The sequence below is a fragment of the Luteimonas huabeiensis HB2 genome, from assembly GCF_000559025.1.
GTDB lineage: Bacteria > Pseudomonadota > Gammaproteobacteria > Xanthomonadales > Xanthomonadaceae > Luteimonas > Luteimonas huabeiensis.
The window spans coordinates 1-56,065 of sequence record NZ_JAAN01000012.1; the positions used below are offsets into that span (position 1 = coordinate 1).

Genomic DNA, 56,065 nt, shown 5'->3' on the forward strand with positions numbered 1-56,065 from the left:
GCTTGCGGGAGAAGGGACGAGATGCGCCCGCTTGCGGGAGAAGGGACAACATGGGCCCGCTTGCCGGAGAAGGGACAGCATGACCTACGTTGCAGGTCGAATGTCGCTTCGCCCTAGCGGGCCGCCTTGCCGAGCGAGCGCAGCGCGCTGCGTAGCCACGGCAAGGCGCCGTCGTAGCGCTGCCAGGCCGCCAGGAACGTCTCGCGGTGCCGCCAGGCGTGGTCGGCACCGCCGTACCGGATCCATCCCTCTTTCATGGCCGGTTTGCGTGGCTTGGCTGCCGCCAGCATCGGCGCGATGAGCGGCAACTGCGCATGCGCATCGGCCAGCCGGGTCAATGCGCGTCCGGACTGACCCGAGGCGTACAGCGCCAATGCTTGCGCGAACGCGAGATCCGGATCGGCCGGATAGCGCGCGCCCAGCGCGACCGCGCGCTCGACTTCTCCGCGTTCGAGCAGATCGGCCATCAGGTGCGTCCGATATCCGTGGTTGTCGGTCGGATTGAGCGCCAGCATCCATTGCATGCGTTCCACGAACGCCTCGTCCCGCCGCTCGCGCAGCACCTCGATCGTGTGGGCCAGCAGGCGCAGCGCCGGGCGGTTGTCCAGCACGGCCCAGGCCAGCTGCGCGTCGGCATGCCCCGCGAGCGTCAGCCGCAACAGGGTCTCGGCCCGCTCCAGCAGCGCGTCGCGCAGCGGCTGCATGCCCCAGTCGTAGATGGCCGTCAGCGCCAGGATCACATCGTCGAGCACCTCGAAGCTCTGCCACAGTTCGGGGCGCTGACGTAGGCACGCCAGCCACGGGCGGCTGTCCTGCCAGGCGGGATGGTCGTCCAGGTCCAGCGCGGTCAGCGGCGGGACGGCCTGCGGGAAGGCGTCGCGCCAGGCGGCGAGCGCGGCGGCCAGCGGCGGCTCGGGCCGCAGGAACGCCATCTCCGGGGCCTGCGGATTGTGTTCCAGCGCATGCTCGACCGCCGGCGCGGGCGCGGATGCCAGCAGCGCCTGCAACTCGCCGATCTCGGGGTGCCGCTGCGCGGAGAGTCCGCTCATGGCCTGGTACGCGCCATCCTCGGCCACCGTGCGCAGCAAGGCGATCAATCCGGCATGTTCCTCGGCCCCGAGCCGCTGCAGGCGCGCGATCCAGAACCGGGCGCGCTCGCGCGCCAGCTCGGTGCGGCCTTCCGTCGTCAACAGCACCACTTCCAGATGCGAGAGCGAGGGGGAGTCGGGGTGATCGCGCTGGGCCTCGTGGAAGAGCGCCCAGGCGGCGTCGAAGTCTCCATCGTCCGCGGCGATGGTCGCTAGCCGTTGCCGCATGCTCGAACGGATGACGGCATCGCCCGTCTTCAGCGCGCGGGCGATCAGCCGCTTTTTCTTGACTGGCTGGCCGAGCGCACCGTAGGCATCGATCAGGATGTCCAGCAGGTCTTCCAGTCGGCCCGCGATCGGCGCGTCCGGCGGGAACCAGGGCTCCAGCAGGGCCACGGCGTCGCGCGCATGCCCGGCTTCGATGAAGCCCGCCGCCGCGTCGGCCACCGCGCGCGGATCGATGGCGCTGCCGGCCAGCTCCTTCCAGCGCTTGCGCGGCAGCGCCCGGAGTACGTAGGGGAGCAGGTTGAAGTCGCGGAACAGGGCGGTCGCTTCCATGGGCTGGCAACAGCGCTTGTACTTCCGGCCGGAGCCGCAGTCGCAGGGATCGTTGACGCCCGGACGGGCCGCGCGCTGGATGGCGAAGCGCCGGTCCGGCCGCGGTGTGTGGTCGATCACGCCGCGGGCCAGCGACCGCGCGATGCTGCGCCGGGCTTGCGGATCGGGCGTCGCCTCCGGCAGATGGCGCTCGATGTGCTCGAACAGGTCTTCGGCCAGCGCGAGCAATTGCGTCTGTGCGGCGCCGCGGACCAGCGAGCCGACGATGACAGCGATGAAGGACTCGAGGGCCATGCCGTCCTCGTCGCCGGAGTCCGGAAGGTCGGAGTATTGGGTCATGCGTTCCTGGAGAGTTGCCGGGCAGCACGCGTCGCGCACGACGGCTGTCGACATGGAAAGTGGGAGCGGCGACACCGCCGCTGGCGGGCGGCGTTCTGGGCGACATCCTAGCCGATCGCCGTGCCAACGGCGCGGCCGCACGGAACACCAGGCCGCTTCCGCACCGGGCCATGGCGGGTCCTGATGAGCGCGAACCTTCACGGCAACTCGATTTCGCCCCTTCTCCCGCGTGCGGGAGCGGGTCGGGGTGAGGGCGAAGCAACCCTCATCCGCCCTCCGGGCACCTTCTCCCGCACGCGGGAGAAGGGAGGCTGAAAGCCGGTCCGCCCTGCAGCGCCGCGCGTCGGGTCCGTGGAAGGCGCGGCGTCAGCCCAGCCCGGCGTAGCGCATGTAGGCGCCGATCAGTTGATCGCCCCACATGAAGACGATCCAGCCGGCCACCGCCAGGTACGGGCCGAACGGGATCGGCGTGGCGCGGTCGCGGCCGCGGGCGGCCAGCCAGATCGAGCCGATGATGGCGCCGGCGACGGCCGACAGCAGGATGATCGGCAGGATGCCGGCCAGCCCGCACCACGCGCCGAGCGCGGCCAGTAGCTTGAAATCGCCGTGGCCCATGCCCTCCTTGCCGGTCACCTGCTTGAACAGCCACCAGACCGACCACAGGCTGACGTAGCCGGCGATGGCGCCCAGCAGCGCCGGTTTGGCGGGCATGTACAGGTTGTCGGCCGAGGCGATCAGCCCCAGCCACATCAGCGGCAGGGTGAGCTGGTCGGGCAGCAACTGGGTGCGCAGGTCGATGCCCGCCAGCGCGACCAGGAAGCAGGTCAGCACGATGGCGCCGAAGCCCTGCCAGCCGAAGCCGAAGTTCCACACGCAGGCCAGCACCAGCAACATGGTCAGCAGCTCGACCAGCGGGTACTGGATCGAGATCGGCGCCTTGCAGCTGCGGCAGCGGCCGCGCAGCGCCAGCCAGCTGAAGAGCGGGATGTTCTCGTACCAGGCCAGCTTGTGCCCGCAGTGCGGGCAGTGCGACGGCTCCACCACGATCCCCGGCGGCGGCGGATCGTACAGCTCCGGCTCTCCGAGCGCCTCGCGCGCGTCGCGCTTCCATTCCCACTCCAGCCGTCGCGGCAGGCGCAGGATCACCACGTTGAGAAAGCTGCCCAGCGCGAGGCCGAGCGCGGCCGCGGCGGGGTACCCGAGCGCCGGGTGCTGGTCGAGGAATGCCATGCGGCGATTCTAGCCGTTGCCGGTCACACCACCGAGGCCAGCTTGAAGATCGGCAGGTACATGCCGATGACCATGCCGCCCACGACCACGCCGATGAAGATCATGATGATCGGCTCGATCAGGCTGGAGAGCGCGTCCACGGCGTTGTTGACCTCCTCCTCGTAGAAATCGGCCACCTTGAACAGCATCGTGTCCAGGGCGCCGGCCTCCTCGCCGATCGCGGTCATCTGCACCACCATGTGCGGGAACAGGTTGACCTGCTTCATCGCCATGTTCATCTGGTAGCCGACCGAGACGTCGTCGCGGATGCGATGGGTGGCCTGTTCGTAGACGGTGTTGCCGGTGGCGCCGGCCACCGATTCCAGCGCCTCCACCAGCGGCACGCCGGCCTTGAAGGTGGTCGCCAGGGTACGGCTGAAGCGGGCGATCGAGGCGTTGTGCAGGATCTGCCCGATGATCGGAATCTTCAGCATCCAGCGGTCGAGCGCATTGCGGAAGGCCGCCGAACGCTTGTAGGCGAAGATCAGCCCGACGATGGAGATCACCGCGATGCCCAGCAGCGCCCACCAGTAGGCCACCATGAACCGGCTCGCGGCCACGATCAGCTGGGTGAAGGCGGGCAGCTCGGCGCCGAAGCCCTCGAACACCTGCTCGAACTGCGGCACCACGAAGATGAGCAAGATGGCGGTGACGATGATCGCCACCGCGATGACCGTGGCGGGATAGAACAGCGCCTTCTTGATCTTGCCCTTCAGGCTCTCGATGTTCTCCTTGTAGGTGGCGATGCTGTCGAGCACCGTCTCCAGCACGCCGGCGGATTCTCCGACCCGCACGAGGTTTCGGGTCAGTTCGTCGAACTGCACGGGGTACCGGCCCAGCGCATCCGAGAACGACGTGCCGTTCTCGATATCGACCCGGATCGCGTTGACCATCTGCGCCATCTTCGGGTTCTTGTGCCCGCTGCCGATGATCTCCAGCGCCTGCACGATCGGCACGCCCGACTTGATCATGGTCGCGATCTGGCGGCTGAAGACCGCGATCTCCTTCGGGGTGATCTTCTTGCCGGCGCCGCCGAACAGCGGCTTGGGCTTCGCCTTGACCAGGCTCGGGTTGATGCCCTGCCGCCGCAGCTCCGCGCGCAGCAGATTGGCGTTCTTGGCCGCCTGCTCGCCTTTCATCCTGGTACCGCGCTTGTCGGTGCCTTCCCAGACGAAGGTTTCCAGCTTCACGCCCTCGCGCACGGGCGTGGCGGGCTTGCGGGCCGCCTTGCGGGCGGCGGAGCGGGTCGCGGACATCGGTGAATCCCCCAGGGCCGGTCATCCCCAGCCGGCATCGGCGCTCATGGTAGCGCGTCGCCAGCGGCGGCGGGATGCCGGGGTGTGACGCCCGGCAGGCTTTGCGAGGCGGGCGGGCGCAGCGCGCATCCCTCGGGCCCGGGGAGGGGGCCTCGTCCAGTCGTTCGCTATCGAGCGCTCAGTAGTGGTATCTGCATTGCGCGATTTCCAGCGCTTGCGCGCCGCCCGAGCCGGAGACCCGGTACACCAGCCGATCCTCGAGCGTGATGCGGCGGGACCACCAGCCCTTCAGGTCGCCGCGCAAGGGTTCGGGCTTGCCCGTCCCCCTGAACGGCGTGCGCCGGCATTCCTCGATCAATCCGTTCAGTCGCTCGAGCACATTGGTGTCGTGGCCTTGCCAGTGAAGGTAGTCCTCCCAGGCCTGGTCGGAAAAGACCAGCTTCATGCGGATGCGAGATCGCGCTCCCGGCCCTTGCCGGCGTCCAGCTGGTGGATCGATGCACGCAAGCGGGCCGCGTTGCCCGGGCTCGACAGCAGATAGAGGGTTTCTTCCATGGCATGCCAGTCGCTCAGCGACACCATGACCACGGCCTCCGCCTTCTGGCGGGTGATCACGACCGGCGTGCGGTTCTCGACGACCCGATCCATGACTTCCTTGAGGTGGGCGCGGGTATCGGAGTAGGTCAGGACTTCCATAAGGGGGCTTCCGGAGCAGGAGGTCGAATTGTACATCGATTTGTACAATTCGGCATCCGCCGACCTGATGAGTACGATCGCTCAGTTTTCCTTCTCCCGCATGCGGGAGAAGGTGCGAACCCGCCTGCCGGTCGTGGACTGCACCGGCCCTTCTCCCGCATGCGGGAGAAGGTGCCCGGAGGGCGGATGAGGGCTGCTTTTTCGTTGTCGTTGCCCTCACCCCAACCCTCTCCCGCATGCGGGAGAGGGGCCGAATCGAGTCCGTCGAAGGTGAGCGTTGATCAGGCCCGCCGATGTCGCGTCAGTCTTTCGTGACCCGGTTGATCTCGGCCAGGCTGGTGACCCCCTGCTTGACCTTCAGCAGCGCCGATTGCCTGAGGTCGCGCACTCCCGCGCTGCGCGCCGCCTCCTCGATCTGCAACGCGTTGCCGCCGGCCAGCACGATCGCCTGAATCTCCTCGCTCATCGGCATCACCTGGTAGATGCCGGTACGGCCCTTGTAGCCGTTGGTGCAGTCGTCGCAGCCGACGGCCTCGAAGATCCTCAGTCCGGCGTGGATCTCGTCGGCGGTGAACCCTTCCGCCAGCAGCGCGTTCGTCGGCAGCTCCACCGGGCGCTTGCACTTCTCGCACAGCCGCCGCGCCAGGCGCTGGGCGATGACCAGGGTCACGGAACTGGTGATGTTGTAGGGCGCGATGCCCATGTTCATCAGGCGCGCGATCGTTTGCGGGGCGTCGTTGGTGTGCAGCGTCGACAGCACCATGTGGCCGGTCTGGGCGGCCTTGATCGCGATCTCGGCGGTCTCCAGGTCGCGGATCTCGCCGACCATGATGATGTCGGGGTCCTGGCGCAGGAAGCTGCGCAGCGCCGCGGCGAAGGTCATGCCGCGCTTGGTGTTCTGCTGCACCTGGTTCACGCCCGGCAGGCGGATTTCCACCGGGTCCTCGACCGTGGAGATGTTGTGCTCCTCGTCGTTCAGGATGCCCAGCGCCGTGTACAGCGAGACCGTCTTGCCCGATCCGGTCGGGCCGGTCACCAGCACCATGCCGTAGGGCTTGCGGATCGCGTCCAGGAACAGCTTCTGTTGGTCCGGCTCGTAGCCCAGCTTGTCGATGCCCAGGCGCGCGGCGCTGCCGTCGAGGATGCGCAGCACCACTTTCTCGCCGAACAGCGTGGGCAGCGTGCTGACGCGGAAGTCGATCTGGCGGGTCTTGGAGATGTTGAGCTTGATGCGCCCGTCCTGCGGCACCCGCTTCTCGGCGATGTCCAACTGCGCCATCACCTTGAGGCGCGCGGTGATCCGGCCGTTGAGCTTGACCGGCATCTTCGCGACCTGCTTCAGGATACCGTCGATGCGCAGGCGCACCCGGTAGTCGGTCTCGTAGGGCTCGAAGTGGATGTCGGAGGCGCCCTTGCGGATCGCGTCCAGCAGCACCTTGTTGACGAACTTGACGATGGGCGTGTCGTCGCCCTTGCCGTCCCCGGAGGTCTCGGTCCGGGCCTCGCCATCGTCGCCGACGTCCAGTCTTTCCAGGCCGTCCGTGTCGGCGAGCGCATCGTTGAGCGCGTCGTTGCGTTCCAGCCACAACTCCAGGGTGCGCTTGAGGACGTCCTCGTCGACCAGGATCGGCTCCACCACCAGGTTGGTGTGGAACTTCAGCTCGTCCAGCGCACGGGTCGCGGTGGGCTCGCTGGTCCCGACGAACAGCTTGCCGCCGCGCTTGAACAACGGGAGCACGCAGTGCTTGCGCAGCAGTTCCTCGCTGACCAGGGCGATGGCGTTCTGGGCGGGGTCCATTGCTGACGGATCGAACACCGGCATGCCGAATTCGATGGAGTTGGCCGCGGCCAGCTGCGCGCCGGTGACCTTGCGCTGCTCGCGCAGCCACGAGCCGACCTGCTTGCGCTCGGCCGTCGCCTTGTCCAGGGCTTCGCGGGCAGTGGCCTCGTCCAGCGCGCCGTCGAGGACGAGCCGGCGAGCGATGCCGGTGATGCCGACGAGGTTGGGGGGGGCATGCGACGGCACGCGTCGTACCTTCTAAAGAAATATGCAAAAGTATAGAAAAAGAAGGGGCGCCGAAGCGCCCCGTTCTCGTTACCAGTATTAGGTGCCTGCAGTGCAGCCAGCGGGAAGGTACTGAGGACCTGTGCCACCAGCGCCACCGGCAAGGTTGCCCGTGCCAGTGCACGTCCAGGCTCCCGTGGTCGCGTCGCGAGTTAGCTTCAACGTGCCTGCGGCTCGCGGATTGACGTTTCGCAGTTCGCAAGAAATCGTCGCTGCCCCATCCGCTTGGACGTTGACGGAGTACGTGCAACGTTCAGATCCAGTGACTGCATTTCCACCCTCGCCAGTGGTCGAGCCAACGAGGCCGATCGCGGCGGGAGTGGTAGCGGTTTGGCCCCGATTGATCAGATCTTCCGCGCCCACCTTGCCCGGGTTGATCTCGGCAAGTGCGGCGGTCACCTGCGAGCGCGCGACATAGTTCTGGTACTGCGGGATCGCGATCGCGGCCAGGATGGCGATGATCGCGACGACGATCATCAGCTCGATCAGGGTGAAGCCCTGTTGCATCTTCTTCATGGTGTATCCCCTAGGAGTGGTGGTCTCACGTGCCTGCGGTCGGCGGGGGCCGGGTCCGTGGGCAGCCGCGCGGGTCCGCACGTGCATGCCAGGGTACGCAACTCGCGTGCCAACGTGTCGGGGAATCCCCGACGGGCGGCTTCTGTCGTCCTGGGTCACAGAACTTGCTGGATATCCGTTTGCGGGGTGACGAGTCGCGTCACTTTCGGTCGCCATGGTGACAAAACTTTGCGGGCCGCCTGACAGGCCGGCTTCTCGGACCGGCATCGGATGCGGGCGCGGTCATGGCGCGACGTAGGCGGAACGCGCCGTCCGAAGCGCGCCGTCTCGCCGACGATCTCTCCACTGCGGGCTTGAAGTTGGCGCCGTATGCGCACACCATGCGCATGCCGGTTCGCGGAGTTGCTCGAATGAAAGCAATCTACGATGTGAGCGCCTCCAAGAGGCCCGTCAACCTGTCCCTGAACGAGGATCTGGTGGCGAAGGCGCGCCGTCTCACGGACAACCTGTCCGCCGAGGTGGAAACGTTGCTGGCCGAATACGTGGCCCGGCAGCAGCGCGTGCGCGACGAGCATGCTGAGGGTCTTCGCAGGACTGCCGCCGCGTGGAGCGCCTTCTCTGCGCGGCATGGCAGCTTTGCGGACGAATTCTCCGAACTCTGATGGCGCAATTCGACGTTCATCGCAATCCGGGCCGGTTGAAGATCGCGATCCCCTACGTGGTCGTCGTGCAGTCGGCGATCTTCGACGCCAGCCGCCATCGTGTGGTCGCCCCCTTGGTCTCCAGGCAAGAGGCGGTCGCGCTGAATCCCCGTTTCAACCCGGTGTTCGTCGTGGAGGGCCGGGAGGTGGTGCTGCATCCCCTGGAGATGACGGCTATACCGGCCGAGCGGCTCGGGGAACCCGTGGCATCCCTGGCGGCGCACGGAGACGACATCATTGCCGCCGTGGACGAGTTGCTGACCCCGGCTTACGGTTGAAGGCTTTCAGGCGCGGTCATTGGGGTGGGCCGACTGAGGTTGAGCACCAGGACATCCTGTAGGTCCAGGTCCGCTTCCAGGGCGGCTAAAGTCGCCGGGCGTCGGCTGGCGATACGCGCAAGACAACGGTGCAAGGCGTCGAGCTAGCGCTCGACGATCAGCCGATCCATGCCGGTCTTCTCTCGCGCAGCATGCGGTCGATGTAGGGCTGGAAGTCGGCGGAGTCGGATGTCCCCGGCCCGCAAGCGCCTGGGCATGGCGCAGGCAGCGGGACGGCGGTTCACGCCGGCGCCGCGTTGGCGATGTGAAGGCCCGATCCTCGCCGCTCACGCGGGTGGGCGCATAGTGGCCGGCGGAAAGCGGCGGTGCGCAGAGTGCGCTGCCGGCCCGCCAAACGGAGGCCCCATGCCCGAGCAATTGCCCGCCTATCCCGTGCAGCCCAACGAGGAGGCGCGGCTGAGCGCGCTGGCGGATTTCCACTTGCTGGACACGCCGCCGGAGCAGGAGTTCGACCGGCTGGCGGAGCTGGCGGCGCGCCTGTTCAAGGTGCCGATCGTGCTGATCTCGCTGCTGGACCGCGACCGCCAGTTCCTGAAGGCGCGCGTGGGGATGGACGTGTGCGAGACCAGCCGGGAGGTCTCGTTCTGCGCCCACGCGATCATGCAGGACGATGTCTTCCTGGTGCCCGATGCGATGCAGGATCCGCGCTTCGCCACCAATCCGCTGGTGCTGGGGCCGCCGTTCATCCGTTTCTATGCCGGCAAGCCGCTGGCGACGGCGAGCGGCGAAAAGCTCGGCACGGTGTGCCTGATCGACCACGAGCCGCGCGATCGCTTCGGCGAGGAGGATCGCCGCAACCTCGGCGATCTCGCGGCCCTGGTGATGGACCGGATGGAACTGCGCCGGCTGGATTACGCCACCACGATCAGCCGCAGGCGGTTCGAGAACATCGCCGCCACGTCGCCGGACGCGATCATCTGCTCCAACGCGCGCGAGCAGGTCACGTTCTGGAACCGCGCGGCGCAGCGGCTGTTCGGCTACACCGCCGAGGAAATGCTGGACCGGAGCGTTTCGGCGATCGTGCCCGACAGCTGGCGCCGCATCTACGAGGCGGAGCTGGCGCGCCTCAAGCGCGGCGAGCCCATGGAGCTGGCTGACCGCACCATCGTGCTGTCGGGCCGGCGCCGCGATGGCAGCGAGTTCCCGGCGGAGTACTCGCTTTCGACCTGGGACGAGGGCGGCACCACGAGCGTGGGCGCCATCGTGCGCGACATCACCGAGCGCCGGCGCAACGAGGAGCGGCTGTTCCGGCTGGCCTCGCTGGATCCGCTGACCGACCTGCCCAACCGCGGCGCTTGGCAGACGCAGGCGGCGGCGACCCTGGCCGCCGGCGAGCCGGCGGGCGTGCTGCTGCTGGACCTGGACGGGTTCAAGGACGTCAACGATACGCTCGGCCACTCCGCCGGGGATGCGGTGCTGCGCGAGGTAGGGGCCCGCATCCAGCGCGTGTGCGAGGGCGCGATCATGGTGGCCCGGCTGGGCGGGGACGAGTTCGTGGTCCTGCTGCGCGGCGACGGCCTGGCCGAGGCGGAGCGGGTCGCCGGTGCGCTCGTGCGGGCGATCGCGCAACCGTTCGAGTTCGCCGGCGAGCGGATCGACGTGGGCGTGAGCATCGGCATCGCGCTGGCCCCCGAGCACGGGCGGCGGGCGGAAGACCTGCTCGGCGCCGCGGACCTGGCGCTGTACAAGGCGAAGGCGGCGGGCCGGGGCCGCTACGAGCTGTTCCGCGCCTCCTTCCGCGACGTCGCCATCGCGCGGCGGGCGTTCGAGACCGAGCTGCGGCGCGCCTACGAGCGCGGCGAGTTCGTGGTCTTCTACCAGCCGCAGGTGGCCACCGAAACAGGCGCGGTGACCGGCGCCGAAGCGTTGCTGCGTTGGCGCCATCCGCAGCGCGGCCTGCTGACGCCGGCGCACTTCGTGAAGGTGCTGGGCGAGAGCGCGCTCTCCCAGCACGTCGGCGAATGGGTCCTGCGCGAGGCCTGCCGCGAGGCGGCGCGGTGGCGGCGGGCGGTGCCGGGGTTCCGGATGGGCGTCAACCTGTTCGAGACCCAGTTCCGTTCGGTCGGCCTGGTCGAGACGGTGGCCCAGGCGCTGGCGGACGCGGACCTGCCGGCCGCCGCGCTCGAGCTGGAGATCGTCGAGAACACGCTGATGCGCGACGATCAGGCCACGCTCCAGTTGCTGCAGGCGTTGCGCGCCGTCGGCGTGGGGCTGGCGTTCGACGACTACGGCACCGGCTTCGCCTCGCTGAGCCTGCTCAAGCGCTACCCGGTGACGCGGCTGAAGATCGACCGTTCCTTCATCCGCAACGTCATCGTCGACGAGGAGGACGCGGCCGTGGTGCGCGCGGTGATCTACCTGGGCCGGAGCTTCGGGCTGGAGGTCACCGCGGAAGGCGTGGAGAGCGGCTCGCAGCTGGAATTCCTGCGCGCCAACCGCTGCCCCGGCGCGCAGGGCTACCTGTTCGGCAAGCCAGTGCCGCCGGCGAAGTTCGAGCGCATGTTCCTGGACATGCCGGCGGGCGGGGCGGGCTGAGCGGACGTCGCCCGACCCGGTCGCTTTAGTCGATCCCCAGCTTCTTGAGCTTGTAGCGCAGCGCGCGGAAGGTGATGCCCAGCGCGGCGGCGGTCTTGGTCTTGTTGTAGCGGTTTTCCTGCAGCGCCTGCTGGATGGCGGCGCGTTCGATTTCCTCGATGTAGGAGGGCAGGGCGCTGGAGGCGGTGTCGTAGGGGCTGAGCGTGCGCGGATCGGGCCCCGGCGCGGCGGCGGGCGTGGCGTTCGCCGGCGCGCCGGCCGCCGCCGGCGTCCTGCGCGGGACCTGCGGCAGGTGCAGGTCGGCGGCGTGGATGACGTCGCCGTCGGCGAGCGCCAGCGCGCGCTCCAGGATGTTCTCCAGCTCGCGCACGTTGCCGGGGAAGGGGTAGTCCTCCAGGGTGGCCAGGGCGTCGTTGGCGATCACCGGGGTCGGGCGCTGCATGGCGCGGGCGAGGCGCTGCAGGATGGCGGTGGACAGCAGCTTGAGATCGCCGGTGCGCTCGCGCAGCGGCGGCACGTGCAGGCCGATGACGTTGATGCGGTAGTACAGGTCGTGGCGGAAGCTGCCGAGATCGACGAGCTGGGCGAGATCCTTGTGCGTGGCCGAGAGGATGCGCACGTCGACCGGCGTCTCGGCCGAGGCGCCCACCGGCCGCACGGTCTTCTCCTGGATCGCGCGCAGCAGCTTGACCTGCATCGCCAGCGGCAGCTCGGCGACCTCGTCGAGGAACAGCGTGCCGCCGTCGGCGCTCTGGAACAGGCCCGGCTTGTCGGCGTGGGCGCCGGTGAAGCTGCCCTTCTTGTGGCCGAAGAACTCGCTCTCCATCAGCTCGGTCGGGATCGCGCCGCAGTTGACCGGTACGAACGGGCCGGCCGCGCGCGCGCTCTGCGCGTGGATGGTGCGCGCGACCAGTTCCTTGCCGGTGCCGGATTCGCCGCTGATGTGCACCGGCGCCTGGCTGCGCGCGACCTTGGCGATGGTCTGCCGCAGCGCGACCATCGCCTCGGATTCGCCGAACAGGCGGCTGGCGGGATCGTCGTGCTGGAGTCCGGCGCGCGGGGGCAGGTCCAGCGCCTGCCGCGCCAGCCCGCGCAGCATGTGGATATCGACCGGCTTGCTGACGAAATCGAAGGCGCCGGCCTTCAGCGCTTCCACGGCCGCCTCGATGTTGCCGTAGGCGGTGATCACCGCGACCGGCGTGTTCGGGAAGCGGGCGGAAATCTCGGAGACCAGCTCCAGCCCCGAGCCGTCGGGCAGGCGCATGTCGGTCAGGCACAGGTCGTAGCGGTTGTCGGCCAGCAGCGCGCGGGCGGCGGACACGGTGGCCGCGGTGTCGGTGCGCAGGCCCATCCGGCCGAGGGTCAGCACCAGCAGCTCGCGGATGTCGTGCTCGTCGTCGACGATCAGGACGCTGCGTTGTTCGCTGGACATGGCGGGGGTTCCTTGGCGTGGGCGGCGCGACCGCGCGCGTCCGCCCCAGGCGTCCTGGCGTGGGCGGCCGCGCTGCGATGCGCGCCGGCGGACCGCGGGCAGGGCGACGGCCGGGGGCGCCGCGAGACGCCATCGTCGCCGCCCGCCTGTCGGCGATTGACCGGCGGTGTCATGAAGTGACCGATTATGCCGAAAGCAACGGGTTTCGTCCCGGCATGGCGAGCCGGAAGCAGGCGCCGCCGCCGGGCACCGGCACGTAGTCGAGATCGGCGCCGTTGGCGCGCGCCAGCTCGCGGGCGATGTAGAGCCCCAGGCCGGTGCCGTGCTCGGAGGTGGTGAAGAACGGCCGTCCCACCTGGTGGGCGACCGCGTCCGGGATGCCGGGGCCGCGATCGATCACCTCCACCGCGGGGCGGCCGTCGCGCTCGTCCGCGACCAGGGTCACCCGCGCCGGCTCGCCCGGCAGGCGCCCGTGGTGGATGGCGTTGTTGACCAGCACGGTGAGGATCTGGTGCAGGTGGCGCGGGTCGAACACCGCCTCGAGCGGGCGTTCCCGCCCGGATGCGCGCACGCTGCCGTTCTCGGGCTGCAGGGTCGCCTGGTACTCGTCCACGAAGCGGCGCACGCAGGCCACGAGGTCCACCGGCTCGCCCATCGCGCGCTCGCGCCGGGCCAGGCCGAGCACGCTCTCCACGATGCCGTTGGTGCGCAGGCACTGCTGGTGGATGATCTGCAGCAGCCGCCGGTCCGGCTCCGACAGGTCCTCGGACTCCTCCAGCAGCTGGGTCGCGTAGCTGATCGCCGCCAGCGGGTTGCGGATCTCGTGGGCGAGGCTGGCGGAAAAGCGCCCCATCGCCGAGAGCGTCAGCGATTCCGCCCGTCGCGACACCAGCGAGGCGTCGTCGAGGAACACCAGCGCCGATTCCGAACCCGGCAGCAGGCGGGCGAACCGCGGCTGCACCTCGATCCGCTCCGGGCCGCAGGCCAGGGGCGATTCGTCGTTGCGGGCATCGCGCCGCCACGCGCGCAGCCGCCGCGCCAGGCCGGGCGAGAGTTCCGTCAGGGCGCGGCCTTCCAGCGCGCCGTCGTGGTTGGCGAAGATCAGGCCCGCGGCCTCGTTGGCCAGCTGCACCGTCCCGTGGCCGTCCACGATCATCACCCCGGTGCGCATGCGGCGGATGATCAGTTCGTTGAGCCCGGCGAGGCTGGCCGCCTCCTCGCCGCGACGCTCGGCCAGGGCCTGGCTGCGCCGCATCCGCTCGCCCAGCAGGTTGGTCAGCGTGGCGACGGCGAAGAAGCTGACGCCGAACATCAGCGTCTCCGCCAGCGGCCGGGTCCGGCTGCCTTCCAGCATGCTCCACACGAACTCGGCGGCCAGCCCGAGCGCGGCGAGCGCGGCCACGACCAGCGCCACGCGCAGGCGCAGGAACAGCGCGGCGCCGCCGATGTTGGTCACCAGCAGCAGCGCCACCCCGGGTCCCGCGGCCGGCAATGCGTGGCTGATGAAGGTGGCGATCAGGATGTCGGCGACCACGCCGATCAGCGCCATCTCGCCGAGGTCGGCGCCGGGCCGGCGCGCCCACCACCACAGCGCGAGCGAGGCCGGCAGGCTGGCCAGCGCCACCGCCGCACCGAGCGCGCGGTCGTGCGGCGCGCCGATCAGCGCGCCGACCGGGCTGAACACCAGCAGGCACAGCAGGCTCGCTTCCAGGATGCGGTACAGCGCCAGCAGGTGCAGCTCGCGGCGCAGGACCGTATCGGTATAGACGACGCTGGCGGGCAGCTGGAACAGGATGCGCCCCTCCCCGGGCAGACCGGGACGAGTATAGGCGCCCGCGGCGATCGGCACGGTCCTTCGCGGCCATCGCCGGCGCCGATCGGATCGGCGCGTTTTGCCCCGGCTGGCCGCATGGGCGAGAATAGCGGTCTGCCCGCGCCCCCGCCGCCGGTCCTGGTGCCTGCGGATCCGTCGTGCGCGGTCCGTCACCCCACGCAGGATTCCACATGAATTTCCACGAATATCAGGCGAAGCAGCTGTTTGCCGACTACGGCATCGCGGTACCGGCCGGGCGCGTCGCCCAGACCGCCGACCAGGCGGTCGAGGTGGCCAAGGCCCTGGGCGGCAACTTCTGGGTGGTCAAGGCGCAGATCCACGCCGGCGGCCGCGGCAAGGCCGGCGGCGTCAAGTTGTGCAAGACCCTCGACGAGGTGCGCGCGGCCGCCGAGGCGCTGCTCGGCACGCGCATGGAGACCTACCAGTCCGCCGGCGTGGCGCTGCCGATCGACTCGGTGCTGGTGACCGAGGCGACCGACATCGCGCAGGAGCTGTACCTGTCGGTGCTGGTCGACCGCGGCACGCAGTCGATCACCTTCATCGCCTCCAGCGAGGGCGGCGTGGAGATCGAGAAGACCGCCGAGGAGAACCCGGACGCGATCCAGACCCTCCACGTCAAGTTCGTCGAGGGCCTGCAGGCCTACCAGTGCCGCCAGCTCGGCTTCGCGCTGGGGCTCAACGCCAAGCAGGTCAACCAGCTGGCGAAGATCATGCTGGGCCTGTACCGGCTGTTCAACGAGAAGGACCTGGCCCTGGTCGAGCTCAACCCGCTGGCGATCCTGAAGTCCGGCGACCTGGCGGTGCTCGACGGCAAGGTGAACTCCGACGACAACGCCTCGTTCCGCCACCCGGACCTGGTCGCCATGCGCGACATCCGCCAGGAGGACGAGACCGAGGTCAAGGCCAGCCAGCACGACCTCAACTACGTGACCATGGACGGCAACATCGGCTGCATGGTCAACGGCGCCGGCCTGGCGATGGCCACGATGGACGTCATCGCCCTCAACGGCGGCGCGCCGGCCAACTTCCTGGACGTGGGCGGCGGCGCGACCAAGGAGCGCGTGACCGAGGCGTTCAAGCTGATCCTGTCCTCGGACAAGGTCAAGGCGATCTTCGTCAACATCTTCGGCGGCATCGTCCGCTGCGACATGATCGCCGAGGGCATCATCGCCGCGGTCAAGGAAGTCGACGTCAAGGTGCCGGTGATCGTGCGCCTGGAAGGCACCAACGTGGAGGCGGGCAAGCGGCTGCTCAACGAGAGCGGGCTGGCCATCACCGCCGCCGACGACATCAACGACGGCGCCAAGAAGGCCGTCGCCGCCGCCGCCTAAGTCCATACATCACCTGTAGGAGCGCGCTCGCGCGCGACCGCGGCCATGCCTCGGCGCCGGGCGCTCCTACGACAGCACAGGATTTCAAATGAGCGTCCTTATTGACAAGAACACCAAGGTGATCGTGCAGGGCTTCACCGGCCAGCAGGGCACCTTCCACGCCGAGCAGATGCTCGACTACGGCACCAAGGTCGTCGGCGGCGTGACCCCCGGCAAGGGCGGCACCGAGCACCTCGGCCTGCCGGTCTTCGACACCGTGCGCGACGCGGTCGCCGAGACCGGCGCCGACGCCTCGGTCATCTACGTGCCGCCGCCGTTCGCGGCCGACGCCATCCTCGAGGCCGCCGATGCCGGCATCCGGGTCATCGTGTGCATCACCGAGGGCATCCCGGTGCTGGACATGCTGCGGGTCAAGAACGTGCTGAAGTCGCACGAGGACGTGGTGCTGATCGGCCCGAACTGCCCCGGCGTGATCACCCCGGGCGAGTGCAAGATCGGCATCATGCCGGGCCACATCCACAAGCCCGGCAAGGTCGGTATCGTCTCGCGCTCGGGCACGCTGACCTACGAGGCGGTCAAGCAGACCACCGACGCCGGCCTCGGCCAGTCCACCTGCATCGGCATCGGCGGCGACCCGATCAACGGCACCAACTTCATCGACGCGCTGAAGCTGTTCCAGGACGATCCGCAGACCGAGGGCATCATCCTGGTCGGCGAGATCGGCGGCAGCGCCGAGGAAGAGGCCGCCGAGTACATCGCCGAGCACGTGACCAAGCCGGTGGTCGGCTTCATCGCCGGCGCCTCCGCCCCGAAGGGCAAGCGCATGGGCCATGCCGGCGCGATCGCCTCGGGCGGCGCGGGCACCGCCGAGGGCAAGTTCGCCGCGCTGGAGAAGGCGGGCGTGACCACGGTGAAGTCGCCCGGCGACCTGGGCGCGGCGATCGCCAAGCGCCTGGCCGGCTGATCCCCCGCTCGCCATCCGCGACGCGAAAGGCCGCCTCCGGGCGGCCTTTTTGCGTTCGGCACGGGCCTCATCCGCCCCTTCGGGACACCTTCTTCCGCGAGCGGAAGCAGGGAGTCGAACGTCGCGCGCTCGAGCCCCTCTCCCGCGTGCGGGAGAGGGGGTGGGGTGAGGGTGTGTCGTGCGGTGGGCTTCGAAAAAGCGGCCCTCATCCGCCCCTTCGGGGCACCTTCTCCCGCAAGCGGGAGAAGGGGACGGGCCACGGCATGTCTGGGGCAGCTTCTTTTCCCGCGAGCGGAAGCAGGGAGTCGAACGTCGCGCGCTCGAGCCCCTCTCCCGCGTGCGGGAGAGGGGTTGGGGTGAGGGCGTGCGATCTGCCGCGGGTTCTGCGAGGCGTTGTCCGACAGCGCGGTGCGCAGTGATCCGGTGTGCGGGAGCGGATGGGGAGGGCAAGCTGGTCATGTCCTTCGAGGGAGCGCACGGATGCGCGATGCCGCCAAGACCGCCTTGGCCCGGCGACTGCGCCGGGACATGACCGATGCGGAACGTTTGCTCTGGTTCTACCTGCGCAATCGCGCGCTGGTGGGGGCGAAGTTCCGGCGCCAGTGCCCGGTCGGGCCGTTCGTGGCCGATTTCCTCTGCGCGGCGGGCCGGCTGATCGTCGAAGTGGACGGCAGCCAGCACGGCGAAGGCGTGGATGCCGCGCGCACGCGGTTCCTCGAGCGCCGTGGCTACCGCGTGCTGCGGGTGTGGAACCACGATGTCCTGGTCCGGCCGACGCAGGTACTGGAGGCCATCGTGGGCGCCCTGGCCGCGGGCCCCGCGCACGGCGCGGACGCCGGGCCGGCTGGCCCGGCGTGCAAGATCGCAGACGCGATCGAGGGTTTTTCCGGATGAGCGCGGTCCGGCGGGTGGCTAGGATCCGGGTTGCAGGTGGCCGTGCGTCGGCCGGCGCGCGACGTGGCGGCGGATGCCAAGCCCCTGCGTTGGCCCAGGCCGCGCCCGCGCGAGGCCGCCGTGTCCCTGTACGGAGCACCCGCGATGATCCTCGAGCGCACGATGCTGGCTGCCTTCTCCCGACTCCGCGCGAGGTCCGTCGCGGCGTCAGGCTTCGTGCGCGTCCGCCGCCGGGCGGCGGCGCTTGCCGCCTGCCTGGCGTTGCCGGCGTGGGCGCTGTCCGCACCGCCGCCGGTCCGGATCGACCACCACATGCACGTGCATTCGCCGGCGATCCGCGCCTGGCTGCCCCGCTATTGCGCCAGTCCCGGGCGGAGCTCGCCGTGCGATCCGGACTTCGCCGATCCGCCGCCGCTCGACGCGCTGATCGCAGCGATGGACCGCGCCGGCGTCGGGCATGGCCTGCTGATGTCGACGGGCTATCTCGCGCAGAGCGCGTTCGTGCAGCCGCCGGATCCCGATGCGGCGGCGCTGCTGCGTGCGGCCAACGACGATGTGGTGGCGCTGGCGCGCGCGCATCCCGGTCGCTTCTCGGCCTTCGTCGCGGTCAATCCGCTCGCGCCCCAAGCGCTGCCGGAACTGCGGCGCTGGCGCGGCGTCGAGGGCGTGGCCGGGGTCAAGATCCACGTCACCAATTCGGGGCTGGACCTGCGCGACGACGCCCATCTGCAGGCGCTGGCCGCGGTCTTCGCCGAGGCGCGGCGCAACGGCTGGGCGTTGACGATCCACCTGCGCACGCGCGCCGCCGACTACGGCGCGGTGGACGTGGCCAACTTCATCGAGCAGGTGCTGCCGCAGGCCGGCGACGTGCCGGTACAGATCGCCCATGCCGCCGGCTGGGGCGGCACCGATGCCAATACCTTCGAGGCGCTGGGCGCCTTCGCCGGCGCCCTGGCCGCGCGCCCGGCGCTGGGGCGGAACCTGTATTTCGATCTCGCCGCGGTGTTCGGCGACCAGACTCCGGACGAAGATGCCGCGAAGCTGGCGGCGCTGATCCAGCGGATCGGCCCGGCGCATTTCGTCGCCGCGTCGGACTGGCCGTTCGCGCTCGACCTGGCCGACTACTACGGCCGGGTCTATCCGGTGCTGCCGCTGTCGCCGGAGGCGTGGCGGACGATCCGTACCAACACCTGGATGGGGCGGCCCTGAGCCGTGCCGGCCGGCGATGCCGGGTGGCGACGATGGAGGCCCCGGAAGACCGCGGGCCGGGGCGCGGCTTCCGGGGGCGTCGCCGCGACCGCGATCGCGCAGCCGGTCGGTCGAGCCGGCGCCTGCCGGGGCGCCGGCGCAGGCCGGGCAGCGCCAGCGGCGGCCCGGCCGGTGCGGCCGGCCGGCCCGGTCAGTAGGCCTTGCGCACGCGCTCCGGGACGGCCCAGTCGTCGATGGGCAGGTAGGTGCCGCTGATGCGTACCGATTCGACCTTGCCCTGGGCGTCGAAGGCGTAGACCACCGGTTCCTTGTAGTGGTTGCCGCCGGTGCCGCCGTCCACCCGCAGGGTGGTCGCGTCGATGACGGTCAACGGCACCGCGCTCTTCGCCGGGTCGAGTTCGTAGGGGTTGAGCATGTACAGGCGGCCGCCGAGCGCGGCGATGTCGATCACGCCCCACAGGCGCGCGAAGCGCCCGGTGAAGCGGTCCAGGTCGATGCCGGCGGGCACGGCGGGGGTGTCGGCGTCCTGTCGCGTGCGCTCGGCCAGGTCGATCAGGCGGTACGCGGTCTTGGCCAGGTCCGACACCGGGCTGCCGAGCGCGTTGGTGAGCACCGACACCGCGATCGCGTCCTCCGGATCGGCCATCGAGATGGTGATGTGGCCCGGATAGCCGCCGGAGTGGCCGACCAGGGTGCGCGCGCCGACGTGGTGGACGAACACCCCCAGCCCGTAGATGGACGCGCTCTCGTCGCCCGGCTTGCCGGACCAGACCGGGCGGAACATCCGGCGCTTGGACGCGTCGCCGATCAGGCGCGCATCGCCGAAGCGGTAGGCGCTGAAGTACGCGGTCAGGTCCTCGGCGTTGGCGTAGAAGCCGGTGGCCGCCGACAGCGCCCGGGTATCCACGTGCTCGATCGGCACCCGGTGGTCGGCGTAGAGCAGGCTGCTGTAGCCGGTGGCGTACTCGTCGGCGCGCGCCGGATCGTACTCGGGCCCGGTGTGGGCCAGGCCGAGCCGGCCGACGATCTCGCGGCTGGCGTAGGCGTTGAAGTCCTCGCCGGTCGCGGCCTCGACGATCAGGCCGATCAGGCCGTAGCCGATGTTGGAGTACTTGAAGTGCTCGTTGCCGGGGATGACCGAGGCTTCGGCGGTCAGCAGTTCCTCGCGCAGTTGTTCCCGGTCGGGGAACGGCTTGCCGAGCTGCCAGAAGTCGCTGTCGCGGCCGTCGCGGATCACCCCGGCCGAGTGCGACAGCAGGTCGGCCACCGTCGCCGACGCCAGTGGCGAGCGCGCCTGCGCCAGCCACGGCAGCCAGTGGCCCGCGGTGTCGTCCAGGCGCAGCTTGCCGGCCTCGACCAGTTGCAGCACGGCGATGGCGGCGAAGGTCTTGGAATGCGAGGCGATGCGGAACAGATCGTCGTTGCGCAGCGGGCGCCGGCGTTCGACATCGGCCTGGCCGTAGGACGCGCTGAAGGCCAGTTCGCCGTCGATGCGGATCGCGGCCTGGATGCCGGGGATGCGCTGGTAGCCCTGCTGGTAGCCGAGCCACTGGTCGTAGTAGGCCAGCGCGTCGCGCGCCGAGGCCGGATCCGGCGGTGCGGCCTGTGCCGCGCTGTGCGCGATCGCGGCCGCGCAGAACAGGACGAGCGCTGCGGCGCGCCGGCAGGCGGTGCGCGCGGTGGGGCGCGCGCGGTCGGGAATGAGGGGCATGGTCTCTCCGGTTCGAGGGGCGAGGGGATGTCCGGCGGCGGTCGCCGCCGGGCGGTGCGGTCGGAGCGTCGGCCGGATGGCGACGGTGCGGTCGCCGCCGATGACGGCGTGGCGGTGCGGGAAACGCGGCGAGCCCGCCGGCTGCCCGTCGCCCACGCGGCCGATGTTGGCATACGGCTCGGCGCTGCGGCCCTCGCCCAGGGCGTCGCAGGCGGCGGGGGCGAGGCGGGCATCGCTACGGATGCGGCCGTCGGCGGCGGCGCGCGCGGGCCCGTGCTCGCCGCCGGAGACCGGTGAGGAAGTGGACCGGCGGCGTGGGAAAGCGTGTACGCGGCCGCAGTCGGTGATGTCGTCGGGCATGGGGGCTGCGAGCGAACGAGGGGCGGCCGGGCGAGCGCGCGCGACGTGCTCGCCTGGCGCCGGCAGCGAGCGCCCGCGGGTCGCGAGCCGCGGCGGTGTCGCCGGTCCCGGGCGGCCGGCCGACGACGCCGGCAGCCCGAATCTACGCGCGGGCGCTCGGCGCCGAATCGGTGGAAACCCTGATTCGCGAGATCGCGTGGGATCGGCCCGCGCGCCGGGCATCAGGACCCCGGGGCGGTCGCGCAGGCGGCGTCGCCCGCCCGAAGACGGCGCCCGGTCCGGGCGCGCGCGGCGCGCGGCCGCGCCTTCGGCGGCGGGAAGAACCTGAAATAATGCGGCCACTTCCGCAGGAGTTCCGCATCCATGCCCACGACCCTCCGCATCGCCATGGCCCAGTTCGACTTCCCGGTGGGCGCGGTCGAGCGCAACGCCGAGCGCATCGGCCAGATGATCCTGGAGGCGCGCGACGAGTTCGGCGCCGACGTGGTGCTGTTCCCGGAACTGGCCATCAGCGGCTATCCGCCCGAGGACCTGCTGATGCGGCCCTCGTTCCTGGCCGACTGCGAGCGCGCGCTGCAGGCGGTGGCCAGGCACGCCACCGGCATCGTCGCCGTCGTCGGCTGGCCGGAGTCGGCCGGCAGCGTGCTCTACAACTCCGCCAGCGTGCTGCGCGACGGCCGGGTGGAGCGGACCTACCGCAAGCGCGAGCTGCCCAACTACAACGTCTTCGACGAACGCCGCTATTTCCATGTCGATCCCGACGGCGAGCCCTGCGTGGTCGAGGTCAAGGGGGTGCCGGTCGGCGTGCTGGTGTGCGAGGACCTCTGGTTCGCCGAGCCGATCGCCGACACGGTGCGCGCGGGCGCCGAACTGGTGCTGGTGCCCAACGCCTCGCCCTACGGGCGCGGCAAGCACGCCGAGCGCGACGGCACGCTCTCCGACCGCATCGCCGAGACCGGTGCCGCGATCGCCTACCTCAACGTGGTCGGCGGCCAGGACGCGCTGGTGTTCGACGGCGCCTCGCTGGTGGCCGACGGCGACGGCGCCATCCACCCGGCGGCGGTCGCGTTCTCCGACCAGTGGCTGGTGGTGGACTACGACGCCGCGTCGCGGCGCTTCTCGCCGGTGGTGTGGGTGGACGACGGCGACGAGAGCGTCGATGCGCTGGCCTGGCGCGCGGTGACCCGCGGCGTGCGCGACTACTGCGACAAGAACGGCTTCACCAGCGCCTGGGTCGGCCTGTCGGGCGGCCTGGATTCCTCGGTGGTGCTGGCAATGGCGGTCGATGCGCTGGGGGCGGAGAACGTCACCGCGGTGCGGCTGCCCTCGCGCTATACCGCCGACCTGAGCAACGATCTCGCCGCCGAGCAGTGCAAGGCGCTCGGCGTGCGCATGCTGACGCTGCCGATCGAGGCGCCGTTCCAGGGCTTCCTCGACACCCTGTCGGAAGTCTTCGCCGGGCGCGAGCCGGACGTGACCGAAGAGAACCTGCAATCGCGCATCCGCGGCGCCATGCTGATGGCGCTGTCGAACAAGTTCGGCGGGCTGCTGCTGACCACCGGCAACAAGAGCGAATACGCGGTCGGCTACGCCACGATCTACGGCGACATGTGCGGCGGCTACGCGCCGATCAAGGATCTGTACAAGACCGAGGTCTACGGACTGGCCAAGTGGCGCAACACCGTGGGCGGCGCCCCGGTGATCCCGCGCGGCGTGATCTCGCGGCCGCCGTCGGCCGAGTTGCGGGAGAACCAGACCGACCAGGACTCGCTGCCGGCCTACGACGTGCTCGACGCGATCCTGCTGCGCTTCGTCGATTACGAACAGTCGCGCGACGAGATCGTCGCCGCCGGTTTCGACGCGGCGATGGTGGACAAGGTGCTGCGGCTGGTGCGCGCCAGCGAATGGAAGCGGCACCAGGCCGCGCCGGGCCCGAAGGTCTCCCGGCGCGCCTTCGGCCGCGAGCGGCGCTATCCGATCAGCAACGGCTACCGCGGCTGAGGCCCACCTGCGCCGGCTGCGTCAGCCGCGGCCCTCACCCCAACCCCTCTCCCGCGCGCGGGAGAGGGGCTCGAGCGCGGCGGCCGCCTTCCTTCTCCCGCATGCGGGAGAAGGTGCCCCGAAGGGGCGGATGAGGGCGTTTTTTTCGAAGTCCGCAGTGCAGCAGGCCCTCACCCCAACTCCTCTCCCGCGTGCGCGAGAGGGTCTCGAGCGCGGCGGCCGCTTCCCTTCTCCCGCTTGCGGGAGAAGGTGCCCCGAAGGGGCGGATGAGGGCGTTTTTTTCGAAGTCCGCAGTGCAGCAGGCCCTCACCCCAACCCCTCTCCCGCGCGCGGGAGAGGGGCTCGAGCGCGGCGGCCGCTTTCCTTCTCCCGCATGCGGGAGAAGGTGCCCCGAAGGGGCGGATGAGGGCGCTTTTTCGAAGTCCGCAGTGCAGCAGGCCCTCACCCCAACTCCTCTCCCGCGTGCGCGCGAGGGGCTCGAGCGCGGCGGCCGCTTCCCTTCTCCCGCTTGCGGGAGAAGGTGCCCGGAAGGGGCGGATGAGGGCGTTTTTTTTCGAAGTCCGCAGTGCAGCAGGCCCTCACCCCAACCCCTCTTCCGCGTGCGCGAGAGGGGCTCGAGCGCGGCGGCCGCCTTCCTTCTCCCGCATGCGGGAGAAGGTGCCCCGAAGGGGCGGATGAGGGCGCTTTTTTCGAAGTCCGCAGTGCAGCAGGCCCTCACCCTAACCCCTCTTCCGCGTGCGCGCGAGGGGCTCGAGCGCGGCGGCCGCTTTCCTTCTCCCGCTTGCGGGAGAAGGTGCCCCGAAGGGGTGGATGAGGGCGTTTTTCGAGGCCCGTTGCACGGCGGGCGACGGCGCCGCTACAGGTAGCGCGACCACAGCACCTGCGCTTGGGTGGTCTCCGTGCCGCCGCCGTCGCAATCGGCCATGCAGGGCGGCTCGCCGGGGTGGTAGGCGTCGTCGCCGGTGGTGTAGTCGATGACGGTGCTGCCGCCGATCGCGGCGCGTTCGCTGCCGCCGGCCTGCGCTGCGGCGAGGATCGCGCCGTCGATGCGGGTGCTGCCGCCGGTCAGCAGGGTGTCGCCGGCGGAGACGTTGCCGGACACGTGGGTGGACGCCCCGAGGCTGATGCGGCCGCCGACGAAGGTCTCGGTGCCGGGCAGGTAGCCGCCGGCGACGAAGGCCGCGTTGCCCAGGGCGGCACCGATGAGTGTCCCCTCCGCCAGGTCGCAGAGGTTGGTCGGCGCCTGCCCGGCGAAACCGGCGTTGGAGGCGCCGCCGACGGTCAGCGGCGCGTTGGCGCAGGTGCGCGCGTAGCCGGCCCAGTTCGGCGCCATCGTGCGGTGGCCGCCGGCGGTGACGATGTTGCCGGTGGCGAGGAAGGTGTTGACGTAGGTGCCGTTGCCGAGCTCGAGATCGCCGTCGAACCACGCCACGCCGCGCGCCATCGACTGCCCGTTCACCGTCCACTTGCCGTTGTCGTAGGCGAAGCAGCCGTTCTGCGCCGAGAAGCCCTGGCAGATGGCGGCCACCGGTTGCGTGCAGGTGGTCCCGGACATGTGTTCGGGCCGGCACAGGTAGTCGGGGTAGCGGTTGTGGTCGGCGTAGCGTTCGCCGAGCACGTAGGTGCCGGATGCGATGCCGTCCACGTAGGCCACCGTCACCTGGATGCGGCCGCCGACGTATTCGAAGACGTAGTTGGCCGCCAGCTTCAGCGGATACACGTCCACGCGCGTGCGCGGGATCGTCACCTCGGGCAGGGCGGCCAGGGACACCGGCGCCACCGCGCTCACTGCGGCCTGGTACCCGGGCTGCACCACCACGTTGACGCTGCTGTTGTACTGCTGCTGCTTCAGCAGCGCGCCGCCGACCACGCCGCTGCCCACGCTCTGCCAGCCGCCGACGTGGAGCGAGCCGCTGGCGTGCACGCTGGAGACGCTGCCGCTGCCTTCCAGGCGCACGTCGCCGCGGCTGGCCAGCGCGCCCGCGCCGGCGCTGCCGGTCAGCACGATCGTGCCGCCGGCCTGCACCTGGCCGGTGGTGCCGTAGCCTTCCAGGCGCACCGTGCCGTTGGCATGCACCGCGCTGACGCCCTCGCCCTTGACGACGACGTCGCCTCCCGCGGCGAGGGTGGTCGGCGAGCGGTTGCCGCCGGCGTACTCCACGCTGCCGTTGGCGCGCAGGCTGCCGACGCCGCCGCCGGCGCCGGTCCAGCGCACGTCGCCCTCGGTCGCGATCGAGGCGATGCGCACGCCGCCAGCGGCGACGACGACGCCGCGCCTGGCCTCCACCACCTCGCCGCTGCCGCCGGCGAAGGTCACCGTGCCGCCGCTGCGGATCGTCAGCGGCTTGGCGCCGCCCTCGACGCGTACGTCGCCGAGCGCGTAGACCTGCGAGACGCCGGAACTGCCGGTCAGGGTCACGTCGCCGTTGGCGTAGACCGCATCGACCTGGATGCCGCTGCCGATGGTGACGCTGCCGGTCGCGCGGATCGAGCTGATGCCGGTCACGCTGGCGTTGTCGAGCACCACGTTGCCGTCGACGTTGATGTCGGCGTTCTCGCCGCGGAACTCGATGCCGCCGGTGACCACCAGGTCCCGGTAGATGTTGATCGCGCCGATCTCGTTGCTGCCGCCGCCGTTGCCCGGGCCGGAGCCGCCAGCGACCGTCAGCAGGTACACCACTTCGACGGTGGACGTGGAGGCGGCGGTGCCCTCGGCGGCGCGGCCGGTCACCTGCGCGGTCACCCGGTAGCTGCCTTCGCCCGGCAATCGGCAGACTTCGCTGAGCACCGCGCGCGACACGCCGATGGGGCCGGCGCCGTCGATGGCGATCGCGCCGCGCGCCGGCGCGCCCTCGCAGGCGTACTCGCCGGTGCCGGTGCCGGCGCCGGCATCGTCCGCGGCCGCGGCCGTGATCTTGGCTGCCGCCGCGACCGCCGGCGCGCTGTCCAGGCGGTCCCAGCCCTGGCCGTCGGCCCAATGCTCGTAGCGATCCTGCGGCAGTTGCAGCAGCGCGGTGCGGATGGCTTCCACGCCGCGCCAGGCCGCGCCCTGGGCGGCGGTGGCGGCGTGCGTGGTCAGCTGCCGCTGCTGGGTGCCGCGCAGCGACACGGTCATGCCGAGCACCGCCACCCCGATCGCCAGGCCGAGCAGCAGCAGGATCAGGATCGTCGCCACGCCGCGCTGGCGATGCGCGACGCGCGCGGGAGACGGGCGAGCGGCGTTCATCCGGCGGCCTTGAGATTGGACAGGCAGGCGGAGAACACCACCTCGCCGGCGACCTTCAGCGAAACCCGCTGCGACACGTCCAGCAGGCCGGCCTGCTGCGCGTAGGGCAGGCTGCACTCGCCGTCGCGCTGGAAGCGGGCGTTCTGCAGCGAGCGCACGCCGGCCTCGTCGGCGAGCGCGTGGCCCTGCCGGTCCTGCGGCACGAAGAAGCCGGTGGCCGAGAGCAGGCGCCGGGGCGCGGCCGCGCCGGTGGCGCTCCAGGCCGGTGGGGCGTCCGCGCTCGTGCAGGGCTGGGCCGGCAGCCAGTACAGGCCGCGGCGGTCGGCATCGGCGTCGGCCGGCGCCGCCGGCACCGCGGTGGAGGCGGCGTCGTCGACGATGCGCAGGCCGGCGCAGGCTTCGCCGGCGTCCGGGTAGAGGCTGTAGCGCCAGACCACCAGGCGGCCGTCGTCGAGGATGGCGAACGCGCCCGCCTCGCCGGGCGGCACGCCGAAGCCGGCGCGCTGCATCTCGATCTGCGCGGTCAGCAGCGCCGAGGCCAGCTGGCCGTCGCGCTGCGCGCTGCGCGCGGTGTTGCCGGAGACATCGATCATCAATGCGTAGATGGCGACCATCGCCGCGATCGTCAGCAGCGAGATCAGCAGCCCGACCATCACCCCGATCAGGCTCTGCCCGCGCTGGCGACGGGCATGGCGGACGCGACGAGGCGGGCGGCGCGCGCTCATTGCGGCAACTGCCGGGTGCCGACCACCAGCGCGGGGCCGGCATCCTGCTCGTCGCCGCCGGTCATGCCGAGCGCGCTGGCCGGGATCTCGAGCGCGACCTCCGGCGGTGCGGCGATGGCGGCCGAGGCGCCGCTGCCGAAGTTGAGCGTGAGGTTCGGCGCGGTCGAGCACTGCACGGTCGCGCTTTCCGCGGCCGTCGGCGACCACGGCGCCTGGATGGCCGTGCTGCTGCCCTCGCACAGGGCCAGGCCGTCCATCTGCAGCGCCAGGCGCAGTTGCTCGACGGCGAACGATTCGACCTTGGCGTCGCGCTGGCCGGCGGCCACGCGCGCGGCCACGTGGCCCAGGCCGCCGCCGAGCACCGCCAGCAGCGCCACGCCGACCAGCGCCTCCAGCAGCACGTCGCCGCGCTGGTGGCGGGAGCGGCGGCCGCGCGCGCGCGACCGGCGAATGCGGTCAGAGCAGTTCGGCATATTCGAGCGCCTGGTCGCCGATGCCGATCGCCACGCGTTCCTGGTTCGCGAGCGCGCAGCCGTCGGCATCGGTGCGCTGGCCGTGGCTGTCGAAGGCCACGCAGGAAAACGCGTTGCCGTCGGCGCGGAAGGTCGCCAGATCGGGGAACCCGGCCGGTCCGGTGAGCTTGAAGGCGAGGTCCGGGTGCGGGAGCGGGCCGGTCGTCCAGACCGGTTGCGCGGGCCAGTCGCCGTCCTCGTCGCGCACCCGCACCTGCAGCGTGCGCGCGCCGTCGGCTTCGACCAGCTCGAGCCGGACGGTGCCGCCGGCGATCGTGGCCGGCAGGCCGGACGGATTGCGCAGCGCCATCGCCCGCGCCTGCGATACCGCTTCCTGCAGCTGGCCGACGGCCTGCAACTGGCGGGTACCGTCGATCCAGCTGCGGGCGAACGGCAGCCCGACCAGCAGCAGCATCGCCACGATCGCGATCGTCACCATCAGCTCGACCAGGGTGAAGCCGCGCATGCGAGGGCTCACCACGTCACGTCGCCCACGTCGGGGCAGGCATCGCGGGTGCGGGTGTTGTCCGCCGTCAGCCGCAGGGTGCAGCCCTCCAGCCGGCCGCCGGTGCCGACGGCGCTGAGCGTGTAACCGTCCTGCGCGCGGTAGGCGAAGGCGAAGTCGCCGGCATCCGAGGCCGGCGACCAGCCCGGGAACACGGCGCGCAACTGCGCGGCGCCGTCCAGGCTGCCGCCGGGATACACCAGGGTGCGCTGGCGGTGGTTCTCGACGTTGGCCGACAGCGCGAGCAGGTCGGCCTGGGCGATCCGGATCTTGCTGCGCAGGACGTAGCGCGTATATGACGGCCAGGCGATCGCGGCCAGGATCGCGACGATCGCGACCACCACCATCAACTCCACCAGGGTGAAGCCCTTCGAACGCTTGCGTGCCACGTGATGTCCCTTGTCGGTCGAGCGCCGGCTTGCGGCGATCGCTCGTCGCGCAAAAGCCAGCAGGCCATTTGAGGGAAGCGAAATCACGCTGTCAATGTGATGGGAATCAAAAAAGTTCTGGTGTCAAGTCTTTCGTGCAAATCACGCAAGGCTTGAAACCATATATGGGACAGTAGGTTAGCTCTTTTGGGGGCCGCATTGCAGGACTGCGGCTTGGTGGGCTAGGAGCCACATAAGAGCGTCGGTAGAGAAAGCCGCATCGCACTGTGTCGTGCTGGATTGCCGAGGAACGGCGAGCGTGCCGCACGATCATAGCCCAAGAGGCTGTTGATGGCATCCAGAATGAAGAACGCGCAGCCTGGGGCTGCGCGTTCAATGGATGCCGTTGGTATGCGACGCCATCATGTCGGCTTCCATGGCGCGCTCCGGGTCGCCGTGCCCTTCCTGAATCCCCGATCCCTCGCTATGAACGCCTCCAGCATGTGCGGGATCAACTTCTCGGCATCGACTGTTCGCCATGCGTTTGCGCGTGCAGCGCGGCGTAGCGGTCGAGGCCGGCTTTCAGGCTGACCGGACAGGCAAAGGTCATCTTGACGCTCTTGGTCTTGGGCACCGGCCCGAGCCGCAGCTTCTTGGTCGTGCTCATGCGAAGTTCCCCGATTGAAGAACAGCGGCTGGCAGGTAACTCAATATCTATGGATGATCGTGAAAGGACCATCGACGCGGGCCACTCTCCAGCTTGCATAATGTTCGGAACTGCACGCCGCGCGCATACTTGGCAATCGAAGTCACAGTGTCTGTGTTAGCGGACTATGACCGCTATTCGACAGTGACTGATCGATCGGAGGGGGAACGCTGTGGAACTGTATGAGAGGTGGTGTGAGTCCACCAAAGAAAAGAATAAGCGTAAGTATTACTGGACCTATGTCGAGAAGGACGGCGGTCGCGACGATATCTGCGAGGATCTCGCTGAGACCATCCGCTCTCACTACGACCGACTCGAACGGATCGCCGACGACGTAGAGCGACTCGGATACAAGGTCGCCGCCAAGATTCTCAGCGAAGCGATGCCTCAGACAGACAAGGGACGCTCCGGCGACCTCGGCGAAATCCTTGCGACTGAGCTGGTGGAAGAAGAGATTGGCCTGCGCGTCCCTGTGCGCCGACTTCGCTACAAGGATGGTCGCAACATGGCCATGCGTGGCGATGACTTCATTGGCGCCGGCTACGGCGGTGATGATGAAAAGCTCTGGCTCCTGAAGGGCGAGGCAAAGAGCAACAAGAAGCTTGGCAAATCCACGGTCACCAGTGCCCGTAAGGTACTCGACCGCGACGATGGCCGCTGCACACCAGACTCGCTGCTGTTCGTCGCCAATCGCCTGCTGGAGAGCAATGACCCCGACGACAACGCGCTGGGTCGCGATCTCCGCGACGAGGTGGGCCTCAAGTCCCTCCGTGCCGATCGCATTGACCACATGCTCTTCACCTTGTCGGGTAATGGCCCTCACGCCTCCCTGAAGGACGACCTCGACGCTGCTGGGACGAACCGTGACCACTACGTCGTGAACATCCACGTCGAGGACCACCAAGACTTCATCGCAGCTATGTACCAGGAGGCGGAAGACCTTGGAGACGCCTGACGAACTGACAGCCTACCTCACCGCCGCGACCGTCGATGGCATCCTTGGCCGCCTCCTCTATCGTGGTGCTGCTTGGTCGTTGATGCGAGAAGCGGGTGTGTTGCCGCAAAACGCACCGCCATTGGGTGAGACCATCGAAACTGACCTCGCCGAACATGGCTTCGCCCTACTTCGGGGCGCCATGGCGCTACGCGCAAAGACTGGCGCATCCGACCTGACGAACAGGGCTTTCGAGCGAGCCGCCAACGCCTTTGAGGCTCTAGTGAGAAATGGTAATCCTGAGTCGCCAGATCGGGGGTTTCGTCGCACGATTGCCGCTTCTGCTTATCACTTGGCTGGCTACTCGGCCGTGGCCTATTCTCTCTTCAACGAGGCATCAGAAGACCTAAACACCGCGCCGGGCGAAACGGCGATCCGCCACCTGATCCTGCGCGACCTCGACAAGCTTCGCGGCTTTGTTCGCGAGTGGTTGGACGACGAGGCTCACGGTGATGAACAGATTGCCGAGGCGCTAGGGGGAGAAGAACCGGACATCGACGAGGTTCTGTCGGCCATCCTCAACACGACTATCTGCCGAGCCCTAGCACATTTTGACTTCGCGCTTGAAACGGGCGAGCCCGAGCCGATCGATAGCGCACGCACGTTGCTTGCCACTGCGATTAGCTTGGCAGACAACGCGGAAAATGTTCCGCTGTGGTGGATATCGAACCTTTGTCGCCATCTGATCGACGATCTTTGGTTGCATTCGTTGCATCAGAATCTGCCGACCGAACCGCCAGAGGGGACGGAGGAAAAATACCCGGACTTGCGCCGACTGTTCATCTCGTCGCTCTATGCCCGAAAAACTTCCGAAGTGGAGCTATGGCCATCGCAGCGCGAAGCGGCCCAGCGTTCAACGGACGTCACCGACGACTTGGTCGTCGCCTTGCCGACCAGTGCTGGCAAAACGCGGGTTGCGGAGATTGCTGCGCTAATGACCTTGTCGTCAGAGCGACGGGTACTGATCGTCACGCCATTGCGCGCATTGTCCGCCCAGACGGAGCGTTCCTTCAGAAAGACCTTCGCGCCTCTCGGCTTCAGCGTTTCCTCGCTTTACGGCGCCAGCGGCCTTTCGGCTGGTGACGAAGACGCCCTGCGCACCCGCGAGATCATCATTGCAACGCCGGAAAAGCTCGATTTCGCGCTCAGAAGCGACCCGTCCCTGATCGATGATGTTGGCCTAATCGTCCTCGACGAAGGTCACATGATCGGCCCGAGCGAGCGCGAAATCCGTTATGAAACGCTGGTGCAACGCTTGCTTCGCCGCGCGGATAAGGGCGAACGCCGGATCGTCTGTCTCTCCGCTATCTTGCCCAGCGGCGACGAACTTGACGATCTCACTGCATGGATTCGCTCTGACGAGCCAGGCGAGCCGGTGCGTTCCGACTGGCGCCCTACGCGGCAGCGGTTTGGCGCACTCACTTGGCGAGGAAAGGACGCTCTGCTTCGGCTCGACCTCGACGACGATGGACCCTTCCTCGATAAATTCGTTGTGGAGAAGGCCGCCCTAGGGAGAGAGAAGAAGCCTTATCCGCGCAAGAACTCGCACCTCACCTTGTTCGCGGCGTGGGAGTTCGCGAACCAAGGTAAGCGGACCCTGATCTTCTCCACTCAGGCAAATTGGGTCGAGAGCTATGGCAAGCAGGTCGTGGACCTCTGCAAGCGCGGCTATCTGGATTCGTTGCTGGAGAACGAAGCGTCGATTGCGCGAGCTATGGAGGTCGGCAAGGAATGGCTGGGCGAGGACCATCCCGCCGTCGCCTGCCTGAAGGCGGGCGTCGCGATTCACCACGGCCGGCTGCCGAGCCCGTTCCTGCGCGAGTTGGAAGTCCTTCTGTCCGAGGGGGTGCTGAAGGTCATCGTCGCGTCGCCGACGCTGTCGCAGGGCCTCAACCTCAACGCTGCCGTGCTGTTGGTGCCAGCGTTGTATCGGGCGTCCGAGAAGATCAAAGGCGAGGAGTTTGCGAATGTCGCCGGCCGCGCCGGGCGGGCCTTCGTGGACGTCGAGGGTCTCATCGTCCATGTCATGTTCGATAAGATCGATTGGCGGAGGAGGGAGTGGCGAAAGCTGGTCGCTTCCGCCAAGGCCCGAACGCTGAAGAGCGGCCTCATCCAGATCGTCGCCGAGATTCTTGATCGTCTGTCCCGCGAAGGTGTGTTAGATCGCGATGATGCCTGGGAATATCTCGCCAACGCCCGCGAAGCTTGGCGATCGCCCGAGGAAGAAGCTGCTGTTGCCGAACGCTTGGCTGCCGGTGCGGAATACGATGCCGATGCCGATGGCGACGACGATGAAGGCGGCAGCGATGGAGAAGAAGATGCCATCGACGAGGAGCCGCTGTCGCAGCTCGTTGAACGCCTCGATGCAACCGTGTTCGGTCTGATCGAAGCCTTAGACGCTGATCGTGCTGATTTGCCGAAACTCTTGGACGAGGCGCTTAAAGGATCGCTGTGGGCGCGTCAGATCGCCCGCGAGAATGAGAACGTTGCGCCTTTGCACAAGAAGGTGTTTGAGGCGCGCGCGGACCTCATTTGGAGAACCACCACGGCGCAGGCGCGGCGCGGGCACTTCGCAATGGGGGTTGGGCTTGAAGCCGGTCTCTCCATCGACGCCCTGGCCGATGAACTCGCCGAGATGCTCGACCGGGCCGACGACGCAGCATTGAGCGGTGATGTCGATGAACTCGCCGACGCCCTTGGCGGTCTAGGTGAGCGTCTGCTATTTATGCGACCCTTCATTCCCGACAAGGCGAATGCGCTGCCGGCGAACTGGAAGGCCATCCTGCGAAGCTGGGTATCCGGCGAAGATGTTGCCAAGATCGGAGCGCAGAACATGCGAGCGGTCGAAGAGGCTTTCACCTATCGCCTGGTTTGGGCGCTGGAAGCCGTCCGCACCCGCCGCATGTCCCTAGGATGGTTGCCGGACACAGTGGCGGGCGGTGCAGCGGCAGCGGTCGAAACCGGCGTCCCACGGTTCATGATGGCGATGCTGATTCGCGCTGGTCTGCCGTCGCGGCGCGCGGCGATGGCAGCCATTGAGGATGCAATGCCCGTCTTCGTCACACCGGCGGAGATGCGAGCCTGGCTTGAATCCGACGAGATTACGGCCTACACCGATGCCGGCAATTGGCCGACGCCCGATACTGCCGCGCTATGGGCGCGCTTCCGAACTGAGGCTCTCAGTGGCGGCATTCAGAAATGGTCGGTTGAACGCTACAAGCGTCTGCTCGACATTGAGGCCGTCCCGCCTGCTGGCCTCTATCGGATCGTCACCGATGAGGGGGACGGACGGACTTGGCTGGCGACTCCTGACTACCAGCGGGTCGCCGCGTTCAAGAGGCCGGCGGTCGATCCTAAACCTAGCCTCTTTTCGGGTCAGCTTCCGGGTAATACGAGGCTCGTGGAAGCTTTGCGCGTCGGTCGCGGAAAACTGCTCTGGCCGCGTGCCAATGGGTGAATGGGCCATAGTCTCGCTTCGTCACGTGGGTTTCGGCGGTCCGGCTTTGGCCGTTCTTCCCTTTCTGAATCCCCGATCCCCCGCCATGAACGCCTCCAGCATGTGTGGGATCAGCGTCATGGCATCTACCGCCTCGCCATACGCCTGCGCGTGCAGCGCGGCGTAGCGGTCGAGGTCGGCTTTCAGACTGGCCGGACAGGCGAAGGTCAGCTTGACGCTCTCGGTCTTGGGCAGTGGCCCGAGCCGCAGCTTTTTGGTCGTGCTCATTGCGAAGCCCCCCGGTTGAAGAACAGCGGCTGGTACGGCCGCAGCACAAGATCCCGGTTGACGATGATCCGCACCGGCAGGCCGGGCCGGCTGGTCAGCATGGGCTGGATGTTCATGTTGCGCCGGGTGATCTCCTGGCCGACCTGATTGATGCTGTCCTGGGCGCTGTCGCGCCCGGCGATGACGATGCGGTTGCCGTCCTGGCGGTTCTCCGGCGCGGCCAGCTCGGCACCCACGCCCAGCAGCGTCGTCAGCACAGCGCCCGCGACGATGCGATCCCAATGCCAGTCCACGTCGTCTTCCAGGCCGGCGTAGCCGGCCGGGTCGGTGCCCACAAGGTTGTCGAGCGTCAGCGATGACGTGTCGGGCAGGATGACCCGGTTCCATACTACCTGCACGCGGCTCTGCCCGTAGCTGACTTGGCTGTTGTAACGCCCGAGGATGCGCGATCCCTGCGGGATCAGCAGGAACTTGCCCGTGGCCGTGTCAAAGACCGGCTCCGTCACCGTGGCGATCACGTCGCCGGGCAAGTCCGACTTGATACCTGTCACCAGCGCGCCGGCGATCACCGTGCCCGCCATCACCTGATAAGGCGATGCCGGCAGCGCCAGGTTGCCGGAATTGCGGGTTTCCGTAGAGCCGCCTTTCAGGAATGCCTCTTTCTGGTCTTGCCGGTTCTGCACGGCGGTCGGGTCGGCTGGCTGTGCAGCCACCGAGGCCGGCCCGGCAGCGAGTGGGTCGAAGGCCGCGAGCGCGCTGGCAGCGCCAGGCGCCCCCGGCGCCGCCTGCGCCACCGTGGCGGCGGCCTGGCCTTGGCCGCCCGAGCGGAAGAACACCGACGAAGCCGCCGCCGCATCAGCCTCCTTGCGCAAGGCATCCTCGGGATCGTGACCCGGCGGCGTATAGGCCGGCGTCACCGGCTGCTGCGAGTTCACGATGGCCGGGCCAAGATCGCCCGGTAGTGGCGGCCCCAGCTCGGGTGCGGCGGGCGGCAAGGCCGGCAGCTTCGAGTAATCGGTTGGCAGCGCGTCCAGCCCTTCGGACTTCGACACGCGATCGACGTTGTAAAGCTCGGCCTGCTCGCCGGCTCCGCGCCGCTGTGGCTGCAATGACCAGATCGTGGCGCCGAGCACGGCGACCGACAGGCTGCCGACGAGGATGGCCAGCGTGCGCCGGTTCAGGCGCGTGACCGGGCGCGGCTGGGCGCGCAGCGCCACCGCCTCGGGCGCGACCTTGCCCGCCTGCGGCGTGGCGAGGTCGGGGGTGTCGTCCTGGCTCATGGTCAGTTCCTCCGCGCAACGCCGTCCGTGCGCTCGATTCGCACCACGTCGCCCTTGTCGCCGCCCAGGCGCAGTTCGGCCGCGCCGAACAGCCGATCCACGATGTAGTACGGCGAGCGGAAGCGGTAGTTCACCAGTTGTCCATCGCCCTGCGCGCCGATGACGAACAGGGGCGGCAGCTCGCCTTGCGCGATGCCCGCCGGAAACTGGATATAGACCTTCTCGCCGTCATCGAAAGCGCGCAGCGGCTTCCACGGCGGATTGCTGCCGCTGATCGCGTAGCGGAAGCGCAGGTTCTCCAGCGCCAGCCCGGTATCGACCGGCGCTGCGGCGCTGGCCGCCTGCGCCTGGCGCTGCAAGGCCAGCATCCGGTCGCGCGGGTACTCCCAGGACGCCGACGCCATCCACGTCTTTTCCGTCGAGGTCAGCTCCAGCAGATAGGTGCGGCGGCTGGTCGTGATGACGAGATTGGTCTTGAGTCCCGAGCGGATCGGCTTGACCAGCACGTTCACGCGCAGGTCGGCGCCGCTGCCGCTGGACGTGTCGCCCACGATCCAGCGCACGGTATCGCCGGCGGCCACCGTCACCAGTTCCTCGCCCGGCTGGAGCGAAATCACGGTCACGCGGCCCACGGCCGCATAGACCTGATAGAGCGCGCCATCGGTGAAGGGCCACACCTGAATCGCGTTGACGTAGCCCTCGCGCGTGGGCGCGACGCGGGCCTCGGCGTTGGCGCGCGAGACACGCACCTTCTCGTCGGCCGGTTCCGGCGTAGGTTTGGCGTCTTCGGCCTCGGGCACCGGCATCAACTGCGCCGGCATCGGCAGCACCTCGGGCACGGCCACCACCTCCACCGGCGCGGGCGGTTCGGGCAGCGGCTGGGCCTGCACCGGCTCATCGAGCGAGATGGTCGGCGGCGGCTTGCCTTGCGTGGCGCAGCCCGTGAACAAGACAGTCGAAGCCAGCAGGATCACCGGCAAGGCGGATTTACGGAAAAGTGCATTCATGGTTTGGCTCCTTCGGAAGAATCCAGCTCGCGGCTCCACGACAAGCCGTTGACGTAGATGCCCAGGGGGTTCTTGCGCAGGCGTTCTTCGGTGCGCGGCGGCTGGAGCACGATGGACACCACGGCCGTCCACCGCTCCAGGCCCGCCGCGGCGCCGTTGACGTAGCGGCGCTCCGTCCAGCGCACGTTGAAAGACGTGTCGCTTGCGCGCACGACGCTGGTGATCTGCACCGTCACCGACTCGCGACCGATACGAGCGAACGGGTCACTGGTGCGGGCGTAGTCGTTGAGCACGGCCGCGCCCTTGTCGGTCGTGTAGTCGTAGGCATCGAGCCAGTTCTGCCGCACGACGATCGGGTCGATGGACAGTGAGCGCACCAGCGTCACGAAACGCGCGATGTGGTGCGCCGTCTGCGCATCGTTGGGCCGGTACGGCGTGGCCGCTTCGCCCACGGCGCGCACCTGGCCTGCGTTGTCCACCTCCACCACGTAGGGCGTCACGATGGATTGCGCCGAGCGCCACACTAGGCCGCCGGCCATCAGCAGCGCGAGCGTCAGGCAGCCGAAGGCCATGAGGCGCCAGTTCTTCGCCTGCACGCGCGGCGAGCCGATGCGCTCGTCCCACACCTGGCCGGCAGCTTGGTACGGAGTGGCAGGCTGCGGCGTGTCGGCGTAGCGCACCTGCGGTCGCTTGAATCGCATGGTCAGTTCTCCTTATGAATCGGAATCGCGCAGGCTTGGGCCTTGGCCCGAGCCGCCGCCATCGCCGCCGCGCAGCGTGTGCGCGGTGGTGGTCGCGGCATGGGTGAGTTGCTGGCGGCGATGCAGCCGCTTGGCCCAAGCGGGTTGCGCATTGGCTGCGCCGGAAGTGGCCTCGCCTGCGGCGGCCCGGCCGGATGCCCCGGCTCCACCGGCTGCCGTGCCATCGTCAGCAGCAGCGCCGCTCCAGCCGGAGCGGAAGGGAGCTGCCATGCGTTGCCCAGCAGCGGAAGCACGGGATGCGATGCCGCGCCCGGCGGACTGCGCGCCGGTCTTGGCGACATTGCCCAAGCCGGCCATCGCGCCCTTCGCGCCACCGCCTGCGGCGGCGGAACCGGCCTGGAACGCCGAGCGTGCGCTGCTGGCCGTCGAGGCGGCAGCACGCGCGCCGCTGCCGGCGAGCTTGGCGGCGGCAGGCGCCATGCGCGCCCCGGCCATGACCGCGCCGCCCACGCCCGTCGCGGCAGCGCCTACGGCAACGGCCGTGCCGGCTGCGCCTACAGCAGCGCCGGCCATAGCGCCGGCGCCGAGCTGCGGCGCACCGGACACCAGGCCCGTAGCGATGCCAGGGCCGAAGATGCCCAGCGCCAGCAAGGTGAGCGACGCAAGCATGATGACCAGCGCGTGGTCGATGGACGGGTCATCGGGATGAACCTGGAACTCGGCGAACAGGCCCGAGCCGATGCCGACGATCACGGCCAGCACCAGTACCTTGACGCCGGACGACACCACGTTGCCCAGCACCTTCTCGGCGAGGAACGCCGTCTTGTTCCACAAGGCAAACGGCACCAGCACGAAGCCCGCGAGCGTCGTCAGCTTGAACTCGATCAGCGTGATGAAAAGCTGGATTGCCAGCACGAAGAAGCACAAGACCACGACCAGCCAAGCGAGGAACATCACCGTGATGGCATCGAGGTTCACAAACACCTCGGGGAAACCGGCCATCTCGCCGACTTGCTCCAGAATCGGAGCGCCTGCGTCGATGCCGGTTTTCGCCAGTCGGCCCGGCTGCAAGAAGTTCTCCATCGTGATGGTCGAGCCGGTGGCCGTCAGGCCCAGCCCGGCGAAGGAGCGGAACACGATGCCGGCCAGCCAGTTGAAGTTGCCGATGATGTAAGCGAAGGCACCGACGTAGAGCACCTTGCGCAGCAGCTTGGCGATCACGTCCTCGCCCTGGCCGGTGGCGTGACTCATCGCCCAATACAGTCCGGCGATCGTCATGTCGATGACGATCAGCGTGGCGGTGAGGAAGGCCACTTCGCCCTGCAACAGCCCGAAACCCGAGTCGATGTAGGTGGAGAAGATGTTGAGGAAGCGGTCGATGATGGTCACGTCATTCATGGCGTGTCCTCCGGTACGGCGGTCAAGGGCGGCGCTTCGCCATCGGCCGGTTCATCGAAGCTCGGCAGGATCGGCGGCAGGTCGGCCAGCGTCTGGTATTCATCCGGCCCGGCCTGGCCGGAGAAGAAGCGCCGCCGGAAGGCTTCGGCGGCGGCGCGGCAGGCGTCCTCGCCCGTGGCCTGCCGGTCGGCTGCGCATTGCGCGCGCAATGCCTTGAGCCGCACGGGATCGGCGGCCAGGGCATCGGCAAGGTGGTCGGCCGGCTGCTCGCTGCACGCGGCCAGCAGCGCGACACACAGGACGAGGACGCATCGCATGGCGGCCTCCCGTCAGTTGCCGTAGAAGTTCACGGACTGCGGCGTGTACGGCGTGCCGTCGCCCAGGAAGCGCCGCCGCACCTCGCGGGCGCGCTCCGTGGCTGCCGCCTGCCGCGCCAGCTCCAGCGCAGTCGCTCGGTCTTGCGTGATCTGGAGCCGCTGCGCCTGGATCGACTGCTTGGCTTGCAAGGCCAGCAACTGATTCATAGCCTGCATTGCTTGCAGCGCGCCTTCGGCCGACTGGCTCCTGCCCACAAGGTCGGCCAGCACGCTTTCGTCTTCGCCCAAGTTCTGCGACACCTGCGCCTGCATCTGCATCGTGGTCTGCAAGCCGTTGAGCGTGTTTCGCCAACGCTCCTGCGCGTCGCGGTACATCTGGTCGCCGCTGATCGTGGCGGCGTACTGCTCGGGATACAGGCGCGCGAACTCCCGATCCAAATTCGTCACTTCGTAGGCCAAGCCCCTGGCCTGGGCGATCAGTCGTTCGGTCGTCGCCAGATTGGCGCGCAACTGGTTCACCACGCTGGACGGCAGGCTGGCGAGGTTGCGCGCCTGGTTCATCAGCATCTGCGCTTCGTTCTGAAGCTGCTGGATCTGGTTGTTGATCTGCTCCAGCGTGCGGATCGCGGTTAGCGTGTTCTGCACGAGGTTCGTCGGATCGACCACGACCCATTGCGCATGGGCGGTGGCAGTGCAAAGCATGGCCGCGATAGCGGCGGCGATAAGGCGCTTTTTCATGACAGGTTCTCCAGGGATTGGTCAGCGAGGGAACCCGGCGCGAGGCCGGGGAACGAGGGCAGCAGGTCGGCCGCCCAATCGAGGCCGCGATGGCGCAGCCAGGCGCCCGCGAAGCCAGGCACGCCGGCGTCCAGCAGCACGCGGCCTATGTCGCGCTGGTCTTGCGGCGTGGAAGCGCCCGCAAACGCCAGCGCTGCCGGCCCCAGATCGAGGTCGAACAGGCGGTTGCCGAGGCGGGATTGGTAGTAGTAGTCTCGCTTGGGCTGCGCAGTGGCGACGATTTCGATCTGCCGCATGTTGAGGCCGAAGCCCTCGTAGATCGTGCGAATCTGCGGCTCTGTCGCCTGCGGGTTGGGCAAGAAAATCCGACTCGCGCAGCTCTCGATGATCGCGGGCGCGATGCTGGAATCCTTGATGTCGGCGAGGCTCTGCGTGGCGAAGATGACGCTGACGTTCTTCTTGCGCAGTGTCTTGAGCCACTGGCGGATACGCGCGGCAAACACCGGGGCATCGAGGAACAGCCACGCTTCATCGAGGATCAGCAGCGTGGGCGCCCCGTCGAAGCGTTCATCGAAACGCGCAAAGAGGTAATGCAGCACGGCCATGACGGCGGCCTTGCTGTGCATCAGCTCCTCCATCTCGAAGCACTGCACGTCGGCCATGCCCAGCCGGTCATGGTCGGCGTCCAGCAGCTTGCCGTGGGCGCCACCCAGCACATAGGGCGACAGCGCCTGCCGCAACGTGTTCGATTGCAGCAGCACGGAAAGCCCCGTCATCGTGCGCTGCTCCACCGGCGCACCGGCGAGACTTCCCAGCGCCGACCAGATAGCCGCCTTCTCGTCGGGGCCGACCGCCACGCCTTCGTGCAGCAAGCGACCTTCGATCCATTCGGCGGCCCAGGTGCGGTAGCCCTCACGGTCGATGCACGCGAGTGGCTGGAAGGCGATTTCGCCATCCGTGCCCAGGTCGTAGTGCTCGCCGCCCAGCCCGAGGATCGCGGCGCGCATGGAACGGCCCATGTCGAAGGCGAAGATGCGCGAGCCGCAATAGCGGCGAAATTGCATCGCCAGCGTGGCGAGCAAGACCGACTTGCCCATGCCAGTCGGCCCCGCGACCAGCGTGTGGCCCACGTCGCCGATGTGCGTGACCAGCCGGAACGGCGTGGCGCCATCGGTGCGCGTGACGATCAGCGGGGGGCCGTCCAGGTGTTCGTTCTTCTCCGGCCCGGCCCATACCGCCGACACCGGCATCATGTGCGCCAGATTCAGCGTCGAGACGATGGGCTGGCGCACGTTGGCGTAAGCATTGCCGGGGAGCGAGGACAGCCAGGCATCCACGGCATTGAGCGTTTCAGGGATGGTGACGAAGCCCCGACCCTGGATGACGCGCTCTACCATGCGTAGCTTCTCGTCTGCGATGGCGGCGTCCTCGTCCATGACGGTGACGGTCGCCGTCAGATAGCCGAAGGCGACTTGATCGCTGCCCAGCTCCTGCAAGGCCGCGTCGGCGTCGGCCGCCTTGTTGCTGGCGTCGGTATCGACCAGCGGGCTTTCCTGCTGGAAGATCGTCTCGCGCAGCAGCGCGATGACGTTCTTCCTTTTCGCAAACCACTGGCGGCGTAGGCGCCCCAACTCCCGTTCCGCCTCGGCTTTGTCGAGGCAGAGAAAGCGTGTGCTCCAGCGGTACGCAAAACCGAGGCGGTTGAGGTCGTCCAGAATCCCCGGCCAGGTCGAGGTCGGGAAGCCGCGCACCGACACCACGCGCAGGTGCTGGTCGCCCAGCATGGGCGCCAACCCACCGACCAGCTCGGAATCGGTCAGCAGCGCGTCGATGTGGAACGGCACTTCGGGCACGCCCACGCGATAGCGCCGCGTCGAGATGGTCGCGTGCAGGTAGGTCAGCGTCTGCGCGTCATCGAGCCAGTCAATTTCCGGCATCACGCCGTCAAGCAGGTCAAAGACGCGATCCGTTTCCGCGACGAAGGCTTGCAGCCGCTCGCGCCAGTCCACGCCATTCGTCGGCGTGTTCTCGTAGAGCATCTTGGCTGCACGGGCGCGGGATTCTTCCGGCGGCAGGTAAAGCAGCGTCAGGTGATAGCCGCTCTCGAAGTGATGGCCGGATTCCTCAAACGCGGCCCGGCGTTCTTCCTCAACCAGCCACGAAAGCGGCTCGGGAAAGTCCGAGTGCGGATAGTCGGCCGCGGGCCGGCGCTCGGCTTCGATAAACAGCGCCCAGCCCGATCCCATGCGGCGCAGCGCGTTGTTCAGTCGCGCCGACGTGGCGACCAGCTCGCCTTGCGTCGCGCTGTCGAGGTCAGGCCCGCGAAACCGGGCCGTGCGCTGGAAACTTCCGTCCTTGTTCAAAACGACGCCTGGTGCGACCAGCCCGGCCCAGGGCAGCCAGTCGGCAAGCAAGGCCGGGCGCTGGCGGTATTCGGCGAGGTTCAGCATCGCGGCGTCCTCCCCTCAAACGTCCAGCAGCGGGCGGTGCTTGATGTGCCGGGCGAAGACCTGCATGAACTGCGGATCGACGCGCGCACCCCATACCGCCAGCGAATGGCCGACGATCCAGAGCACCACACCGGGAATCCACAGTTGCAGGCCCAGGCCGACGGCGGCGGCCAGCGTGCCGTTGGCGATCGCCACGGTGCGCGGCGCACCGCCAAGCAGAATCGGCTCGGTCAGCGAGCGATGCAGCGGCACCTCGAAGCCGTCCGCGAAGGTGTCCGGGGCACTCATACGACGGCCCCGCCGGAGAAGCTGAAGAACGACAGGAAGAAGCTCGAAGCCGCGAAGGCGATGGACAGGCCGAAGACGATCTGGATCAGCTTGCGGAATCCGCCGGACGTGTCGCCGAACGCGAGTGCGAGGCCCGTGGCGATGATGATGATGACCGCGACGATGCGCGCCACCGGCCCCTGGATGGATTCGAGGATGAATTGCAGTGGGCCTTCCCACGGCATCGAGGAACCGGCGGCCTGCGCGGTCCCGGCCAGGAACAACAGCAGCGCGGCCAGCAGCAACCCTTGCCCCGCAGGGCGGGCTAGGCAGCGCAGCCGCGCAAGACGCAAAGCCGGATTTGCAAAAAAACGGAAAGCAGGAACGATCATCTGCGTCATGGCAGTTCTCCAAGTGAGTGAGGGGATGGGGAAGTCGCCGCAGCGGGTGCGGCATCGGGAAGTGGCGGCAGCTCGAGAAACGGCGTTTCCAGCGCGTCCGCCAGTTGGTAGCCCACGCCGTCGAAGCCGACGACGCGGGCGATGCTCTCGATGCGGCGCTTGCGCCCGCGCCCGGCGATATAGATCACGACGTTGACCGCTTCGGCGATTAGCGCACGCGGCGGGTTCACCGCCACTTCGAGAATCAGTTGCTCCAGGCGCAGCAGCGCGCCCAGCGCGGAGCCGGCATGGATCGTGGCGATGCCGCCCGGATGGCCGGTGCCCCACACCTTGATGAGATCCAGCGCCTCGGCGCCACGCACCTCGCCGACGACCACGCGATCCGGGCGCAGGCGCATGGACGAGCGCACCAGTTCGGTCATCGACACCACGCCCGCGCGCGTGCGCAGCGGCACATGGTCGCGGGCCGCGCACTGCAACTCCACCGTGTCTTCGAGCACCAGCACGCGGTCGCCCGTGGCGGCGATCTCGGCCAGCAGCGCATTGGCGAGCGTGGTCTTGCCCGTGCTGGTACCGCCGGCGATCAGGACGTTCTGGCGCTCGCGCACAGCGCACGCGAGAAAGCCCGCCTGAGCGCTGGTCATCATCCCGTCGATGACGTACCGCTCCAGCGGAATCACGCCCACGGCGCGCTTGCGCAAAGCGAAGGCCGGCCCAGGTGCAGCCGGCGGCAAGATGCCCTCGAAACGTTCGCCGGTTTCGGGCAGCTCGGCGGACAGCAACGGCTGGCCGCGATGGACTTCCGCGCCGACATGGGCGGCAACCAAGCGGATGATGCGTTCGCCATCGGCCTCGGACAGCTCCACGCCCATCGGTGCGCGGCCCGAGGACAGGCGATCTATCCAAAGGGTGCGATCGGGGTTGAGCATCACTTCCACCACGTCCGGGTCTTCCAGCGCAGCGGCGATCAGCGGCCCCATCGCCGTGCGCAGCATCTGGATGCGCCGGTCGAGCGAAGTGGCGGTCATGGACTGCCCTTCAATGGGAATTTGGGCGCTCATGTCGCACGCTCCCGCGCCTGCGCGACGGCCGCCGCGTCCTCCATCCGCATCCCGAAATCATGGCCTTGGGGGTGCAGCTCCTCCACCACGTCGCGCACCAGGCTGCGCCCGCGCAGCAGATGGCGGCTGAGCTGTTCCACGAACTGCTCGAAGCGCGCTTTGCCCTGGGCGCGGGCGGCGTCTTGGTGCGCCTCGGGAACTGGCGTGCTGACGGTCAGGTAGTAGCGGATGAACAGCGCCAGCGTCTCGATGGCGATGTTCTGGTCGCGCTCCATGCGCTCGGCCTGGCGAGCCAGGCGATCGAGCCGCTTGGCAATCGCGGCTTCGCGCTGGTCGGCGGCATCGGGCGACAGCCACGATGCGAGTGCCGCCGCGACGATGGACGACTTTGAGACGCCTTTCTTGGCGGCCAGCTCGTCCAGGCGCTTGGCGTGCTCGTTCTGGATGAACAGATTGAGGCGGTATTGGCTCATAGGTCGATTCCGTCGTTGGGGTCGAGGGAAGCCAGCCGGGCCGTGCGCTGCATGGCCGGATCGAGGTGGCGAGGAAGTGGAAGCGGAAGGTCGTCGTCGTCATCGAGCAGCGCGAGGTCGGCCGCGGGCGCGGCCAGCTCGGGGGCGTAGGCGACGATTTCGGAGAGTTCGGGTTGACGGCGCGGGCCGCCGTCGTCGGCGGAGCCGAGGCCATCGGCGGATGCCGTGGCCGGCGCGGCGGGCGCCGGCGGAATCGCCAGGCCGCCCCAGTCATCCGAGCGCGACGGCGGCGCGTCCGCGTACTGCCCGTTCGCCAGTGCAGGCGGTGGCAGCACGCGCCGCTTGAAATTGGCGTCCGCGTAGTAGCGCAGCTTTCGCGCCTTGATCGGCGCCACGCTGGACACCATCACCACGGCCTCGTCAGGCGGAAGCTGCATCACTTCACCCGGCGTCAGCAGCGGACGGGCCGTTTCCTGGCGCGACACCATGAGGTGCCCCAGCCACGGCGCCAGCCGGTGGCCGGCGTAGTTGCGCTGCGCGCGCAGTTCGGTCGCGGTGCCCAGCGTCTCGGAAATCCGTTTGGCGGTACGTTCGTCGTTCGTGGCGAACGTCACGCGCACATGGCAGTTGTCGAGGATCGAATGGTTCTGCCCATACGCCTTGTCGATCTGGTTGAGCGACTGTGCGATGAGGAAGCTGCGGATGCCGTAGCCCGCCATGAAGGCCAGCGCCGTCTCGAAGAAGTCCAGGCGCCCGAGTGCCGGAAACTCGTCGAGCATCAGCAGCAGCTTGTGGCGGCGCGCGATGCCGTCGGAGCCGTCGAGCGATTCGGTGAGGCGCCGCCCGATCTGGTTGAGGATCAGGCGAATGAGTGGCTTCGTCCGTGAGATGTCCGAAGGTGGCACCACCAGGTACAGCGACACCGGATGCTCGGCCGCGATCAGGTCAGCGATGCGCCAATCGCAGCGCGACGTGACTTCGGCCACCGTGGGATCGCGGTACAGGCCGAGGAACGACATGGCCGTGCTCAACACGCCGGAACGCTCGTTGTCCGACTTGTTGAGCACTTCGCGCGCAGCAGACGCCACCACCGGATGCGGGCCATCGCCGAGGTGCGGCGTGGTCATCATCCGGTGCAATGTCAGCTCGAAGGGACAGGCCGGGTCGCTGAGGAAATTGGCGACGCCGCGCAGCGTCTTGTCCTCGCCCGCGTAGAGCACATGCAGGATGGCCCCGACCAGCAGCGCGTGCGAGGTCTTCTCCCAATGGTTGCGCTTCTCCAGCGCGCCTTCGGGATCGACCAAAATGTCGGCGATGTTCTGCACGTCGCGCACTTCGTGCGCGCCGCGCCGCACCTCCAGCAGTGGGTTGTAGGCGGCCGACCGGCTATCTGTGGGATTGAACAGCAGGCAGTGCGAGAAACGCGAGCGCCAGCCGGCGGTGATGCTCCAGTTCTCACCCTTGATGTCGTGGATGACGGCCGAGGCGGGCCAGGACAGCAGCGTAGGCACCACCAGGCCGACACCCTTGCCTGAGCGCGTTGGCGCGAAGGTCAGGACGTGTTCCGGGCCTTCGTGGCGCAGGTACTGGCGATCATGCTGGCCCAGGAACACGCCGGCAGGCTGCGTGAGGCCGGCCTTGCGAATGTCTTGCGCGTTCGCCCAGCGCGCAGAGCCGTAGGTCGTGACCAGGCGTGCTTGGCGCGAGCGCCAGACCGACATGGCAATGGCAACGACAACGGCGACCATGCCGCTGGCGCCGGCAATGGCGCCGCCGGTGTCGAAGACCTCCGGCGCATACGCGCCGAAGAAGAACCACCACTCAAACAGTTTCCACGGGTGGTAGATCGACGTGCCGAGAAAGTCGAACCAGGGCGAACCAAGGCGTAGCTGATAGCCCAGGGCGGCTGCTGTCCATTGCGTGGCGCTCCATACGCCAGCGATCACGATGCCGAACACAACGGCGATCTGACCGAACACCACGTTCGTCCCTTGCATGACCCGACCTCCGATTTCTCCTGCGCTGATTCCTCATGGAAAGAGCGGCACAAGGACGTGCCGCAAGCGTCAGGATCGGTGCCGGGTCAGTGCCGGTCAAAGACCGTTTCAAGCAGAAAGGTCGAGCAAAAAGACAGAATGAGCGTGACAGCGAGCCAAAGAAAAACGCCGCAAGCGCAGGCGCATTGCGGCGTGTCGAGCAGAAAAATGAAGGCGATGCGGCGAGCCGCCAACGATCAGAACTTGGGCGGTTCCTTCGGCGGCGTGTAGGGCGTTTCGCCGTCGCCATAGAACCGTTTGCGCGTGGCCTCGGCCACCCGGTTACACAGCACGTCGCCTAGCTTGGGGCGATCCGTCTTGCATTGCTGGCGCAGCGCTTTGAGCCGTTCGGGATTGGCCGCGAGTTCTTCCACCGTCGGGATATTCGCCTCCGACGTGTTGGCCTTCTGAGGTGCTTCGGACTGGCCACAGGCGGTCAACACGGCGAATAGCAAAAGCGGGATGATGATTTTCATGGCGCAGCTGCCTCCGGGGAATCAGGGCGGCGCTTGGGAGACTCCGGCGATTCGATAGCCTGCGCGCGCTCGATGAAGCGCGCCAGCTCATGGGATGGATCGCCATCAAGGCGCAGCAGGTAGGTCGTCAACGGCGGCACACGCGATGCCAGTGGCCGGGCCACCACGCCCGGCTCGCGGCTGGCGGCAATGTGCGCCTCGCCCGTCAGGCCCAGCGCGAAACCTGCGGAGACCAGCGCCATCATCAGATCGCAGGAGGCCACCCGCTCGGCAATCAATGGCTCCGTGTCTGTCCGACGCAGTACCCGTTCGACGTGCTTGGCATGACCCTCGCACACCTGTGGATCGCACAGCACCAGCGGATAGCGCAGCAGTTCATCCAAAGGGATGCGCTTGTGGGCCAGGAGAGGATGCCGGGCGGGCACTGCCACCATGAGCGCATCGCTCCAGGCGGGTATGGCGACGATGCCGTCGCCCACCTCATCGGACTGCGCGAAACCCACGTCGTACAGGTCATCATGCAGCCCCTTGATCTGCTGCGATAGGGGCACCTCGAAGAATCGAAGATCGACTTCCGGTTCTTCCTGGCGGCAAAGCGCCAGCAATGCAGGCAAACGCGATGGCGTGATGCCATCAGACAGCGCGATGCGCAGTTGCCCGTGAAAACCGTTTGCTGCTGCCTTCACGCTGTCGCGTGCCTGCTCCAAGGTGGAGAGCACGCGGCGCACGTGCTCCAGGAACAGCTTGCCCGCACGGGTCAAGCGCGTGCTGCGCGTGGTGCGGGCGAACAGCACCACGCCCAGATCTTCTTCGAGTTCCTTGATGGCGCGCGACAACGGTGACTGCTCGATGTGCAGGCGCTCGGCGGCACGGGCGAAGTGGAGTTCTTCGGCCACGGCGAGAAAGCAGCGCAAGTGGCGTAGTTCCATGGCTAAGCATTTCTGCGATGCAGATAGAAAAGACTCCACCCGAAATTCATCCCCGCCACGGCCGCCAGGATGGCGACCGCCCCGACGACCTGCATCGCGCCTAGCAGGTGATCGAATGCCCAGGCATCGACCACGATGGCGACGATCGGATAGACGAACGAGAGCACGCCCACCAACGAGGTCGATATCTTCTGGATCGCGCCGTACAGCAGTGTGGACATCAGGCCCGTGTGGATGAAGCCGATGGCCAGCAGCAGGCCCCAGGCTTGCGGCGAGGATGCGCCATCGGGCCAGGTAGCGAACGGCACTAGCAGCACGCTGCCCACGATCATCTGGATCACGACGATCACGTGCGGTGGAACCCCCTTGAGACTCTTGGTAATGGCTGCGGCGATCGCATAGAAGAACGCGGCCGCCAGTGCCAGGCCGATACCGGCCAGGTAGCCCGGAGCGTGCGAGCCGGCCTGCTGGCCACCGATGACGATCAGTACGACGCCGCCGAAGGCCACACCCAACCATCCGAGCTTGTTCGCCGTCGGTTTTTCGCCGAAGAACAGCGCCCCCAAGGCCACCAGCATGAAGGGCTGAGTGTGGTAGGTCACGGTGGCGACAGCAATGGAGGCGTGCGAGTAGGCCGCGAACAGCAAGACCCAGTTGGCGATCAAGGCCACGCCGCCCAACGCAACCAGTCCTGCTTGCCTTCCATTGAGCACGCCCCGGCGCAGCAGGCCCAGGCCAGCGCAGGCCAGCAGCATGGCAACCGCCCCGAACGCGCAGCGCCAGAACACGACGGAAGCGGCCGGCATCCGGGTTTCGAGCACGAACCAGCCGACCGTGCCGGAGATGACCATCGCCGTGGTCATCTCCATGATTCCCCGACTCTTGGTGTTCATTTGCCTGCCCTTGTGAAGAATAAAGATCAAACCGTTCGACATATCAAACAATTGACCGATATGATATTCTGCAATATGCCGTTCGTCAAATCGAACAATCGTTTCATTTGGAGAACAGAGTGATGTCCCCCTCCCAAGCCGCCCAACCTTCGCCAATCGGCTTGCTGTCGGCGTCGCTTAGGCGCGAACGTGAGCGCCTGGGCCTGTCCGTTTCCGAGCTGGCGAAAAGGGCCGGCATCGCCAAGTCCACGCTGTCGCAGCTTGAGACGGGCGTCGGCAACCCGAGCCTGGAAACCCTCTGGGCCTTGGCGATGGCGCTGGACGTCCAGGTGACCCGGTTGATCGCCCAGCCGAGAAGCCACGTCCAGGTCATCCGCGCCGATGAAGGGGCCACCGTGGCTTCTGAGCAGGCCCACTACGCGGTTACCCTGCTGGCGGTCTGCCCGGTCGGCGTTCAGCGTGATCTCTACCGGCTCGCGGTCGAGCCTGGCGCGCCACGGCTGTCCGATCCGCATCCGCCGGGAACGATCGAACATGTCGTCATCTGTCGCGGACGTGCCCGGTTGGGACCGGTCGGGCACCCCGTCGAACTGTCCGCAGGCGACTATGCGAGCTATTCGGCCGACGAGGCCCACATGTTCGAGGCGCTCGAAGCCGGAACCGCCGCCGTCATGTTGATCGAGCACACGTGATGCCCGACAGCCGATGCCGCGCGGTCAACTGAATGAAGTTCAGGAAATCGTCGGCCCCCTCTGTCTCCCAATCTCCCACGACACGCCACCGCCGCGCACCGTCGCGGCGAGCTGCTGTCCCAGCCGCTGTTCGATCACCGGCTTCCAAGGGACAAGACTGAACCCCACGCCGTCATCGAGCATGGCGTAACGCCCGCTGGCGAGCATGACGGAGCGGCGGTAGATGCCGACTACGCGCTGACCGTCTGCCGGCGGGCGATGCTCCAACCCGGTTTCAGCGGCAATGTCCTTGGCGGCCTGCGCCAGTTCCCGATTGCGTAGCGTGCCCAGCAGGTTGCCCGCCAGGATCACGCGCTGCCCGCGCCGGTCGGCCAGCCCCTGTTCGGCCAAGAAGTCGGCACGCTGCCGCAAGGTGTTCTTGACCTCGCGGCCAAAGCCCAGGTCGCCCAGCCCCTTGCCGCCGCCGATCAACTGCTGATCCAGCCAGGTCGCGCCGATCACCCGCGCCTGCCGCTCGATCGGCAGGTGCGATTTCAGTTCTACCGCCACCCCGCCCAGGCGCTGGGCGTCGTACTGGCGGCCCTGTTCGGTCAGGTCGCCCGGCACCTTCCATAGCCCCTCGGCGACGCGCTCCACGATGCCGGCCCGGCGCAGGGCTTCGAGGCGGCGGACGTGGGCCGCGACGACTTCCTGCGGATCGCGGCCAGATACGGCCTGACCCTGCGCTATGGCCAGGTGATGGTCGGTGCGGTACAGGCCATCGCTCGCCAGCGCGGCGATGTTCTTGTCGGCTGCGCGCACGTCGGCCGATCCTTTCACTTCCACCACGGCGCCGGTGGGATAGTTCGCCAGCTCGTCGCGGGCGTTGAGCGCGACGTAGTGGGCCTTGCCGTCCACCCCGTCGATGACCAGATAGCCCCGGTCGCGCAACTCGTCGGCCAGCCCCTTCGCGACCACGCGGCCGACGATAGTGCGGCCATCGTCGCCCGGCTCGAACACCGCCAGCTCGCGTGGCTCGCCGCGCATGGCCCGCTGCATGGTGCGGATGATGTCGCCACGCTCGCCCAGGGCGCGCAGGGTTTTTTCCGCATCGGCATGGACGGCCCAGGTGCCGGGCTGCATCTCGTCGGCCAGGCCCAGGCGCTGCAAGCGTTGCAGCCGGCCGATAAGCAGCAGGCGCTGGCGTTGCAGCCGGGGTTCGTTGAGCCGTTCGACATGTACCCGGCCATCCTCGCCGGCCTCACGTTGCAGCGCGCGGTCGAGGCTCGTCCACCGCTCCTGATCCACCTCGCGCGTCAAGGTCTGCTGGATCTCCAGCTCGGTGCGCGGCCCCAGCCATTCGGTCGCCAGTTCGGCGGCGCGATAGCGGAAGCCGTCGGCGATGTAGTCGCCGGCGATGATGAGGTCTTTGCCGGTGTCGTCGCGCCCGCGCACGACGATGTGCGTGTGTGGGTTGTCGGTGTTCCAGTGGTTGACGGCCACCCAATCGAGGCCCGTGCCCAGGTCGGCCTCCATGCGGCCCATCAGGTGCCGCGTGTAGGTGCGCAGGTCTTCCAGTTCCGCGCCATCCTCGGGCGAGAGGATGAAGCGGAAATGGTGCCGGTCATCGGCGCAGCGCTCCTTGAAAGCATCCAGATCGGCGGCATCGGTCTGCGGCCCATAGGCCCGGCCCGGCTCACCATCACGGCCCACACCATCGCGCTCAACGTAGCGCAGGTGCTTGGCGAGCGACTGCGGACTGGCCCGCTGCTGGTTGACCAGCAGCGTCTTGATGGTCACGCGCCGCGACATGGGCGTGAGTTTCGCCCCGGCGAAGCGCGCCGCCGTGTGGCCGCGCCCCAAGCGCGAGCCGGGCCGCTGGCCGGCGCCCTTGCCGCTGCCGCCAGGACGGCGCACCGTGGACTTGCCGCCGCTGGCCTTGCCCGCCTGCTTGAGCACCTTGGAAACGAAGCCCTGGCCCCGGTTCTTCGGGGCGCTGGGGTGGATGCGGAAATCATCGTCGCGGCGGTCGGTCATGGCCGCGTTCCTTGCAAGCTCTGGCGTGTCCGGTCGTGCGAAGCACGCAGACATGCCCGCATCGGCGCGGGCTTCGCGCCACAAGCGGCACGGCGGCGAAGCCGCTCCGTGCCGCGCAATCCCCATGTGCAGACTGGCTTTCGACGCGGCCCGGTGCCGCGTACTTTTGTCTTGCCTTCCGCCTTTGCCCCTCGCTGGCGCTCCGGGCAGCGGCGGCCCGGCGGCGCTGCTGCGTGAGCAGCCAGCGGGTCGGCGAACGCGAATACGGCCACAGGCCGGGCGCGTTCGAGGCAAGACGCCTGCACGTTGGACGGCTGCGCCGAAGGCAGCGCGAAGTGCAGCGCGGATGCGCTCGCACTGCACGCGCGACGACACGGCGACGGCCAGCAGCACGACACACCCGATGACACGATGAGATGCACGGCAGCGTGCAGCGAGTCGGCGGCCATCATGGGCGGGATTCCAGCCAGACCGGATGCGCGACGCCGATCACGGCGGACCTGCTGACCGGCCCGAAATACCGGCTGTCGAACGATGCCGGGTTGGTCACACTCAAGAGGAACAGTTCGGCGGGTTCAAGGTGACGGCATTGCTGCCAGGATGGCAGCGGCCGGGCCCAGCGGTCGGCGGGTAGCACGGCGGCCGAAGGCACGCCGTCGATGCGGACGATGCGACCGGTGATGCACACCTCCTGCGGTGCAACGGCGCCCACGCGCTTGAGCAGCGGCACGCGCGCCGGCAGGTAGCCGCGCTGCGCGGCCAGCGTGGCAGCGTCTGGCGGCAGCGTGGTCAGAACGATGCTGCCCACGGACAGAGGACGTGGCAGCGAGCCGGTATCGTGGCCCAGCGGATCGACGCGATACCAGCCGACCGCCACACTGTCGGACGGGTTGTAGATCAAGCGCGGCAGCGGATGCACGAAGGACGCCCAGGCCAGCGCAGCCAGGCCGCAGGCGGACAGGCCCGCCAGCACGAGGCGAGCGCGCAGGCGCGAGCGAGGACGCGGCGCGGTGCCGGCAGTGGAAACGGCGGTCATGGCAGTGCCCTCGCAGTCAGCCAGGCGGCGTGCCGCTCGGCGGTGTATTCGGGCAGCGGCAGGCGGGCAGCGAGCCGGTTGGCGAGCGTGCGCCAGTACGCCGGCGAGACGCTGACGGGCGCGATGCCCAGCGCCTCGATGGCGTCGATGCGCTCCAGCACGGCGCGCACTTGGTTCTCCCCTTCGGCGTGGAGTAGCAAGCGCGCGCCCGGCTGCACGCCGGGGATGCGCTGCGCCGCATCGAGCGTCGTGCAAGCCTGCATCACCATGAGCTGCCAGCGGATCATGCCGTAGTCGTTGGCCTGCCAGCGGATGCGGCAGAACATGGCACCCGGCAGGAACACCGCGCAGCGCCGCCAGCGGTCGAGCTTAAGCGTGCGCGCGGGTTCGCCGAAGCGCAGGTAGAGCTTGAAGCGCGGTTCGATGTAGGTCAGCGCCACGCGCGTCAGTGGCGCGCAGGCAGGCTGGCCGGAAGGTGCTGCGAGCGCAGCCGTGGCCGCGAAGGCAACAGGCGCGGGGGCAGGCGAAGTGGATGCAATCATGGGGTGTTCTCCCTGCTTTGCTCGGGAAACTCCCGCTCCAACAGACCGCGCAGCAGGTCGGCCACGGTCACGCCTTGCGTGAAGGCCGAAACCTTGATGCGAGCCCGCATCGCGGGCGTGATGTCGAGGGTCAGGCGAGCCGTGTACAGGTCGCCCTTGCCCAGCGCATCGGCGTCGCCCTGGCGAATCCACGCCTCGGCGTGCGGATTCGCAGGCGGACGCGCGCCAATGCCGACACGCTTGGCCGTGCGTTTGTTGTTCGGTGGCGGCTTCGCAGTCATGTCGGCCACCGCAGCAGTTCATCGACCAGGGCGGTGACTTCACGGGCGGCGGCGCTGTCCGGCGCCGTCTCGCGGGCCAGCCGACCAGCGGCCACGCTGTCGGCGAACACGATGCGCTGATGCACTTCCGCGCGCAGCGCGGGAAGCGGCTGGTCGGCGAGCGCCTGACGCGCTTCGCGCCCGATCACGGTGGTGCTGACGCGCCGGTTGATGACGAAGGCTGCGGCGAGCAGCGGCCGGAACACCTGCGCCTCGCGGATCAGCGCCACCATCTCGGCGCTGGCCCACAGGTCGTAGGGACTCGGCTGCACGGGGATCAGCACGCGCTCGGCCGCCAGCAGCGCGGAGCGCGCCAAGGCGGCGATGCGCGGCGGGCCGTCGATGACGACGTGATCGGCCCGCCTGGCGAGTTCTGGTGCCTCTTGGTGCAGCGTTTCGCGTGCGAGGCCCACGGCGCTGAATAGCCGTGGCAAGCCTTGCTGGCTTCTGCGCTGTGTCCAGTCCAGCGATGAACCCTGTGGGTCGGCGTCCAGCAGGATGACGTGCTGGCCCCTCAAGGCCAGCTCGCCGGCGATGTGCGTGGCGAGCGTGGTTTTGCCGACGCCGCCTTTCTGGTTGAGCAGCGCAACGATCATGGCCTGGCCCTCCGTGTTGGAAAGCCGGGCTTTTGCTCCTGCGCTTGCGGCCGCGTGGCGGTTGTCCACCGTGGCGCGGCGCTTCTACTAAAAGTTAGAGAAATTAAGTTAGGGAAGTTAGAGCGCGCGCAAACCCAATGCTGGCGCGGATTTGCGGCCGATCGGCACGCCTGATAGCACGATAGGCCCACGCCTGATAGCACGATACCCCGCACGCCTGATAGCACGACGCCATCCACAGGCTTTCCCGGAGTTATCCCCGTGCCGTATGCGGCACGGGCCGGAAGGTCAGCAGCTCCATGCCGTTGTCCGGCATCCGCTCGATGCCCAGGACGTAGCCGGGCAGCGACTGCCGCGCTACAAGCGCGCGCAGGTCGCAGGCGAAGTCGTAGGGCTTCGCGGTACTGCCCGATTTCCGGTGCAGGTAGCGAAAGTCGAACTGCCAACCGTATGCCTGCTTGCCGCCGTGCTTGCGCACCAGGCGGTACAGCCACCGCTCGATGCCCCCAGTGAGCCGGAAGTACGCCGGGTCGATGGTCAGCACCAGGGCGGCGTCGAGCACGCCGGCAAAGAACCAGTCCGGCAGGATCAGCTCGATGCCCAGCGGCGTGCCGCGGGCGTCGGCCAGTTCCTTCCATTCGTTGATCCACGAGAAGCGGTGCAGGCGCCGCCCGGTCGTCTCGCGGATGGACGTGGCCACCGTGGTCGATTGGAGGCGATCCAACGCGGCCTTGAGGCGCTGGTAGTCGCGCAGCGACTTGCCGCGCCCGATGAAGCGCAGGATCTCGTAGGGCGTGGCGCGCATCAGCCGCGACGGCCGCAGGCCTGCGTCCTTTGCCTCCACGATCTGCGAGGCCGCCCATATCAGCACGTCTGCATCCCAAATCGTGGCGATGCCATGTTCCTGCGTGCCTTCCACGCGGATCGTCACGTTGCCCGCGCGGAAGTCGATGGGCTTGACCCGCTTGGACTTGGCGAGCGAGAAGAACGGATAGGCCATCAAATCCTGGCTGTCGCGCGGTGCCATGTCGCCGGGCAAGGCGCGGAACAGGTCGAGCTGTTCGCGCTCCTGCAACGGCCGCTGCCGGGACGGCAGCGCGATGCTGGACATAGCGATGGCCTGCCGCGCGCCGCCGATCAGCGCGCACGGCTGTCGGCCGAGTGGTGCTCGGCGTATTCGGGATCGGAAGTCGTCTCGAAACTGCGGTCGGCGGCCCAGGCGTCGAGGTCGGCCACGGCGTACATGACGCGGCGGCCGAACTTGCGAAAGCGCGGGCCGCCGCCGATCACGCGCTGCTTTTCCAGCGTGCGCGGCGACAGGCGCAGGTACTCGGCGGCTTCGTCGTTGGTGAGATAGCGTTGGGGCTGCGCGGCAGCGGTCGAGACAGTGGCGGCAGGCCGCAAGGGAGCGGGACGCATGGTGTGAACCTCCATCGGTTGAAAGCGCCCGGCCACACAGCGCGACCGGATGGAGGCAGTCTCAAGAAGCGAGGGGTTTTGGATCAGGGCCGTTTTGCGTCCACATCAAAACGACCCTTCTCAAGCGGCGGAAGCTGTGCTAACCGGCGGTAGCCGCCGCGCATCAACGCATCGCCGCGATGCACTAGGCGGCGCACCTTGGAGCGCAGCCCGCCATCGCTGTACCAATCGGCTGCGGCATCTACGCCGAACAGTCCTTCCGCGACTTCACGTAAGGACGCGCCCGCCAGGGTCGCGTCGAGCGCCTGCAAGCTGTGCAGTTCCAGCAGCGCGGTAGGTGTCGGCCTGGGCTTGGCGGCTGCCAGTGCCGCGTGGAGCACATGAGCAGGCGCGGCAGCGTCGCCGCGGTGGGCATAGGCCACGGCCATGCCGTCTTCCAGGCCGGGCGCGAGCGTGAAGCGCAGGCAATGACCTGGGCTGCGTGCGATCAGCGCCAGCCCTCTGCCGTCATGGAGCAGTTGCTTGTGACCGGGGATGCGCCAGAACGCGAAGGTCGCCGCATCCTGTGGCGGATCGGCATCGGGGTAGAGCTGCACCACGGCGGCATGGCCGGGCAGCCAGGCCGGATGCGCGTCGCGCGCATCGAGCGCCGGGTCTTCCAGTAGGCGCAAACCCCAGCGATGCGCCGTGTCTGGCCCGCGATGACGGCGAAGCCAGTCGAGCCGGTAGTCGGGATGCCTGCGCAAATACTCCCAAGCGAGCGCGAGCGCATCCAGCCAAAAGACATACAGGTATGCGGCAGTCGGATACCAATGCGCGAGGTGATGAGGATTGACCATGACGCCTCCTCCTGCGAACAGGACTCGCCGCCACGGAAGAACTACGCGCTACATCGCCATCGTCAGAGCGTCATGGGTTAAAAAGGCGAATGGGGTTGTCAAGACCGATTGGCTCCGATGTGTTGCGATATTCGTCTCAATGATGCGGCGGCAGCGCCCCGAACTTGGAGTGCTGCACAGGCCAGCCTGCCGCAGCCCGTGCTGGGCATCATGTCTATTTGGATCAGACTGGTCGGGCTACGCCGCAAGAATGCTGATTAAGACCTGCCCGGTATGACGCCAGACTGAAAAAGTCACAGTCGGCCGTATTCAGTCCGGGAT

53 protein-coding genes (1 of these 53 cut by a window edge) are annotated in these 56,065 nt (G+C 68.4%); 12 read left to right on the plus strand and 41 right to left on the minus strand.

What is annotated here, in order from left to right; translation table 11 throughout:
- Positions 1-113: 113 nt before the first annotated feature.
- The 7 genes from Z164_RS0103090 to Z164_RS21660 form a co-directional block, all read right to left on the minus strand.
- Entirely contained in the window at positions 114-2,186 is a 2,073-nt protein-coding gene (locus Z164_RS0103090) for a YecA family protein (RefSeq protein ID WP_152540845.1), read from the minus strand.
- Between the two features lie 165 nt (positions 2,187-2,351).
- Positions 2,352-3,215: a prepilin peptidase gene (locus Z164_RS0103095; protein ID WP_024889281.1), complete on the minus strand. Its 864-nt coding sequence runs from the start codon at positions 3,213-3,215 to the stop codon at positions 2,352-2,354.
- A gap of 23 nt (positions 3,216-3,238) precedes the next feature.
- Positions 3,239-4,510, minus strand: a complete 1,272-nt coding sequence (locus tag Z164_RS0103100; protein ID WP_024889282.1) for a type II secretion system F family protein — start codon at positions 4,508-4,510, stop codon at positions 3,239-3,241.
- A gap of 178 nt (positions 4,511-4,688) precedes the next feature.
- Complete coding sequence (locus Z164_RS0103105) at positions 4,689-4,955, minus strand: Txe/YoeB family addiction module toxin (RefSeq protein ID WP_024889283.1); 267 nt, start codon at positions 4,953-4,955, stop codon at positions 4,689-4,691.
- Complete coding sequence (locus tag Z164_RS0103110) at positions 4,952-5,206, minus strand: type II toxin-antitoxin system Phd/YefM family antitoxin (RefSeq protein WP_024889284.1); 255 nt, start codon at positions 5,204-5,206, stop codon at positions 4,952-4,954. The genes Z164_RS0103105 and Z164_RS0103110 overlap by 4 nt, the downstream gene beginning before the upstream one ends.
- A 301-nt stretch (positions 5,207-5,507) precedes the next feature.
- Complete coding sequence (gene pilB, locus Z164_RS0103115) at positions 5,508-7,232, minus strand: type IV-A pilus assembly ATPase PilB (protein ID WP_024889285.1); 1,725 nt, start codon at positions 7,230-7,232, stop codon at positions 5,508-5,510.
- Between the two features lie 78 nt (positions 7,233-7,310).
- Positions 7,311-7,787, minus strand: coding sequence for a pilin (locus Z164_RS21660; RefSeq protein WP_024889286.1), 477 nt, complete (start codon positions 7,785-7,787; stop codon positions 7,311-7,313).
- 410 nt (positions 7,788-8,197) lie between these two features.
- On the opposite strand from Z164_RS21660, the gene Z164_RS0103125 reads away from it, so the two are divergent.
- The 3 genes from Z164_RS0103125 to Z164_RS0103135 all read left to right on the plus strand — a co-directional run bounded on the left by Z164_RS0103125 (position 8,198) and on the right by Z164_RS0103135 (position 11,361).
- Positions 8,198-8,449: a type II toxin-antitoxin system CcdA family antitoxin gene (locus Z164_RS0103125; protein WP_024889287.1), complete on the plus strand. Its 252-nt coding sequence runs from the start codon at positions 8,198-8,200 to the stop codon at positions 8,447-8,449.
- Complete coding sequence (locus Z164_RS0103130; protein ID WP_024889288.1) at positions 8,449-8,766, plus strand: CcdB family protein; 318 nt, start codon at positions 8,449-8,451, stop codon at positions 8,764-8,766. The genes Z164_RS0103125 and Z164_RS0103130 overlap by 1 nt, the downstream gene beginning before the upstream one ends.
- 405 nt (positions 8,767-9,171) lie before the next feature.
- Complete coding sequence (locus Z164_RS0103135) at positions 9,172-11,361, plus strand: putative bifunctional diguanylate cyclase/phosphodiesterase (RefSeq protein WP_043689178.1); 2,190 nt, start codon at positions 9,172-9,174, stop codon at positions 11,359-11,361.
- A 25-nt stretch (positions 11,362-11,386) separates the two neighbouring features.
- Here the strand turns inward: Z164_RS0103135 and Z164_RS0103140 are convergent, their stop codons facing one another.
- Both Z164_RS0103140 and Z164_RS0103145 read right to left on the minus strand, forming a co-directional pair.
- Positions 11,387-12,793 carry a sigma-54-dependent transcriptional regulator gene (locus Z164_RS0103140; protein ID WP_024889290.1) on the minus strand — a complete coding sequence of 469 codons (1,407 nt, stop codon included), beginning with the start codon at positions 12,791-12,793 and terminating at the stop codon, positions 11,387-11,389.
- Positions 12,794-12,977: 184 nt separating this feature from the next.
- Positions 12,978-14,576: a sensor histidine kinase gene (locus Z164_RS0103145; RefSeq protein ID WP_024889291.1), complete on the minus strand. Its 1,599-nt coding sequence runs from the start codon at positions 14,574-14,576 to the stop codon at positions 12,978-12,980.
- A 221-nt stretch (positions 14,577-14,797) separates the two neighbouring features.
- On the opposite strand from Z164_RS0103145, the gene sucC reads away from it, so the two are divergent.
- The 4 genes from sucC to Z164_RS0103165 all read left to right on the plus strand — a co-directional run bounded on the left by sucC (position 14,798) and on the right by Z164_RS0103165 (position 19,025).
- A complete protein-coding gene (gene sucC / locus Z164_RS0103150) occupies positions 14,798-15,958 on the plus strand; it encodes an ADP-forming succinate--CoA ligase subunit beta (protein WP_024889292.1) in 1,161 nt (386 codons plus the stop codon).
- A gap of 88 nt (positions 15,959-16,046) precedes the next feature.
- Positions 16,047-16,922 (plus strand): succinate--CoA ligase subunit alpha, encoded by an 876-nt coding sequence (gene sucD / locus Z164_RS0103155; RefSeq protein ID WP_024889293.1) that lies wholly within the window; start codon positions 16,047-16,049, stop codon positions 16,920-16,922.
- A gap of 480 nt (positions 16,923-17,402) precedes the next feature.
- A complete protein-coding gene (locus tag Z164_RS19895) occupies positions 17,403-17,816 on the plus strand; it encodes an endonuclease domain-containing protein (RefSeq protein ID WP_024889294.1) in 414 nt (137 codons plus the stop codon).
- 216 nt (positions 17,817-18,032) lie between these two features.
- On the plus strand, positions 18,033-19,025 hold the full coding sequence (locus Z164_RS0103165; protein ID WP_043689195.1) for an amidohydrolase family protein: 993 nt from the start codon (positions 18,033-18,035) through the stop codon (positions 19,023-19,025).
- Positions 19,026-19,215: 190 nt separating this feature from the next.
- On the opposite strand, the gene Z164_RS19900 is transcribed toward Z164_RS0103165, so the two are convergent.
- The gene (locus Z164_RS19900) at positions 19,216-20,736 is read right to left on the minus strand and encodes a serine hydrolase domain-containing protein (RefSeq protein WP_081770052.1); all 1,521 of its coding nucleotides are present in this window, start codon (positions 20,734-20,736) and stop codon (positions 19,216-19,218) included.
- A 27-nt stretch (positions 20,737-20,763) separates the two neighbouring features.
- Between Z164_RS19900 and Z164_RS22330 the strand changes: the two genes are divergently transcribed.
- Positions 20,764-21,033, plus strand: a complete 270-nt coding sequence (locus tag Z164_RS22330; RefSeq protein ID WP_152540846.1) for a hypothetical protein — start codon at positions 20,764-20,766, stop codon at positions 21,031-21,033.
- Between the two features lie 426 nt (positions 21,034-21,459).
- Positions 21,460-23,097, plus strand: a complete 1,638-nt coding sequence (locus tag Z164_RS0103175; RefSeq protein ID WP_024889297.1) for an NAD+ synthase — start codon at positions 21,460-21,462, stop codon at positions 23,095-23,097.
- A gap of 856 nt (positions 23,098-23,953) precedes the next feature.
- On the opposite strand, the gene Z164_RS0103180 is transcribed toward Z164_RS0103175, so the two are convergent.
- The 6 genes from Z164_RS0103180 to Z164_RS23670 form a co-directional block, all read right to left on the minus strand.
- Positions 23,954-26,323, minus strand: a complete 2,370-nt coding sequence (locus tag Z164_RS0103180) for a hypothetical protein (protein ID WP_024889298.1) — start codon at positions 26,321-26,323, stop codon at positions 23,954-23,956.
- A complete protein-coding gene (locus Z164_RS21270) occupies positions 26,320-27,048 on the minus strand; it encodes a PilW family protein (RefSeq protein ID WP_152540847.1) in 729 nt (242 codons plus the stop codon). The genes Z164_RS0103180 and Z164_RS21270 overlap by 4 nt, the downstream gene beginning before the upstream one ends.
- Positions 27,045-27,521 (minus strand): hypothetical protein, encoded by a 477-nt coding sequence (locus Z164_RS21275; protein WP_024889300.1) that lies wholly within the window; start codon positions 27,519-27,521, stop codon positions 27,045-27,047. The genes Z164_RS21270 and Z164_RS21275 overlap by 4 nt, the downstream gene beginning before the upstream one ends.
- Complete coding sequence (locus tag Z164_RS21280) at positions 27,505-28,026, minus strand: pilus assembly FimT family protein (protein WP_024889301.1); 522 nt, start codon at positions 28,024-28,026, stop codon at positions 27,505-27,507. The genes Z164_RS21275 and Z164_RS21280 overlap by 17 nt, the downstream gene beginning before the upstream one ends.
- A gap of 8 nt (positions 28,027-28,034) precedes the next feature.
- Complete coding sequence (locus tag Z164_RS0103200; RefSeq protein WP_024889302.1) at positions 28,035-28,454, minus strand: prepilin-type N-terminal cleavage/methylation domain-containing protein; 420 nt, start codon at positions 28,452-28,454, stop codon at positions 28,035-28,037.
- Positions 28,455-28,944: 490 nt separating this feature from the next.
- Entirely contained in the window at positions 28,945-29,100 is a 156-nt protein-coding gene (locus Z164_RS23670; RefSeq protein WP_425477204.1) for a DUF2274 domain-containing protein, read from the minus strand.
- Between the two features lie 211 nt (positions 29,101-29,311).
- On the opposite strand from Z164_RS23670, the gene Z164_RS0103210 reads away from it, so the two are divergent.
- Together Z164_RS0103210 and Z164_RS0103215 are read left to right on the plus strand one after the other, a co-directional pair.
- Positions 29,312-30,094, plus strand: a complete 783-nt coding sequence (locus Z164_RS0103210) for a HamA C-terminal domain-containing protein (RefSeq protein ID WP_024889303.1) — start codon at positions 29,312-29,314, stop codon at positions 30,092-30,094.
- A complete protein-coding gene (locus Z164_RS0103215; protein ID WP_024889304.1) occupies positions 30,081-33,590 on the plus strand; it encodes a DEAD/DEAH box helicase in 3,510 nt (1,169 codons plus the stop codon). Before Z164_RS0103210 ends, Z164_RS0103215 begins: the two co-directional genes overlap by 14 nt.
- Before the next feature lie 21 nt (positions 33,591-33,611).
- On the opposite strand, the gene Z164_RS0103220 is transcribed toward Z164_RS0103215, so the two are convergent.
- The 16 genes from Z164_RS0103220 to Z164_RS0103295 form a co-directional block, all read right to left on the minus strand.
- On the minus strand, positions 33,612-33,857 hold the full coding sequence (locus Z164_RS0103220; RefSeq protein WP_024889305.1) for a DUF2274 domain-containing protein: 246 nt from the start codon (positions 33,855-33,857) through the stop codon (positions 33,612-33,614).
- Positions 33,854-35,137, minus strand: coding sequence for a TraB/TrbI/VirB10 family type IV secretion system protein (locus Z164_RS0103225; protein ID WP_024889306.1), 1,284 nt, complete (start codon positions 35,135-35,137; stop codon positions 33,854-33,856). The genes Z164_RS0103220 and Z164_RS0103225 overlap by 4 nt, the downstream gene beginning before the upstream one ends.
- A gap of 2 nt (positions 35,138-35,139) precedes the next feature.
- Positions 35,140-36,144, minus strand: coding sequence for a P-type conjugative transfer protein TrbG (gene trbG / locus Z164_RS0103230; RefSeq protein ID WP_024889307.1), 1,005 nt, complete (start codon positions 36,142-36,144; stop codon positions 35,140-35,142).
- Positions 36,141-36,845, minus strand: a complete 705-nt coding sequence (trbF, locus tag Z164_RS0103235) for a conjugal transfer protein TrbF (RefSeq protein ID WP_024889308.1) — start codon at positions 36,843-36,845, stop codon at positions 36,141-36,143. Before trbF ends, trbG begins: the two co-directional genes overlap by 4 nt.
- Before the next feature lie 12 nt (positions 36,846-36,857).
- Positions 36,858-38,243 (minus strand): P-type conjugative transfer protein TrbL, encoded by a 1,386-nt coding sequence (gene trbL / locus Z164_RS0103240; protein ID WP_024889309.1) that lies wholly within the window; start codon positions 38,241-38,243, stop codon positions 36,858-36,860.
- Positions 38,240-38,560, minus strand: a complete 321-nt coding sequence (locus Z164_RS0103245) for a hypothetical protein (RefSeq protein ID WP_024889310.1) — start codon at positions 38,558-38,560, stop codon at positions 38,240-38,242. The genes trbL and Z164_RS0103245 overlap by 4 nt, the downstream gene beginning before the upstream one ends.
- Before the next feature lie 12 nt (positions 38,561-38,572).
- A complete protein-coding gene (trbJ, locus tag Z164_RS0103250) occupies positions 38,573-39,298 on the minus strand; it encodes a P-type conjugative transfer protein TrbJ (protein WP_024889311.1) in 726 nt (241 codons plus the stop codon).
- On the minus strand, positions 39,295-41,748 hold the full coding sequence (gene trbE, locus Z164_RS0103255; RefSeq protein WP_024889312.1) for a conjugal transfer protein TrbE: 2,454 nt from the start codon (positions 41,746-41,748) through the stop codon (positions 39,295-39,297). Before trbE ends, trbJ begins: the two co-directional genes overlap by 4 nt.
- Before the next feature lie 15 nt (positions 41,749-41,763).
- Positions 41,764-42,036: a VirB3 family type IV secretion system protein gene (locus Z164_RS0103260; RefSeq protein WP_003103993.1), complete on the minus strand. Its 273-nt coding sequence runs from the start codon at positions 42,034-42,036 to the stop codon at positions 41,764-41,766.
- Positions 42,033-42,416 (minus strand): TrbC/VirB2 family type IV secretion system protein, encoded by a 384-nt coding sequence (locus Z164_RS0103265; RefSeq protein ID WP_024889313.1) that lies wholly within the window; start codon positions 42,414-42,416, stop codon positions 42,033-42,035. Before Z164_RS0103265 ends, Z164_RS0103260 begins: the two co-directional genes overlap by 4 nt.
- Positions 42,413-43,411 carry a P-type conjugative transfer ATPase TrbB gene (gene trbB, locus Z164_RS0103270; RefSeq protein ID WP_425477207.1) on the minus strand — a complete coding sequence of 333 codons (999 nt, stop codon included), beginning with the start codon at positions 43,409-43,411 and terminating at the stop codon, positions 42,413-42,415. Before trbB ends, Z164_RS0103265 begins: the two co-directional genes overlap by 4 nt.
- A gap of 62 nt (positions 43,412-43,473) precedes the next feature.
- A complete protein-coding gene (locus Z164_RS0103275; RefSeq protein ID WP_024889315.1) occupies positions 43,474-43,950 on the minus strand; it encodes a ribbon-helix-helix protein, CopG family in 477 nt (158 codons plus the stop codon).
- A complete protein-coding gene (locus Z164_RS0103280) occupies positions 43,947-45,947 on the minus strand; it encodes a conjugal transfer protein TraG (RefSeq protein WP_024889316.1) in 2,001 nt (666 codons plus the stop codon). Before Z164_RS0103280 ends, Z164_RS0103275 begins: the two co-directional genes overlap by 4 nt.
- A gap of 236 nt (positions 45,948-46,183) precedes the next feature.
- A complete protein-coding gene (locus Z164_RS0103285) occupies positions 46,184-46,462 on the minus strand; it encodes an EexN family lipoprotein (RefSeq protein WP_024889317.1) in 279 nt (92 codons plus the stop codon).
- Positions 46,459-47,391: a LysR family transcriptional regulator gene (locus Z164_RS0103290; protein WP_024889318.1), complete on the minus strand. Its 933-nt coding sequence runs from the start codon at positions 47,389-47,391 to the stop codon at positions 46,459-46,461. Before Z164_RS0103290 ends, Z164_RS0103285 begins: the two co-directional genes overlap by 4 nt.
- 2 nt (positions 47,392-47,393) lie before the next feature.
- A complete protein-coding gene (locus Z164_RS0103295; protein ID WP_024889319.1) occupies positions 47,394-48,284 on the minus strand; it encodes a DMT family transporter in 891 nt (296 codons plus the stop codon).
- A 122-nt stretch (positions 48,285-48,406) separates the two neighbouring features.
- On the opposite strand from Z164_RS0103295, the gene Z164_RS0103300 reads away from it, so the two are divergent.
- Positions 48,407-48,976: a helix-turn-helix domain-containing protein gene (locus Z164_RS0103300; RefSeq protein WP_024889320.1), complete on the plus strand. Its 570-nt coding sequence runs from the start codon at positions 48,407-48,409 to the stop codon at positions 48,974-48,976.
- Positions 48,977-49,015: 39 nt separating this feature from the next.
- On the opposite strand, the gene Z164_RS0103305 is transcribed toward Z164_RS0103300, so the two are convergent.
- The 9 genes from Z164_RS0103305 to Z164_RS0103345 form a co-directional block, all read right to left on the minus strand.
- Entirely contained in the window at positions 49,016-50,992 is a 1,977-nt protein-coding gene (locus tag Z164_RS0103305) for a relaxase/mobilization nuclease domain-containing protein (RefSeq protein ID WP_024889321.1), read from the minus strand.
- A gap of 448 nt (positions 50,993-51,440) precedes the next feature.
- Positions 51,441-52,028 carry a S26 family signal peptidase gene (locus Z164_RS0103310; RefSeq protein ID WP_024889322.1) on the minus strand — a complete coding sequence of 196 codons (588 nt, stop codon included), beginning with the start codon at positions 52,026-52,028 and terminating at the stop codon, positions 51,441-51,443.
- Positions 52,025-52,570, minus strand: a complete 546-nt coding sequence (locus Z164_RS0103315; RefSeq protein ID WP_024889323.1) for a DUF2840 domain-containing protein — start codon at positions 52,568-52,570, stop codon at positions 52,025-52,027. The genes Z164_RS0103310 and Z164_RS0103315 overlap by 4 nt, the downstream gene beginning before the upstream one ends.
- Complete coding sequence (locus Z164_RS0103320) at positions 52,567-52,851, minus strand: hypothetical protein (RefSeq protein WP_024889324.1); 285 nt, start codon at positions 52,849-52,851, stop codon at positions 52,567-52,569. Before Z164_RS0103320 ends, Z164_RS0103315 begins: the two co-directional genes overlap by 4 nt.
- Entirely contained in the window at positions 52,848-53,486 is a 639-nt protein-coding gene (gene parA / locus Z164_RS0103325; RefSeq protein ID WP_024889325.1) for a ParA family partition ATPase, read from the minus strand. Before parA ends, Z164_RS0103320 begins: the two co-directional genes overlap by 4 nt.
- Before the next feature lie 253 nt (positions 53,487-53,739).
- On the minus strand, positions 53,740-54,597 hold the full coding sequence (locus Z164_RS0103330; protein WP_024889326.1) for a replication initiator protein A: 858 nt from the start codon (positions 54,595-54,597) through the stop codon (positions 53,740-53,742).
- Positions 54,598-54,623: 26 nt separating this feature from the next.
- Positions 54,624-54,905 (minus strand): helix-turn-helix transcriptional regulator, encoded by a 282-nt coding sequence (locus tag Z164_RS0103335; protein WP_003107109.1) that lies wholly within the window; start codon positions 54,903-54,905, stop codon positions 54,624-54,626.
- Between the two features lie 83 nt (positions 54,906-54,988).
- Positions 54,989-55,744: a DUF2285 domain-containing protein gene (locus tag Z164_RS21675; protein WP_081770043.1), complete on the minus strand. Its 756-nt coding sequence runs from the start codon at positions 55,742-55,744 to the stop codon at positions 54,989-54,991.
- 309 nt (positions 55,745-56,053) lie between these two features.
- Positions 56,054-56,065, minus strand: the 3' end of a protein-coding gene (locus Z164_RS0103345; protein ID WP_024889328.1) for a DUF2958 domain-containing protein. The gene runs 339 nt beyond the window's last position; 12 of the gene's 351 nt are visible here — the last part of the coding sequence; its start codon lies beyond the right edge, outside the window; the stop codon is at positions 56,054-56,056.

Coding starts and splice junctions, on each gene's coding strand:
- trbE (WP_024889312.1), bottom strand. CDS start 41,748: ATGCTGAACCTCGCCGAATACCGCCAGCGCCCGGCCTTGCTTGCCGAC.
- Z164_RS21660 (WP_024889286.1), bottom strand. CDS start 7,787: ATGAAGAAGATGCAACAGGGCTTCACCCTGATCGAGCTGATGATCGTC.
- Z164_RS0103180 (WP_024889298.1), bottom strand. CDS start 26,323: ATGAACGCCGCTCGCCCGTCTCCCGCGCGCGTCGCGCATCGCCAGCGC.
- Z164_RS0103295 (WP_024889319.1), bottom strand. CDS start 48,284: ATGAACACCAAGAGTCGGGGAATCATGGAGATGACCACGGCGATGGTC.
- Z164_RS0103225 (WP_024889306.1), bottom strand. CDS start 35,137: ATGAGCCAGGACGACACCCCCGACCTCGCCACGCCGCAGGCGGGCAAG.
- Z164_RS21275 (WP_024889300.1), bottom strand. CDS start 27,521: ATGCCGAACTGCTCTGACCGCATTCGCCGGTCGCGCGCGCGCGGCCGC.
- Z164_RS0103125 (WP_024889287.1), top strand. CDS start 8,198: ATGAAAGCAATCTACGATGTGAGCGCCTCCAAGAGGCCCGTCAACCTG.
- Z164_RS0103290 (WP_024889318.1), bottom strand. CDS start 47,391: ATGGAACTACGCCACTTGCGCTGCTTTCTCGCCGTGGCCGAAGAACTC.
- trbB (WP_425477207.1), bottom strand. CDS start 43,411: ATGCTGCGCACGGCGATGGGGCCGCTGATCGCCGCTGCGCTGGAAGAC.
- Z164_RS19900 (WP_081770052.1), bottom strand. CDS start 20,736: ATGCCCCTCATTCCCGACCGCGCGCGCCCCACCGCGCGCACCGCCTGC.
- Z164_RS0103260 (WP_003103993.1), bottom strand. CDS start 42,036: ATGAGTGCCCCGGACACCTTCGCGGACGGCTTCGAGGTGCCGCTGCAT.
- Z164_RS0103305 (WP_024889321.1), bottom strand. CDS start 50,992: ATGACCGACCGCCGCGACGATGATTTCCGCATCCACCCCAGCGCCCCG.
- Z164_RS0103095 (WP_024889281.1), bottom strand. CDS start 3,215: ATGGCATTCCTCGACCAGCACCCGGCGCTCGGGTACCCCGCCGCGGCC.
- trbF (WP_024889308.1), bottom strand. CDS start 36,845: ATGCGATTCAAGCGACCGCAGGTGCGCTACGCCGACACGCCGCAGCCT.
- Z164_RS0103280 (WP_024889316.1), bottom strand. CDS start 45,947: ATGCAAGGGACGAACGTGGTGTTCGGTCAGATCGCCGTTGTGTTCGGC.
- Z164_RS0103335 (WP_003107109.1), bottom strand. CDS start 54,905: ATGCGTCCCGCTCCCTTGCGGCCTGCCGCCACTGTCTCGACCGCTGCC.
- Z164_RS19895 (WP_024889294.1), top strand. CDS start 17,403: ATGCGCGATGCCGCCAAGACCGCCTTGGCCCGGCGACTGCGCCGGGAC.
- Z164_RS0103275 (WP_024889315.1), bottom strand. CDS start 43,950: ATGAGCCAATACCGCCTCAATCTGTTCATCCAGAACGAGCACGCCAAG.
- Z164_RS0103110 (WP_024889284.1), bottom strand. CDS start 5,206: ATGGAAGTCCTGACCTACTCCGATACCCGCGCCCACCTCAAGGAAGTC.
- trbJ (WP_024889311.1), bottom strand. CDS start 39,298: ATGAAAAAGCGCCTTATCGCCGCCGCTATCGCGGCCATGCTTTGCACT.
- Z164_RS23670 (WP_425477204.1), bottom strand. CDS start 29,100: ATGAGCACGACCAAGAAGCTGCGGCTCGGGCCGGTGCCCAAGACCAAG.
- Z164_RS21280 (WP_024889301.1), bottom strand. CDS start 28,026: ATGCGCGGCTTCACCCTGGTCGAGCTGATGGTGACGATCGCGATCGTG.
- sucD (WP_024889293.1), top strand. CDS start 16,047: ATGAGCGTCCTTATTGACAAGAACACCAAGGTGATCGTGCAGGGCTTC.
- Z164_RS0103135 (WP_043689178.1), top strand. CDS start 9,172: ATGCCCGAGCAATTGCCCGCCTATCCCGTGCAGCCCAACGAGGAGGCG.
- Z164_RS0103100 (WP_024889282.1), bottom strand. CDS start 4,510: ATGTCCGCGACCCGCTCCGCCGCCCGCAAGGCGGCCCGCAAGCCCGCC.
- parA (WP_024889325.1), bottom strand. CDS start 53,486: ATGATCGTTGCGCTGCTCAACCAGAAAGGCGGCGTCGGCAAAACCACG.
- Z164_RS0103300 (WP_024889320.1), top strand. CDS start 48,407: ATGTCCCCCTCCCAAGCCGCCCAACCTTCGCCAATCGGCTTGCTGTCG.
- Z164_RS0103175 (WP_024889297.1), top strand. CDS start 21,460: ATGCCCACGACCCTCCGCATCGCCATGGCCCAGTTCGACTTCCCGGTG.
- Z164_RS0103105 (WP_024889283.1), bottom strand. CDS start 4,955: ATGAAGCTGGTCTTTTCCGACCAGGCCTGGGAGGACTACCTTCACTGG.
- trbL (WP_024889309.1), bottom strand. CDS start 38,243: ATGAATGACGTGACCATCATCGACCGCTTCCTCAACATCTTCTCCACC.
- Z164_RS0103220 (WP_024889305.1), bottom strand. CDS start 33,857: ATGAGCACGACCAAAAAGCTGCGGCTCGGGCCACTGCCCAAGACCGAG.
- Z164_RS21270 (WP_152540847.1), bottom strand. CDS start 27,048: ATGAGCGCGCGCCGCCCGCCTCGTCGCGTCCGCCATGCCCGTCGCCAG.
- Z164_RS0103310 (WP_024889322.1), bottom strand. CDS start 52,028: ATGACCGCCGTTTCCACTGCCGGCACCGCGCCGCGTCCTCGCTCGCGC.
- Z164_RS22330 (WP_152540846.1), top strand. CDS start 20,764: ATGTCCGGCGGCGGTCGCCGCCGGGCGGTGCGGTCGGAGCGTCGGCCG.
- sucC (WP_024889292.1), top strand. CDS start 14,798: ATGAATTTCCACGAATATCAGGCGAAGCAGCTGTTTGCCGACTACGGC.
- Z164_RS0103330 (WP_024889326.1), bottom strand. CDS start 54,597: ATGTCCAGCATCGCGCTGCCGTCCCGGCAGCGGCCGTTGCAGGAGCGC.
- Z164_RS21675 (WP_081770043.1), bottom strand. CDS start 55,744: ATGGTCAATCCTCATCACCTCGCGCATTGGTATCCGACTGCCGCATAC.
- Z164_RS0103140 (WP_024889290.1), bottom strand. CDS start 12,793: ATGTCCAGCGAACAACGCAGCGTCCTGATCGTCGACGACGAGCACGAC.
- Z164_RS0103265 (WP_024889313.1), bottom strand. CDS start 42,416: ATGACGCAGATGATCGTTCCTGCTTTCCGTTTTTTTGCAAATCCGGCT.
- Z164_RS0103320 (WP_024889324.1), bottom strand. CDS start 52,851: ATGACTGCGAAGCCGCCACCGAACAACAAACGCACGGCCAAGCGTGTC.
- Z164_RS0103245 (WP_024889310.1), bottom strand. CDS start 38,560: ATGCGATGCGTCCTCGTCCTGTGTGTCGCGCTGCTGGCCGCGTGCAGC.
- trbG (WP_024889307.1), bottom strand. CDS start 36,144: ATGAATGCACTTTTCCGTAAATCCGCCTTGCCGGTGATCCTGCTGGCT.
- Z164_RS0103130 (WP_024889288.1), top strand. CDS start 8,449: ATGGCGCAATTCGACGTTCATCGCAATCCGGGCCGGTTGAAGATCGCG.
- Z164_RS0103315 (WP_024889323.1), bottom strand. CDS start 52,570: ATGATTGCATCCACTTCGCCTGCCCCCGCGCCTGTTGCCTTCGCGGCC.
- Z164_RS0103285 (WP_024889317.1), bottom strand. CDS start 46,462: ATGAAAATCATCATCCCGCTTTTGCTATTCGCCGTGTTGACCGCCTGT.